Origin of the sequence: Terrabacter sp. NPDC000476 (assembly GCF_040300125.1) — a bacterium.
In the GTDB taxonomy this organism is placed as follows: domain Bacteria; phylum Actinomycetota; class Actinomycetes; order Actinomycetales; family Dermatophilaceae; genus Terrabacter.
The window spans coordinates 390,412-445,029 of record NZ_JBEPDF010000002.1 but is presented as its reverse complement, the minus strand read 5'-3'; the positions used below and the strand labels follow the sequence as shown (position 1 = coordinate 445,029).

Genomic DNA, 54,618 nt, shown 5'->3' with positions numbered 1-54,618 from the left:
CGACCGGGCGACGAGCGCCGTCTGACGGCCGGTCCACCGGCGCGTGGGCTGGGTACGGGCACGGCGTCCGCCGACCGAAGGAGCCAGGACATGACCGATCGCATCCCCGGCGCGGCCCAGCCCGTGCCCGGCGACGAGGAGACCCAGGCCGAGGCGGGCCGTCGCACGCAGGATGAGCTCGACGACCTCGAGACCCGCGCGGGTGCCGACTTCCTGCACGACCGTCCCGTCGCGGAGGCCACGCACGTCTACCGCGACGGCGTGCGCGACGACGACGTCGACCCCGACGGCGCGGGCGGCACCACCGGCTGACGCGTGCGCCGCCTCATCGCCATCGCCATCGCCCGCCCCGACGACCCCGAGCCCGGGGCCTGACGTCGTCGACGCCCGCCGACGCGCCGGGCGGTGTGGTACCGGAGGGTGTGACGGCAGGCGCGGCGGGTAGAGGGGGGAGCGACGACCCGAGCACGACCACCACGACCACCACGACCACCACGACCACCACGACCCCGTAGCGAGGCCCGAGCATGCCCGAGCAGTCCGACGACCAGTACACCGAGCAGGACCCGACGACGCAGCACGAACAGCCCGACACCGAGGGCGAGCAGCTGGCGCACCCCGGCCTCACGGGCGACATGGGCGACGAGCCCGACCACGGCGAGCGGAGCTACCGGGGCTCGGGTCGTCTCGAGGGCCGTCGTGCCGTCATCACCGGCGGCGACTCCGGCATCGGCAGGGCCGTTGCGATCGCCTTCGCCCGGGAAGGTGCCGACGTGCTCGTCAGCGCGCTCGAGGAGGAGAAGGAGGACGCCGAGGAGACGGCGCGCCTCGTGCGGGAGGCCGGCCGCACCGCCGCGGTGTGCCTCGGCGACCTGACGCGGGAGGAGCAGTGCGTCGCCGTCGTCGAGCAGGCCGTCGAACAGCTCGGCGGCATCGACGTCCTCGTCAACAACGCGGCGTACCAGATGGCCCAGCCCGGCGGCATCGCCGACGTCACGACCGAGCAGTTCGACCGCGTCATGAAGACGAACCTCTACGCGATGTTCTGGCTGTGCAAGCACGCCCTGCCACACCTCTCGTCGGGTTCGACGATCGTCAACACGACGTCGATCCAGTCGCGGCAGCCGTCACCCGAGCTGCTCGACTACGCGACGACGAAGGCCGGCATCGTCGCCTTCACGCAGGGCCTCGCGGCGCAGCTGGCCGAGAAGGGGATCCGCGTCAACGGCGTCGCCCCCGGCCCGATCTGGACGCCGCTCATCCCGGCCACCATGGGCGAGGACCAGGTCGAGTCGTTCGGCACCCAGACCCCGCTCGGCCGCGCCGGTCAGCCCGCCGAGCTCGCGCCGGCCTACGTCTTCCTCGCGTCGCAGGAGTCGAGCTACGTCACCGGTGAGGTCATCGGCGTCACCGGTGGCATGCCGCTGACCTGAGTCAGCCGGGCGAGGACCCGAACCGGCGCTGGAGGTCGGCGTAGCCGATGGCGCCGTCGAGGAAGCCGAGCGTGCCGGTCTCGAGCAGCTCGTGCCCGGCACGCTCGAGCAGGCTGAGCGCGGCGCGGGCGAGGCTGCCGCCCAGGCTGACCCGTCGCACGCCGAGCGAGAAGAGCGTCGGCGCGTCGATGGTGCTGGCGAGTCCCGCGACGATGTTGAGGGGTGCCGGGATCGCCTCGGCGAGGCGGCGGATCGTCTCGGCCTCGACGACACCGGGCACGAAGACGCAGTCGGCCCCCGCCTCGACGAATCGTCTGGCGCGCTCGACGGTCTCGGCGAACGGGTCGCCGGTGACGCCGCCGAAGTAGGTGTCGGTGCGGGCGTTGAGCACGAAGCCGCCGGGCGGTGCGGCCGCGCGGGCCGCGGCCACCCGCTCCACGGCCTCCTCGAGGGGGAAGAGCCCGGCGCCACCCGGGCGGGCGTCCTCGAGGTTCGCCCCGACCGCGCCCAGCGCGGCCGCGAGGGCGACGGTTCGCCCGACGTCCGCGGCCGTGTCGCCGTAGCCCGCCTCGAGGTCGGCCGTCACGGGCACCCCCACCGCGGCGACGATCCGGCCGATGTGGTCGAGCATCGTGTCACGGTCCATGGCTTCGCCGTCGGGAACCCCTGCCGCCCAGGCGATCCCGGCACTCGTCGTCGCGATCGCGGGGAAGCCGACGTGCTCGAGGATGCGCGCCGAGCCGGCGTCCCAGGCGTTCGGCAGGACGAAGCCCGGCCCGGAGTGCAGGGCGAGCAGCGACGCGGCCCGCCCCGCGCGGCCGTCGGCGTCGGGCGCGGACCCGGCGGACGGCATACGGCCGCTCACGGCACGCTCCGTCGCATGACGCAGTTGAACTGGCCCTTGGGCCGGACGTAGTCGAAGCCGGCCGCCTCGTAGAGGCTGCGCGTGCCGTTGTAGAGCACGGCCTCGCGCTTGCCGCCCTTGTCGTGCGGGTAGCCCTCGACGACACCGCCGCCCGCCGCGGCGACGAGGTCGAGCGCGCCGCCCAGGGCCAGGGCCGAGAGGTGCTTCCTGCGGTGCGCCTTGTCGACGAAGATGCACGTGACGCGCCAGTCGGGCACGACGTCGGCCTCGGCGTCGTACTGCTTGCGGTGGTGGATGTTGGGCAGCTCTGCGGGAGAACCGAACTGGGCCCACGCGACGACGTCGTCACCGTGCAGCACGAGCGCGGCGTGTGCGCGGCCCTCCTCGACGAGCCGCTGCTTGAGCGCGCGGTTGCCCTCGTAGGTGCGCTCCTTGTCGGCGCTCAGGGTGTGGAACCACGTGCACCAGCAGCCGCCGAAGACGCCGCGGTGCCGCTCGATCATCGCGGCATAGGCGTCCCAGGTCTGCGGCGTCAGCGCCCCGACCTCGTAGTCCGTCATCGCCCCATCCTCGCGCGGCCGCGGCCGTCAGTCGACGCAGAGGCAGAAGGGGTGCCCGGCCGGGTCGAGGAAGACGCGGAACGACGTGCCGGGCTGGTGCTCGTGCTTCGTCGCGCCGAGGGCGATCACCTCGGGCTCGGCGGCGTCGAGGTCCTCGACCATGACGTCGAGGTGCACCTGCTGGGGCACGTCCTGGCCCGGCCACCGCGGGGCGGTGAAGTGCTCCACCTGCTGGAAGCAGATGCACTGCTGGCCGCCCTCGTCGCGGATCTCGCCCCACCCGTCGGAGGTCTTGACGCTCCAGCCGAGCAGTGCACCGTAGAAGGTGGCGAGTGCCTCCGCGTCGGGGCAGTCGAGGACGAAGCTGGGGTATCGGGCGATGGCCATGCGCAGCACGCTAGGACCTGATGCGGACGTTCCACGTCCGTATGCCGCAGGGTCGGGCGTCGCTACCCTCGGAGCATGGGGCACCGCATCTTCACGACACCGTTCGCGTCGGTCTACCCGGCCTACGTCAACAAGGTCGAGCGCAAGGGCCGCACGCAGGCCGAGCTCGACGAGGTCATCACGTGGCTGACCGGCTACGACGAGGAGGCGCTCGGTCGCCACCTCGAGGGCGGCACGACGTTCGAGGACTTCTTCGCCTCGGCCCACCTCAACCCGAAGGTCTCGGCGATCACCGGCACCGTGTGCGGGGTGCGCGTCGAGGAGGTCGAGGACCCGCTCATGCAGAAGATCCGCTACCTCGACAAGCTCGTCGACGAGCTCGCCAAGGGCAAGGCGATGGAGAAGGTGCTGCGCAGCTGAGGGCACCCGACGGCACCGGCGGCATGCGGCCGCGGTATCAGCGGGCGGGGGCGGGGGCTCTGGATGGCAGGTGGCGGCAGCGAGCCGTCACCGTCCCAGAGTGAAAGGACCACGACCATGGGCGAGCTCAACCCGCAGCCGCTGCCGCCGCGCGAGGTGGCGGTGACGGTGCACGTGCCCGGCGACATCCTCGGCAACCTCGAGACCTTCCAGAAGGTGCAGGCCAGCATCTTCGACCGGTTCGGGTGCGGCAACTGCAACTCCGGCATCCAGATCGACTGGCGCCGGTTCGAGGAGTTCGTCGTCAGCCCCGACCTCGAGCTGCAGCCGGTGCTCACCGCTCCGCAGCTGCGGGTGGGCTGAGGCGAGCTGCCGTGACCTGGGCGCGGTTCGACCTCGGCGTCGGAGTCATCGCCCTCGGTGCGCTCGACCAGCTGTGGGGCGGCATCGAGGACCTCGTCGACGTCGTCGAGGTCGAACCGCAGACCCTCTGGGAGACCCGCTCCGGCGGTGGCATGGTCATCTCGCCCGAGCCGCTCGCCTGGCTGCGGGGCTGCGGCCGGCCGCTGCTCGCGCACGGCGTCGGCTACCCGGTCGGCGGCACGACGGCGCCCAGCCGCGCGGGCGTGCTCGCCTCCGCCGCGTCGGCGCGAGACCTCGACGCCGTGCACTGGAGCGAGCACCTCGCCTTCAACGTGGCCGGTGACGCGCACGCCGGCTTCCTGCTGCCGCCGGTGCAGACGCCAGACGCCGTCGCCGCGGCGGTGCGCCACATCGGCGCGTACCAGGCGGCCTACGACCGGCCCTTCCTCGTCGAGACGCCGACGAACTACCTCCGGCCCGTGCCCGGCGACCTCAGCGACGGCGAGTACGTCGCGGCGATCGCCGAGGGCGCCGACTGCGGCATCCTGCTCGACCTGCACAACATCTGGACCAACGAGCGCAACGGCCGCCAGAGCGTGGGCGAGTTCCTCTCGCTCATCCCGCTCGACCGCGTGTGGGAGGTGCACCTCGCCGGTGGCTTCGAGACCGACGGCTACTACCTCGACGCGCACGTCGGCCCCATCGATCCCGAGCTGCTGGCGCTCGCGGCCCGCGTCGTGCCGACGCTGCCGCGGGTGCGTGCCGTCATCTACGAGGCCGTGCCGGCCTCCCTCGCCGCGCAGGGCGTCGCCGGGTTGCGCGACGTGCTCGGCGGCATGCACGACATCGTCCGTATGCCGCCGGCCGCGTCGGGGGCGCCGCCGCGGCCCGGGCGCGCGGCCGGGAGGGTCTCGGTCGAGGGTCCGGCGCCGTCCGGCACGACGGCGGAGCGGGAGGCCGAGCTCGTCGCCTACACGACGCGGGCCTCCGACCGGCTCGCCGCGCCCGACCCCGGTGCCACGCTGATGCGGGCCCTGACCGACGAGGCGCGCCTGTCGCTCCTCGTACGCACCCATCCGGAGACGCTGGGTGGGCTGCTGACGACCCTCGGTCGCGAGCGCACCGAGGCGCTGCTGCAGGACTTCCTCGCCGAGTCGCCCGCGAGCCTGTGGACCGAGGCCCAGGGCGACGCCTTCTCCGACTGGCTCGCTGCACGCGCGACCTGACGGTCCGGGGCACGAGTCACGCAGTGCCCCGGTCAGGCGCTCCGGAGCGGCTCGATGCGGTCGAGGGTGCTGCCCAGGCGGTCCCGCTCGGCCTCGAGGTCGTAGCGCGTCTGCAGGTTGAGCCAGAAGCGATCGGTGGTCCCGAAGAAACGGGACAGGCGGAGGGCCGTGTCGGCGGTGATGCGGCGCTTCCCGTGGACGATCTCGTTGATCCTGCGTGGTGGCACGCCGATCGAGACGGCCAGGCGGTGCTGGGTCACCTCCAGCGGCGTCAGGAACTCCTCGAGGAGCACCTCGCCCGGGTGGATGGGTGGGATGGTCGTCATGGGTCTGCCTCCTCTGGTGGTGGTCGACGATCTCTACATGCTCCGGGCCCGCGGGCGTCCACACGAAGCAGATGCGCCACTGCTGGTTGATGCGGATGCTGTGCTGCCCCCGTGCGATCACCGTGCAGGGCCTCTAACCGGTTGCCCGGTGGCACCCGGAGGTCGTCGAGCGACTCCGCGGCGTCCAGCATGACCAGCTCGCGCAGGGCCGTGCGCTCGATCCGGGGATCGAACCGCCTGGTCCGCTGGCGTGCCCGCAACCGCTCGGTCTCTGCGTCCCGAAACGTCCGGATCACTCGGTCAGCATAACGCGTCGCGTTATGCTTGGGCCATGGAGCGAACGGCCGAAGACGATGCGCCGGTAGGCACTCACGGCTGGTAGAACGCGCGTCCTCGAGTAAGCATGACCGCGTCGATGTCGACCCGGTTGCGTGCGCTCCCGCTGACGATTCGTGGTGCTTGCGGGGCAATCGCCCGAAGGGTGCGGACGAATGCCAAACCTGAAGACCGACAGAGCCGCTCAGTCGTCCATGGCCTCGATGCCGAGCTCGGCCAGCTCGCCCGTGTGGGCGCGGATGCGCTCGACGACCTCCGGCGACGGGGGCTCCCAGCCGAGCACCTCCTCGACGACGCGCAGCGGCTCCGTCGTGCGGTAGGAGCGCGTCGGGTTGCCGGGGAAGCGCTTGTCGGTGACGTTCGGGTCGTCCTCGATCGTGCCCAGGGGCTCGACCCGGTAGACGCGCGGCGGCCCGTCGCCCCGCGCCAGCTCGGCCGCGAGCGGGGCGCCGTTCTCGCTCGCCGTGACGTAGATGTGCTTCGAGACCCGGCCCGAGCCGTAGTTCGTGAGCCATCCCGGGGTCAGCAGGTCGCCCACGGCGACGTCGGCACGCGTCCCGTGGAAGAAGGGTCCGGGATCGTCGACGACGCGCGGCGTCGGGCGCGGGTCGCGGAGCAGGCTGTCGAGCCGGGTCATGAGCTCGGCCACCCGGGTGCGCCCGTGCGGTGCCCGCGGGTAGCGCCCGAGCACGTCGAGCAGCTCCGGCGTGGCCCGCTTCGCGGCCGCGTCGAGCACGTACTCCGCCACCACGGGGTCGTCGCCGCGCGCCAGCTCGGCCGCCCGGGCGGCGTGAGCGGCCGAGCCGAGGAGGTGGCGCACCTGCGTCGCGTTCGCCAACGGGTGCAGGTATGCCGCCGCGCAGGCGTCGCCGGCAGCGGTCGCCGCGTGCCGGGCGGGCTCGGTCGACGCCTCCTTCCCGGCCCGGTGGGCGTCGGTGGCGGCGGTCCGCTGCAGGCGCGAGCGCCGCGCTCCGGTGGCGAACGCGCGGGCCGCGTCGAGCGCGGCCGCGGGGCGCGGGTCGTCGGGCTCGGCCCGCTCGAAGAGGACGAGGGTGGGCTCGGCGCACGACACGGCATACGCGACGACGGCCCGCAGCTCGTCGGTGGTCAGCTCGAAGTCACCGGTGGCGGTCGGCATCCCACCGAGTATGCCAACGGGGCCGCCCGGAGGGGCGTTTGTGACCCGGCGCGGCATTCCTGCCACGATGAGGGGCGTGGGTCCCTCCTGGGCCGACACGCCAGAGGTCAGTCCCAAGCTCGGAGAAGCCCGTGAACATCCCGTCGCACCACCCCACTCCCCTGCGCTGCGCGGGGTCCGCGACCGAGGCCCGGCGATGAGCCGGCGGGGCCCCCGTCGCCGGAGCAACGACGCGCTGCCGGCGCTGCCGAACGACGGGCTGCGGGTCGTCCCGCTGGGCGGCCTGGGCGAGATCGGCCGCAACATGACCGTCTTCGAGCACGCCGGCCGGCTGCTCGTCGTCGACTGCGGGGTGCTCTTCCCCGACGAGTCCCAGCCGGGCGTCGACGTCATCATCCCCGACTTCACGTGGATCCGGGACCGCCTCGACAAGATCGACGCCATCGTGCTGACGCACGGCCACGAGGACCACATCGGCGGCGTGCCCTACCTGCTGCGCGAGCGGCCCGACATCCCGCTCGTCGGCTCGCGCCTCACGCTGGCGCTCATCGAGGCCAAGCTCGTCGAGCACCGCATCAAGCCGGTGACCGTCGAGGTCAAGGAGGGCGACCGGCGCGGTTTCGGGCCCTTCGACTGCGAGTTCGTGGCCGTCAACCACTCGATCCCGGACGGCCTGGCCGTCGCGATCCGCACGGCGGCGGGCCTGGCCCTGTGCACCGGCGACTTCAAGATGGACCAGTTCCCGCTCGACCGCCGCGTCACCGACCTGCGCGCGTTCGCGCGCCTCGGTGAGGAGGGGGTCGACCTCTTCCTCGCCGACTCGACGAACGCCGAGGTGCCCGGCTTCACCGTGTCGGAGGGCGAGCTCGCCCCGGCCATCGACACCGTCTTCCGCACGACGACCGGCCGCGTCATCGTGTCGAGCTTCGCCAGCCACGTGCACCGCATCCAGCAGGTGCTGGACGCCGCCCAGCGCCACGGCCGCAAGGTGGCCTTCGTCGGACGCTCGATGGTGCGCAACATGGGCATCGCCCGCGAGCTCGGCTACCTCACCATCCCCGACGGCCTCGTCGTCAAGGACCTCAAGGCGCTCGAGCGGCTGCGCGCCGACCAGATGACGATCGTCGCGACGGGTTCGCAGGGTGAGCCGATGGCCGCGCTGGCCCGGATGGCCAACAAGGACCACCCGGTCAGCATCGTCGAGGGCGACACCGTGCTCATGGCGAGCTCGCTCATCCCCGGCAACGAGAACGCGATCTACCGCGTCATCAACGAGCTGACCCGGCTCGGGGCCAACGTGGTGCACAAGGGCAACGCCAAGGTGCACGTGTCGGGGCACGCCAGCGCCGGCGAGCTCGCCTACTGCTACAACATCATCCGCCCGACGAACGCCCTGCCCGTGCACGGCGAGTGGCGCCACCTCAAGGCGAACGCCGACATCGCCGTGCGCACCGGCCTCGACCCCGCGCGCGCGCTCATCGCCCAGGACGGCAGCGTCATCGACCTCGTCGGCGGCCGGGCCCGCATCGTGGGCAACGTGCCGGCGGGCCTCGTCTACGTCGACTCGATGAACGTCGGCGGCACGACCGAGGCGACGCTGCACGTGCGGCGCACGCTGGCCGAGGAGGGCGTCGTGACGATCGTCTGCATCGTCGACCCCGACACGGGCAAGCTGACGGAGAAGCCGGACTACCTCGCCCACGGTTTCACGCCCGACGTCATGGACTTCTCGGCCGCCACGCCGGCGATCCAGAAGGCGCTGACCAAGGCGAGCCAGGACGGCATCGAGGACCTCGAGCAGGTCGAGGAGCTGGTGCGCCGGGCCGCGGCCAGCTGGGCCCAGCGGCAGCACCGCCGCAGCCCGCTCATCATCCCGGTCATCGTCGACGCCTGAGCCGACGCCGAGCCGACGCCGGCCGCCAGGCCGCCAGGCCGCCAGGCCGGGCCCTCTCCGGAGAGGGCCCGGTCAGGCGTGGCCGCTGAGCTGGCCGAGCCGGTCGGCGAGCTTGTCGACCATGGCGCCGGCCTGCTTGTCGGGCAGCGGGGCCTTCTTGTCGCCGCCCTGGCTCGACACCGGGAGGACGTCGACCGAGAGCTTCGCGCCGCCGGCGAGCGCGCGCAGGGCGTCGATCCGGTCGCCGAAGGGCGAGCCGCTGCCCGGGGAGTAGTAGCGCACGACCTCGTCGATGTCGTGCGGGTAGAGGTCGGTCTTCGTCACGGCGATGATGAGGAAGATCGGCTTCGAGCGGCGCACGGCCATCGAGGCGATGCGGTGCGACGTGATCGACCAGTCCTCGAGCTCGGCGGCGAGCTGCTCCTCGCGGGTGGCGGTCGCGGTGCCGGTGGTGCCGCCGGCACGGCGCGGGGTGGCGTACCCGTTGGCGACGACGTGGATGACGCCGTCGACGGGCTCGTCGTGGAACACCTCGTCGAGGGCGCCGAGGCGGGTGGCGGCGTTGTCGCCGGGCACGACGAGGAAGCGGAAGCCGTGGAGCCGGGCGCCCTTGCGGGTGCGGCGCTCCATGACGGCCGAGCCGACCTCGGCGACGGCGTCGTCGGTCGTGCGGCGGGTCAGGCGGTCGACGAGCTGGCTCTTGCCCACGCCGGTCATGCCGGTGACGGCGACCATCGGGTAGCGGTCGCGCAGCAGTCGGCCCAGCCGCTCGGGGGCCTGCGCGAGGGCCGTCAGCAGGCCGGTGGCGACGGTGGCGCCGAGAGCGGTGCGGCTCGACGTCGGCAGGATCGTCCTGATCCGGGATGAGGTCTGAGACACGGGTGGCTCCTCGGCGTGGCTGGTCACAGGTGCCAGTTGGCCCCTAGAGCCTACGGTCCGTACCCATACGGCGGTGCCCGCACCCGGGGGCGACGAACAACACCCCGTCCTGGCGAGAGGACGGGGTGTTGCAGGTGCGACTCTAGTCCGCCGTGGCGAGGGGTGGCGAGGTCGCCTCGTCCGGCACGGGAGCCGCGAGCCGGCCGCGCAGGGCGCGCCCGACCGACGACCCGACGAGCAGGCCGAGCGAGATGGCGATGGCGACCCCGAGCAGGCCGAGGGCGACGTCGGTGACCGACTCGCGCCCCGCGGCGAGCTCGGTGACCCCCACGAGGCCGAGGCTGCCGGGCACGAGCAGCCAGAAGGCAGGGAGGAAGAGCACGAGGCGCGGCAGCAGGGGGCGGCGCAGCTCGACGACGCTCGCGCCGAGGCTAGCCGCGATGGCGCCGACGAAGCCGCCGAGGGCGATGGAGCCGAGCTCCTGCCCCGCCACCTGCGCCCCGAAGGCGAGGCTGAGCACGAGCAGCACCCAGCCCTGCAGGCGCAGCGGCACGCCCTCCATGAGGCAGATGCTCGCGCCGAGGAGCACCAGTCCCACGGGGGCACCGGCCCAGCCGATCTCGTCGACGCGCACGTTGGCGAGCGTCGTCGTCGGGATGCGGAGCAGGGTCGTGGCCATCAGCAGGCCGAGGGCGAAGAGGCCGAGCTGGCTCAGGCCGTAGGCGAGGCGGGCCGAGCCGGCCTGCATGTGCCCGGCCGCGAGCTCGGACATCCCGTTGACGACGAGCGCGCCGGGGAGCAGGACGGCGAGGGGTGGGAGCACGGTGCGGAGCGGCCCCTCGAGCAGGCCCGCCTCGGCAGCGCCGAACACGGCCAGCGACACGGCGAAGGCGGCGAGGGTCGGCAGCAGGGCCTTGACCACCTCGTAGCGCTCGGCGAGCTGGACGAGGACGAGCACGAGCAGGGCGCAGACCGCGGCGGCGGCGACGTTGGCCCAGCCGGGCTGGAGGATGAGCGCGATGCCGACGGCGAGGACCGGCCACGCGAGGGCGACGAGCCACGGCGGCTGCTGGACGGGGCGCGTCGCGGTGGCGGCGAGCTCGTCGCGCGCCTGCTGGACCGTGAGCTCGCCGTGGAGCAGCTGGTGGCGGATGAGGCGCACGTTCGCCGCCTGGTGCAGGCGCAGACCGGCCACGGCGGCACGGTAGGTGCTCGCACCCCCGGGAGTCAGCGTGATCATGAGCCCGGTGGGTCCCACGGCGGTCTGCACGTCGGGGTAGCCGAGCCGGGCGCTCACCTCGGCGAGCTCCTCCTCGATCTCCTGCACCGGCTGACCGGTCGCGATCATCGCCGTCCCGAGCTCCGAGAGCAGTGCACGGGCCTCGACCTGTGGGTCGTCACCGCCGCGCGCCGGGGTGGTCATGGCGCGGTGCTCTCGGAGGCTGGCTCGACCACGGCACTCGTCATGGCGTCATCATGCCGGGGCGGGTCGTGGTGGCCGACCCCGGATCAGGATTCGGCTGCGCCACGGGTCGGGGTGGGTGTACTGCGGAAGAGGGCCGCTCCCGGTCCCGCCCGATCACCAGGAGGAAACCATGCTCACGGGTGCTTCCGTCACCGCCAACATCCCCGCAGCGGACATCGCGCGGGCCCGCTCGTTCTACGCCGACGTGCTCGGACTGACCCCTGTCGCCGAGTTCGGTGAGGGCGGGATGCTGGTCTACCGCACCGGCAGCGGGACGGCGTTCAGCGTCTACCAGACCGAGTACGCCGGCCAGGCCGGTCACACGATCGCCCAATTCCACGTCGAGGACGTCGTGGCCGAGGCGCGCGCGCTGCAGGAGAAGGGCGTCACGCTCGAGACCTACGAGATGCCGGGCGTGGAGTGGGACGACGGCGTCGCCGACATGGCCGGAATGGGCAAGGCGGCCTGGTTCAAGGACAGCGAGGGCAACATCCTCTGTGTCGACTCCGGCTTCCCGGAGGCCTGAGATCCGGTCCACCTCGGTCGCCCGTGCCGGGTAGGTTCCGAGCGTGACCGACCACGATCCCTCCCCGACCGCCGTGCACGGGCGTGCTGCTCACGTGCGCGGCCTCGTGCTCGCTGCTGGTGCCGGGCGCCGGATGGGCGGGCCCAAGGCGCTCGTCCGGCGGCGCCCGGACGAGCCCACCCTCGTCGAGCGGGCCGTCTCGCTCCTGCACGCCGGCGGGTGCTCCGGCGCCACCGTCGTCGTCGGGGCGGCCGCCGAGGAGGTCACCGCCATCGTCACCGCGCTCGGTCGGGACGTCGACGTCGTCACCTGCCACGACTGGGACCAGGGCATGGGCGCCTCCCTCCGCGCCGGCCTCACCGCCCTCACCCGTTCGACCCACGAGGGCGAGGGCTGCGTCGACGCCGTGCTCGTCACCCTCGTCGACCTCCCGGACCTGACCCCCGAGGTCGTCGCCCGCGTCCTCGACGCCCCTTCCGCGGAGGACGGGCTGCGAGCAGCGCTGCGCCGGGCGGCATACGGCGGCGTGCCCGGCCACCCGGCCCTGATCGGCCGCGACCACTGGGAGTCGGTCATCGCCTCGGCGAGCGGCGACCACGGCGCCCGGCACTACTTCCGGGCCACGCCGCACGAGCTGGTCGAGTGCGGCGACCTCGCCACCGGGCGCGACGTCGACACCCCCGACGAGCTCGACGCGTCCCGTTAGGACGCCCCGCGCTTTCGCACGGCGGGTTCATCAGGAATGCTGCGGTAATGGATCAACTGTTCGCCAGTGCCGACGACGTCACGACCGCCCTGGGCGGCACGGGCTATCTCGCCGACGAGGCGCTCGCGACGATCACCTTCCTCGCGACCCGGCTGAGCCGGCCGATCCTGCTCGAGGGGGAGCCCGGCACCGGCAAGACGGCCCTCGCCGAGGGCCTCGCGCAGGCCCTCGACCTCGAGCTCATCCGCCTCCAGTGCTACGAGGGCATCGACGCGACGCAGGCCCTCTACGACTGGGACTTCCCGCGCCAGATCCTGCACCTGCGCACCGTCGAGGCCCTGAGCCGTGATGCGCAGCACGACGCGAGCCCCACCGACACCGCCGCGCTCGAGGCAGAGCTCTTCGACGAGCGCTTCCTGCTCGCCCGTCCGGTGCTCCAGGCCCTCCGCCAGGCCCCGTGCGTCCTGCTCATCGACGAGATCGACCGCGCCGACGACGAGTTCGAGGCCTTCCTGCTCGAGGTGCTCTCCACCTGGCAGGTGACGATCCCCGAGCTCGGCACCGTCGCGGCCTCGACCCCGCCGATCGTCGTGCTGACCTCCAACCGCACCCGCGAGCTGCACGACGCGCTCAAGCGCCGCTGCCTCTACCACTGGATCGACCACCCCGGCCTCGCCCGCGAGCTCGAGATCGTGCGCACCCGCCTCCCCGAGGTGAGCGCGACGCTCGCCGAGCAGGTCGTCACCCTCGTGCAGCGCCTGCGCACGAGCGGCGAGCTCATCAAGCCCCCGGGCGTCGCCGAGACCCTCGACTGGGCGCGCGCGCTCGAGACCGTCGGCGCGACGCGCCTCGACCCCGAGGTCGCCGCCGCGACCCTCGGCGCGGCCCTCAAGTACCGCGAGGACTCCGAACGCATCCGGGCCTCGCTCGACAAGCTCCTCACCGCATGAACCGTGCCGCCGACCCCCAGCCCGACGAGCTGCTCCTCGGCTTCGCGCGCGCCCTGCGCGCGGCCGGCGTGCACGTCACCGCCGACCGTGAGCGCACCTTCCTCGTGGCCGCCGCCACCGTCGGCATGGGCGAGCGCGCCGGCGTCTACTGGGCCGGGCGCTCGACGCTGACGAGCACGCCCGCGGACTTCCCGGCCTACGACGAGCTCTTCGAGCGCTGGTTCGGCGGCGAGGACATCCCCAAGGGCCGCCCCGTCGACGTGCAGCGCCCGCCCGTGCGCCAGGCGCCGCTCGACGACGGCGAGGGAGAGGGCGGCGACGGCGAGAACGACACCCTCGAGGCGCAGTCGAGCGCGCAGGAGGTGCTGCGCCACCGCGACGTCGCGACCCTGAGCGCTGCCGACCGCGCCGCCGCCGCGCGGCTCTTCGCCGCCCTCGGCCCGCGCTCGCCGATGCGCCGCGCCCGCCGCCACGTCCGCGCCGGCAGCGGCACCGTCGACGGCCCCGCCACCCTGCGCGAGCAGCTGCGCCGCATGGGCGAGCCCGGCCGCATCCACCACCGTCGCCGCGGCACCCGCCCGCGCCGCATCGTGCTGCTCGTCGACGTCTCCGGGTCGATGAGCCCGTATGCCGACAGCCTCCTGCGTCTCGCGCACGTCTTCGTGCGCACGGTCCCGCACGTCGAGGTCTTCACCATGGGCACCCGCCTGACCCACGTGACCCGGGCCCTCGCCGAGCGCGACCCCGACCGGGCGCTCGCCGCCGCCGGCCGCGTGGTGCCCGACTGGTCGGGCGGCACCCGCCTCGGGGAGGCCGTCGGTGCGTTCCTCGACCGCTGGGGCCGGCGCGGCATGGCCCGCGGGTCGGTCGTCGTCGTCTTCTCCGACGGCTGGGAGCGCGAGGGCCCCGAGGCGCTCGGCGAGCAGATGCGCCGGCTCGCCGCGCTCTCGCACCGCGTCGTGTGGGCCAACCCGCACCGCGGCAAGCTCGGCTACGAGCCGGTGCAGCAGGGGATCGTCGCGGCCCTGCCGCACATCGACGACTTCGTCGCGGGGCACTCGCTCGCGGCGTTCGAGGAGCTGATCGAGGTGGTGGCCCGTGCGTGAGGTGATGGACGAGCTGATGCAGTGGTGGTCGGCCGGCGAGACCGTCGGCGTCGGCACCGTCGTCGGCACGTGGCGCTCGGCGCCGCGACAGGCCGGCGCGTCGATGCTCGTCGGCCCCGGCGGCGAGGCCGTCGGCTCCGTCTCCGGCGGCTGCGTCGAGGGCGCCGTCTACGAGCTGGCCCAGGAGGTCGTCGCGTCGGGCGACCCCGTGCTCCAGCGCTACGGCGTCAGCGACGACGACGCGTATGCCGTCGGGCTCACCTGCGGCGGCATCCTCGACGTCTTCGTCGAGAAGGTTTCACGGGAAACCTTCCCTGAGCTCGGCGAGGTCGCCGCCGACGTCGCAGCCGGCCGGCCCGTCGCCGTCGTCACCGTCATCGAGCACCCCGAGCCCTCGTGGGTGGGCCGGCGGGTCGTCGTGCACCCCGAGGCCGAGGGCGACGAGGACGAGTCGATCCTCGGCTCGCTCGGCAGTGGCCGCGCGGACGACGCCGTCCGCGACGACGCGAGGGGCCTTCTCGCACAAGGCCGTTCGGCGATCCTCACCTACGGTCCCGACGGCGAGCGACGAGGTGAAGGCATGCGCGTCTTCGTCGCGGCGCACGCCCCGAAGCCGCGGATGCTCGTCTTCGGCGCCATCGACTTCGCCGCCGCCGTGGCCCGGGTCGGCAGCTTCCTCGGCTACCACGTCACCGTCTGCGACGCTCGCCCGGTCTTCGCGACGAAGACGCGCTTCCCCGGCGCCGACGAGGTCGTCGTCAGGTGGCCGCACGACTACCTCCAGCACGAGGTCGACGAGGGCCGGGTCGACGGCCGCACCGTCATCGCGGTGCTCACGCACGACCCGAAGTTCGACGTGCCGCTCCTCGAGGTGGCGCTGCGCCTGCCCGACGTCGCCTACATCGGCGCCATGGGCTCGCGCCGCACCCACGAGGACCGGCTCGAGCGCCTCCGCGAGGCCGGGCTCACCGACGACGAGCTGGCCCGGATGAGCTCGCCGATCGGCCTCGACCTCGGCGCCCGCACGCCCGAGGAGACCGCCGTCTCGATCGCAGCCGAGATCATCGCGCTGCGCTGGGGCGGGGCCGGCGACCGACTCGCCGCGACCGACGGACCGATCCACCACCACCACCCCGCGCACGACAACCCGCTCGGCCTTTGAGGGGAGGGCAGGTCACCGTCGCCGCGCTCGCACCCTGCTCCGCTTTCCGGAGCAGGAACCGAGCCTCGACTCGGAAGCTGCTCCGCTTTCCGGAGCAGGATGCGAGCGCCCGAGGGATGACCGCAGCCGCCGCGCCGGGTTCGGTGTCAGGTGCGGGGGCGCCAGCGCTTCCAGAGCGCCGTCGCCTCGGCGCGCACCTTGCCGTCGAAGCGCAGCTCGACCCGCACCGTCATCTGCGGCTCGGACGCCTCGGTGACGACCGCGTGCAGCTCGACCGGGTCGTGCAGCGGCGCCGGCCGCAGGTAGCGCACGTCGAGCCCCGCCGTCACGTACGACAGGTCGGCGCCGGGCAGCGGCGGCCAGCCCTGCCGCTCGGCCTCGAGCATGACGGCGGCCGCGCTGTGGCAGTCGAGGACCGTGCCGATGATGCCGCCGTTGAGGTAGCCGAGCCCGTTGTCGTGCTCGGGCCACGGCGTGAACGACGCGCCCACGCCCTCGGAGCCGGCGGAGTGGTCGGAGTCGTCGGCACCCAGCGGGTAGCTCCGCAGCTGCAGGCCCTTGGGGTTGCCCGGCCCGCAGCCGAAGCACGGCAGGTCGGGGTAGAGCCGCTCCTGGATGCTGAGCGGGAGGTCACGGTCGACGTCGACGGGTGCGTCCGGCATACGCTCAACCTACGCGGGGCGGGTAGGGCACCCGACACAGCTCCCGCACGGAGGAGGACACTCATGAGCACGTACCAGGTCGGCTACTTCGTCGGCAGCCTGTCATCGACCTCGCTCAACCGGACCCTCGCGCAGGCGCTCATCGCGCTCGCGCCGGGCGACCTCGAGTTCACCGAGATCCCCATCGGCAACCTGCCGCTCTACAGCCCGGACTTCGACAGCGACTACCCCGCCGAGGCGCGCGCCCTCAAGGAGGCCATCGCGGCCTCGTCGGCCGTGCTCTTCGTGACGCCGGAGTACAACCGCTCGATCCCCGGCGCCCTGAAGAACGCGATCGACTGGGCCTCGCGCCCGTGGGGCGAGAACTCCTTCAACCACGTGCCGGCCGCCGTCATCGGCGCCTCGCCCGGCCAGATCGGCACCGCCCTGGCGCAACAGAGCCTCCGTGCGGTGCTCAGCTTCTGCAACGCCCGACAGATGACCTCGCCCGAGGCCTACATCCGCCTCGAGCCCGGCGCCATCGCCGACGACAGCACCGTCACCGACGACTCGATGCGCCAGTTCCTCACCGACTTCATGCGGGAGTTCCGTGACCACGTCGAGCGCGTGCTCACGGTCCTCCCGCGTGACTGACGGGGCCGCCGGCCTCAGTGGGCGCTGGAGGTCTTCCAGAGGTTGATGCCGCCCTCGACGGCGTGCTGGTCGATCGTGTCGAGCTCCTCCTGGCTGAACTCGAGGTTGTGCAGCGAGCCGAGGCTGTTCTCGAGCTGGCCCACGGACGACGCGCCGATGAGCACCGACGTGACCCGCTCGTCGCGCAGGATCCAGGCCAGCGCCATCTGCGCGAGCGACTGCCCGCGCTGCTTCGCCATCTCGTTGAGCGCGCGGATGTGCGTGAGGTTCTGCTCGGTCAGCAGGTCGGTGGAGAGCGACTTGTCCTGCGAGGCGCGTGAGCCCTCCGGCACGCCGTCCAGGTACTTGTCGGTCAGCATGCCCTGCGCGAGCGGGCTGAACGCGATGCAGCCGACGCCCTCCTCGCCGAGCACGTCGAGCAGGTCCTCCTCGACCCAGCGGTTCAGCATCGAGTAGCTCGGCTGGTGGATGAGCAGCGGCGTGCCGAGGTCGCGCAGGATCGCGACCGCCTCGGCCGTGCGCGGGCCCGAGTAGCTCGAGATGCCGGCATAGAGCGCCTTGCCCGAGCGGACCGCGGTGTCGAGCGCGCCCATCGTCTCCTCGAGCGGCGTCGTCTCGTCGAAGCGGTGGGAGTAGAAGATGTCGACGTAGTCGACGCCCATCCGCGCGAGCGACTGGTCGAGCGAGGCGAGCACGTACTTCCGGCTGCCGCCGCCCTGGCCGTACGGGCCCGGCCACATGTCGTAGCCGGCCTTCGTCGAGAGGATCAGCTCGTCGCGGTAGCGCTTGAAGTCCTGCGCGTAGATGGCGCCGAAGTTGCGCTCGGCGCTGCCGTAGGGCGGGCCGTAGTTGTTCGCGAGGTCGAAGTGCGTGACGCCGAGGTCGAAGGCGCGGCGCAGCGTCGCGCGCTGGCGCTCGAGCGGCACGTCGTCGCCGAAGTTGTGCCACAGCCCGAGCGACACCGCGGGCAGGTCGAGCCCCGAGCGGCCGGTGCGGCGGTAGGTCATCGAGTCGTAGCGGCTGCGGTCGGCCTGGTAGTCGTCGGCGTGAAGAGTCATGTGCCCCAGTCTCGTCTGCATTGCGTGTGCCGTGGAAGCCGGGTCCCGCCCGAGGTTGCGGCGTTCCCCTTGTGAAGTAGTTGAACCCGAGTAAGACTCGCCTCGGGGAAGTCGCCTGAGAAGTCAATCGGCAAGTCAACTGCAGCGTGGCAGGGAGGACGAGCGCATGACCCGCATTTCCGTGACCGTCGACGGAGTGAGCTACTCCGACGAGGTCGAGCCCAGGACCCTTCTGGTCCAGTACCTTCGCGAGAACCTCGGCAAGACGGGGACGGTGATCGGCTGCGACACGAGCAACTGCGGCGCCTGCACCGTCCACCTCGACGGCACGAGCGTGAAGTCGTGCAACGTCCTCGCCGTCCAGGCGGACGGTCACGAGGTGACGACGATCGAGGGGCTCGCCGAGAACGGCGAGCTCCACCCGGTCCAGCAGGCCTTCCACGAGTGCCACGCCCTCCAGTGCGGCTACTGCACGCCGGGCATGATCATGCAGGCCTGCGACGTGCTGAAGAACAACGCGAACCCGAGCGAGCAGGAGATCCGCGAGGGCCTCGAGGGCAACCTCTGCCGCTGCACCGGTTACCACAACATCGTCAAGGCCGTGCAGCAGGCGGCGGGCACGATGAGCGGCGCGAGCTCGCAGGCGGTGTCGTCATGACCGTCACCGACGACCGGCCCGCCGAGGCCGCTCCCGAGATCGGCAAGGCGCGACGCCGCAAGGAGGACCAGCGCCTCATCACCGGCCGCACGCGCTGGACCGACAACATCCAGCTGCCCGGCATGCTCCACCTCGCCATGGTGCGCAGCCCGTTCGCGCACGCCACCATCAGCGCCATCGACGTGTCGGAGGCCAAGGCGGCCCCCGGCGTCATCGGGGTCTTCACCGGCGAGGACCTCAAGGACATCCAGGGCGTCAACATCACCGCCTGGCCGGTCTCGGCCGAGCAGAAGACGCCCGACCACCTGCCCGTCGCCGTCTCGCACGTGGCGCACGCCGGTGAGATCGTCGCCGTCGTCGCGGCCCGGTCGTCCTCGGCGGCCCGTGACGCCGCCGAGCTCGTCGACGTCGACTACGACGAGCTGCCCGCGGTGCTCGACCTCAAGGAGGCCGCCAAGGACGAGGTGCTCGCCCACCCGGACCTCGGCACGAACACGAGCGCCACGTGGCAGCTCGACTCGGCCGGCCAGGGCAGCGGCGGCGACGTCGAGGAGGCGATCGCCAAGGCCCGCGAGACCGGCATCGTCATCGAGCGCGAGTACCGCCAGCAGCGCCTCATCCCCGCCTTCATGGAGCCGCGCTCGACCGTCGTCGACCCGACCGGCGAGCAGGTGACGATGTGGTCGGCCACGCAGGTGCCGCACGTGCTGCGCTTCTGCATCGCCGCGACGACCGGCCTGCCCGAGTCGAAGATCCGCGTCATCGCCCCCGACGTGGGTGGCGGTTTCGGCGGCAAGCTGCAGACGACCCCCGAGGAGTTCGCCACCCTCGCCGTGGCCCGCAAGCTCGGCAAGCCGGTCAAGTACACCGAGACCCGTTCCGAGACGATGGTGAGCGGCCACCACGGCCGCGACCAGTGGCAGAAGCTGACGCTCGCCGCCGAGAAGGACGGCCGCGTCACGGCTCTCAAGGTCGACCTCATGGCCGACCTCGGGGCGTACGCGGCGCTCGTCGGCGGCGGCGTGCCCGTGCTCGGCGCGTGGATGTTCAACTCGATCTACAAGTTCGACGCCTACCAGTTCAACCTCACGAACTACTACACGAACAAGACGTGGGTCGACGCCTACCGCGGCGCCGGCCGGCCCGAGGCGACCTACGCCATCGAGCGGCTCATGGACGAGCTCGCGGCCGAGGTCGGGGTCGATCCGATGGAGATCCGCGAGAAGAACTGGATCACGCACGACGAGTTCCCGTTCACGACGGTCGCGGGCATGACCTACGACTCGGGCAACTACGAGGCCGCGACCGACAAGGCGAAGGAGCTCTTCGGCTACGACGAGCTGCGCGCCGAGCAGCAGCGCCGCCGCGAGAGCAACGACCCGGTCCAGCTCGGCATCGGCATCTCGACCTTCACCGAGATGTGCGGCCTCGCCCCGTCCCGCATCCTCGGCGCGCTCAACTACGGCGCCGGCGGCTGGGAGAGCGCCAGCATCCGGATGCTCGCCACCGGCACGGTCGAGGTCGTCACCGGCGTCTCGCCGCACGGCCAGGGCCACGAGACGGCATGGAGCCAGATCGTCGCCGACAAGCTCGGCGTCCCCTTCGAGAGCGTCGAGGTGCTGCACGGCGACACGCAGATCTCGCCCAAGGGCATGGACACCTACGGCTCGCGCTCGCTCGTCGTGGGCGCCGAGGCCGTCGTCCGCGCTGCCGACAAGGTCATCGAGAAGGCGAAGGTCGTCGCGGCCCACCTGCTCGAGGCCAGCGTCGACGACATCGAGTTCTCCGCGGGGAAGTTCGGCGTCAAGGGCACCGACAAGGGCATCTCGATGCCCGAGGTCGCCATCGCCGCGTGGACGGGCCACAACCTGCCCGACGGCATGGAGCCCTCGATCGACGCCGACGCGACGTTCGACCCCGACAACTTCTCCTTCCCCCACGGCACGCACCTGTGCGCCATGGAGGTCGACACCGAGACCGGGGCCACGACGATGCGCAAGTACGTCTGCGTCGACGACATCGGCACCATCATCAACCCGCTCATCGTCGAGGGGCAGGTGCACGGCGGGCTCGTCCAGGGCATCGCGCAGGCTCTCTGGGAGGGCGCGGAGTACGACGAGCAGGGCACCCTCGTGACCGGCTCGTTCGTCGACTACACCCTGCCGACCTCGGCCGACACGATCAGCTTCGTCACCGACCACACGGTGTCTCCGTCGACCTACAACACCCTGGGTACCAAGGGCGTCGGTGAGGCAGGCTGCATCGCCTCCACGCCGGCGGTCGTCAACGCCATCGTCGACGCCGTGCGCCCGATGGGCGTCAACGACATCCTCATGCCGTGCACGCCCGAGCGGGTGTGGAAGGCGATCCAGAAGGGGCGCTCGGTGCCCGGCGAGGGCGAACGCGACGCGCAGCCGCACTTCGACGAGGGCGTGCCCAACCAGGATCCCGGCGCTGCGAACGATGGGAGCCAGGCATGATCCCCGCCCAGTTCGACTACCTCGCCCCCACCTCCGTGGCCGACGCGATCACGGCGCTCGCCGAGCACGGTGACGAGGCCAAGGTGCTGGCCGGCGGCCAGTCGCTGCTGCCCATCCTCCGGATGCGCCTCAACGCGCCGGGCGTCGTCATCGACCTCGGCCGCATCGCCGAGCTGCAGGGTGTCACCGAGGACGGCGACCACCTCGTCATCGGTGCCATGACGACGTATGCCGACGTGCTGGCCTCCGAGGCCGTGTCGACGCACGCGGGTCTGCTGTCCAAGGCCGTCGCCACGGTGGCCGACCCGCAGATCCGCCACCGCGGCACCATCGGTGGCGCGCTCGTGCACGCCGACCCGGCCGGTGACGTGGGCGCACCGGCGCTCGCGCTCGGCGCCGAGCTCGTCATCGCCGGGGCGGGCGGCTCGACGCGCACCGTCGCGGCCGACGACTTCTTCGAGGACCTCTTCACGACGGCCGTCGGCGAGGGCGAGCTGCTGACGCAGATCCGGGTCCCGAAGCACACCGGGTGGGGCTCGCACTACGAGAAGTTCGTGCGGGTCAGCCACCAGTGGTCGATCGTCGGCATCGCCGCGACGGTGCGCAGCGAGGGCGGCACGATTGCCGAGGCCCGCGTCGGCCTGACGAACATGGGCTCGACGCCGCTGCGGGCGCGATCGGTCGAGGAGGCCCTCGTCGGACAGCCCGCGACCGACGAGGCCGTGCGTGCGGCCGTCGCCTCGGTCAACGACGGCACGAACCCGCCCGCCGACCTCAACGGCGACTCCGACTACCGCCGGCACCTCGCCGCGGTGCTGACGCGGCGCGCGGTGCTCGCCGCGGCGGGAGCGTGATCGCCGGATGGAGCTGACCCACTCGTTCACGGTGCCGACCTCGGTCGACGACGCGTGGGCCCTGTTCATGGACCTCGAACGCGTCGGAAGCTGCTTCCCGGGCGCGACGGTGACGGAGGTGACCGACGACGGCTTCAGCGGCACCGTCAAGGTCAAGCTCGGCCCCATCGCGCTCGTCTACTCCGGCTCCGGCTCGTTCGAGGAGCGCGACGACGCGGCCAAGCACGCCGTCATCTCGGCCAAGGGCAAGGACAAGCGCGGCAACGGCACGGCCGGCGCGACGGTGACGCTCACGCTGACCCCGGACGGCGACGGCACCCGCGCCGACGTCGTCACCGACCTCGCGGTCACGGGCAAGCCGGCGCAGTTCGGCCGGGGCGTCATGCAGGACGTCTCCGACAAGCTGCTCCAGGCCTTCGTCGCCTGCATCGAGAAGCAGCTGACGGGTCCCGAGGCCGCACCGGCCGGGGGTGCGGACGGGTCCGCGACGGCATCCGCACCGGACGCACCGGCCGCGCCCGTGGGTGGCTTCGTCGACTCGGCCTCCGACGCCCTCGCGGCCGACACGGGAGCCTCGTCGGCCGCGCCGGCCGGGGCACCCACGTCGGCGGCGCCGCCGTCGACCGCGCCGTCGACGCCGGCCCAGCCGGCGCACCGGCCGCCGCCCCCGCAACGCGTCGGTTCGGACGTGGAGGAGGACGCCGCGCTCGACCTCGGCTCCGCCGTCATGCCGGTGCTCATCAAGCGGTATGCCGGCTACGGCCTCGCGGCGCTCGTCGGCATCGTCGTCGGCTGGCTCATCGGTCACGACCGCGACGCCTGAGCCCCGACGGGCCACAGGCACCCGACCACCCCGCAGGCCCGGACGCGCACGCGACCGGGCCTGCGGCATACCTGCTCGCCCCCGGCTGTTGGAACGACAAGACCCGCCCCAACCCCTAGGAGAGTCATGTCCCGCGTCATCCTCATCGGCGGCCACGGCAAGGTCGCGCTGCTCGCCGCACCGCTGCTCGTCGCCGACGGCCACGAGGTCGTCTCCGTCGTGCGCAACCCCGACCACGTGGCCGAGGTCGAGGCCACCGGCGCGAGCGCGACCGTGCTCGACGTCGAGAGCAGCGACACCGACGCGATCGCCGACCTCGTGCGCGGCAGCGACGTCGTCGTGTGGTCGGCCGGAGCGGGTGGTGGCAGCCCCGAGCGGACGTACGCCGTCGACCGCGACGCCGCGATCCGCTCGATGGACGCGGCCGTCCGGGCCGGCGTCGGGCGCTACGTCATGGTCAGCTACTTCGGCGCCGGGCCCGACCACGGGGTGCCCGAGGACAACGGCTTCTTCGCGTACGCCGAGGCCAAGGCGGCCGCCGACGAGCACCTGAAGACGACCGACCTCGCGTGGACGATCCTGCGCCCGAGCGGTCTCACGCTCGAGGCGGCGACGGGCCACATCGAGACGGGCGACGGCGTCGAGGCCGGCCAGGTCTCGCGCGACAACGTCGCCCACGTCATCCGCTCGGTCGTCGCGCACCCCGACACGACGGCGCGCCGGATCCTCGCCTTCAACGACGGCCTGCAGGCCATCGACGAGGTCGTCAGCTCCTGACGTGCTCGGCGATGACGAGGTCCTGCCAGGCCATGCCGACGCTCTTGAAGACGTTCGGCCGGTCGGTGGCCCTCGTCACGCGCCCGAGCACGACGTCGGCCAGGGTGTGCACGTCGTCCCAGCTCAGCGGCCCCTGGGCCGCGGCGAGGATGACGTCGCCCGCCTCGCGGTGGGCGGTCTGCAGGTCCTCGACGACGACGAGCGAGCGGCCGAGCAGGCCTGAGCCGAGCTCGCGCCGGTGCGGCTCGTGCGAGCCGATGGCGACGACGCAGGCGCCGTCGGCCACCCAGTCGTCCTCGATGACCGGCGTGGCGGCGGAGGTGGCGGTGACGACGACCTGCGCGTCGCGCACCGCCGCCTCGAACGCCGGGTCGTCGACGGTGAGGCCTCGCGTAGCCATCCGGTGGCTCGACGCGAGCCCCGAGATGCGCTGGGCCGTGGCCCGGGCCGCGTCGGCGCTCCGGCCGACGACCGTCACCGAGGCCGGCTGCCGGATGGCGAGCAGCGCCTCCGCGTGCCCGAGCGCCTGGGGCCCGCTGCCGACGACGACGACCGACTCCACCCCGTCGGGGGCGAGGGCGTCCATGGCGACGGCCGAGACGGCGGGCGTGCGCAGCGACGTGATGGCCGTGCCGTCGACGAGCACCGAGGGCGCGAGCGTGTCGGGGTCGAGCAGGACGTAGACGGCCTGGATGCGGTCGAGCCCGCGCCCGGGGTTGCCCGGCGCGACCGAGAGCACCTTGACGCCCGCGCCGGTGCGGGTCGCCGACGGCATGACGAGCAGCTGGCCGGAGCCGTCACCCTCGCCGACGGTGGCCGCGAGGCGCGGCGGGTCGGTGGAGGGGTCGAAACCGTCGGCGAGCTCGCGGCGGATGAGCCGGCGCGCGCGGTCGGGCGACACGGAGCGGCGCACCCCGGCGGCGTCGACCCATCGCGGCTGCTGCACGCCCCGACCCTAGGCGAGAGGGCACGCGGCCGCGCGGTGGGCGTGCCGGCATCCCTCCTCGGGTGCGTGCGGACGCGCACGGGACGTAGGCTCGGTCGGTCGCCCACCACCCCGCGGCGACGGCCGTCAACGACGACACGAAGTCAGGACACCATGGCGCTCAGCGTTTTCGATCTCTTCTCGATCGGCATCGGGCCGTCGAGCTCGCACACCGTCGGCCCGATGCGGGCCGCGGCGCTCTTCGCCGAGCGGCTGCGCGACGAGGGCACGCTGACGCAGGTGGCGCGGGTGCGCTCGCAGCTCTTCGGCTCGCTCGGCGCGACCGGCCACGGGCACGGCAGCGACAAGGCCGTGCTGCTCGGGCTGACCGGGGAGCGGCCCGAGCTGTGCGACCCGCGCAAGGTCGAGGGCCGGCTCGCCGAGATCCGCGCGTCGAAGCGCGTCTCGCTGCTCGGTGAGCACCAGATCGACTTCGTCGAGCTCGAGGACCTCGTGCTGCACCGGCGCAAGACGCTGCCGGTGCACCCGAACGGCATGACGTTCACGGCGCTCGCGGCCGACGGCAGCGTCGTCGCCGAGCACACCTACTACTCCGTCGGCGGCGGCTTCGTCGTCGGCGAGGACGCCGACGGCTCGACGAAGATCGTCGAGGACTCGACGCCCGTCGCCCACCCGTTCCGCACCGGCGACGAGCTGCTCGCGCACTGCCGGGAGACGGGCAAGTCGATCGCGCGGATCATGCTCGAGAACGAGCTGTCGTGGCGCACCGAGCAGGAGGTGCGCGACGGGCTGCTCGAGATCTGGCGCGTCATGAAGGAGTGCGTGCGCAACGGCATCGCCACCGAGGGCGTGCTGCCCGGTGGCCTGCGGGTGCGGCGCCGCGCGCCCGAGCTCGCGCGCCGGCTGCAGCTCGAGGGCACGAGCGACGACCCGCTCCGCGGCATGGACTGGATCACGCTCTACGCGCTGGCCGTCAACGAGGAGAACGCCTCCGGTGGTCGCGTGGTGACGGCGCCGACGAACGGCGCGGCCGGCATCATCCCGGCGGTGCTGCACTACTACGCGAACTTCGTCAACGGCGCCGACCGCGACGGCATCGTCCGGTTCCTGCTCACGGCGGGCGCGATCGGCGTCATCTACAAGGAGACCGCGTCGATCTCGGGCGCCGAGGTCGGCTGCCAGGGCGAGGTCGGCTCGGCGTGCTCGATGGCCGCGGGCGCGATGGCCGCCGTCATGGGCGGCACGCCGGAGCAGGTCGAGAACGCCGCCGAGATCGGCATGGAGCACAACCTCGGGCTCACCTGCGACCCAGTCGGCGGTCTCGTGCAGATCCCGTGCATCGAGCGCAACGCCATCGCCTCGGTCAAGGCCATCACGGCCGCCCGCACCGCGCTGCGCGGGGACGGGTCGCACGTCGTCAGCCTCGACAAGGTGATCAAGACGATGCGCGAGACGGGTCGCGACATGAAGGTGAAGTACAAGGAGACCGCCCGCGGCGGCCTCGCCGTCAACGTCATCGAGTGCTGAGCGGCGACCGGGCGCGTGCCTGATCCGGGGCGACGGCGGGCGCAACCGGGGTGACCGCATGCGACAGACTGGCGCGCATGGATCACGTGTCGGTCGCCGAGCACCGGGCCGCCGTCGAGCGGCTGCTCGGCGACGGGTCGACGGAGACCGTGGCGCTCGACCGGCGTGCGGTCGGCCGTCGCCTCGCGACCGACCTCGTCGCGGCCGACGACCTGCCCCGCTTCGACTCCTCCGCCATGGACGGCTACGCCGTGCACCCCGGCTCGCCGGGGCAGGGGCGCTACCCCGTGCTCGGCGACGTGCCGGCGGGCTCGGCACCCGACTTCGGGCTCGCGCCGGGTGAGGCCGCCCGCGTCATGACCGGAGCCCGCCTGCCTGTCGGAGCCGCCTTCGTCGTGCCCGTCGAGCTGACCGACGCGAGCCCCACCGGCCCGGCACCCCGCGAGGTGACCGTGACGGCGGACGGGACGACGGGTGCACCCAGCGGGGTGCCTCCGCGCCGGCACGTGCGGGAGCGGGGTGAGGACGTGCGGTCCGGCGCCGTCGTCGCCGTCGCGGGCGCTGAGGTGACGCCGGCGCTCATCGCCCTCGGCCGGTCGGCCGGGTGCGCGACCGTCGAGGTCCGGCGCCGCACGCGGCTCGCCGTCGTGGCCACCGGGGCCGAGCTGGCGCCCGCCGCCAGCGACCCCGGCGCGGGCGGCATCCACGAGTCCAACTCCGACATGGTCGCGGCGCTGGCCGACGCCGCGGGCTGCGTGGTGACCCGCGTCGAGGTGTGCTCCGACGACCCGGAGCAGCTGCGGGCGCTGCTCGACGAGCTCGACGCCGACCCGCACGTCGACGTCGTCGTGACGACCGGTGGGGTGAGCGCGGGCGCCTACGAGGTCGTGCGACAGGTCTGCTCGCCGCTGCCGACGTTCGCCTTCGTGCACCTCGCCATGCAACCGGGAGGCCCGCAGGGGCTCGGGCGCTACGGGTCGACGCCCGTCGTGTGCCTGCCGGGCACCCCGGTCGGGGCCTTCGTCGCCTTCCACGTGCTCGTGCGGCCGGCCCTCGACCGGCGTCACGGGGTGCCGGCAGCGGAACCGCTGCGAGCGGCCTACGCCGGCCGGACCCGACGCACGCGGGCGGGCCGCGTGCAGTTCGTCACGAGCGTGCTCCACGCCGACGGCACGGTGACGGCGCCCGACGCGCGCCACCTCACGGCGCTCGCAGCCGCGACCTGCCTCATCGAGGTGCCCGAGGCCGTCGACGAGGTCGTCGCGGGCGACGTCGTGGTCGTGCACCCGGTCTGAGCCGCAGAGGCAGCGCCGAACCGCACTGAGCCGCGCCGAACCGGACTGGGCCGTGCTGGGGCAGGGCCCCGGCGCCGCGCACCTAGGCTGGGGGTCGTGAGCGCGACCCTCGTGGCCAAGGACCTCGCCGGGGGCCACGCCCACCGGACCCTCTTCGAGCACCTCGACCTGACGGTGGCGCCGGGCGACGTCGTCGGCGTCGTGGGGGCCAACGGGGCGGGCAAGTCGACCCTGCTGCGCCTGCTCGCGGGGGTCGACGAGCCGCTCGACGGCACCGTCACGACGGCGCCGGCCGACGCCTTCGTCGGCTGGCTGCCGCAGGAGCACGAGCGCGTGCCGGGCGAGACCGTCGCCGACCACATCGGGCGGCGCACGGGTGCCACGGCCGCGACGGAGGCGATGGAGGCGGCGGCAGGTGCTCTCGGGGGCGACGACCCGAAGGCCGACGAGGCATACGCCGTCGCCCTCGACCACTGGCTGGCGAGCGGTGCCCCGGACCTCGACGAGCGCATCCCGGCCGTGCTCGCGGAGCTCGGGCTCGACGTGGGGGCCGACGCGCTGATGACCTCGCTGTCCGGCGGGCAGGCGGCGCGGGCGGCGCTCGCCGCGCTGCTGCTCAGCCGGTTCGACGTCGTGCTGCTCGACGAGCCGACGAACGACCTCGACCTCGCGGGGCTCGAGCGGCTCGAGGCGTTCGTCACCGGCCTGCGCGGGGGTGTCGTCCTCGTCTCGCACGACCGCGAGTTCCTCGCGCGCTGCGTGACGCGGATCGTCGAGCTCGACCTCGCGCAGAACGCCGTGTCGGTGCACGACGGCAGCTACGAGTCGTTCCTCGAGGAGCGCGAGGTCGCGCGCCGCCACGCGCGCGAGGCCTACGAGGCGTATGCCGGCACGAAGTCCGACCTCGAGGCGCGAGCCCGGACGCAGCGCGAGTGGTCGTCCAAGGGCGTGCGCAACGCCATGAAGAAGAACCCCGACAACGACAAGATCCGCCGCTCGGCGCAGCAGGACTCGGCCGAGAAGCAGGCGCGCAAGGTGCGCCAGATGGAGTCGCGGATCGCCCGGCTCGACGAGGTCGTCGAGCCGCGCAAGGAGTGGGTGCTGCAGTTCTCGATCGCGGCGGCCCCGCGGTCGAGCTCGGTCGTGGCGACTCTCGACGGCGCGGTCGTGCGGCGCGGTGACTGGACGTTCGGCCCGGCGACGGCTCAGGTGGAGGCGCGTCGGCGCATCGGCATCACCGGGCCCAACGGCGCCGGCAAGACGACCCTGCTCTCGCTCCTGCTCGGGAGGGTCGCGCCCGACGAGGGCCGCGCCTCGCTCGGCGCGAGCGTGGCCGTCGGCGAGATCGACCAGGCCCGCACCGGCCTGCGTGACGACCTGCCGCTCGGTGAGGCGTTCGGCGAGGCGGTGCCCGACCTCACCCCGGCCGACCGGCGCACGCTGCTCGCGAAGTTCGGCCTCAAGGCCGACCAGGTCGGCAGTGCGGTGGGGCGGCTCTCGCCGGGCGAGCGGACCCGGGCGGCCATGGCCCTGCTGCAGGCCCGGGGCGTCAACCTGCTCGTGCTCGACGAGCCGACGAACCACCTCGACCTGCCGGCGATCGAGCAGCTCGAGCAGGCGCTCGACGCCTACGACGGGGCGCTGCTGCTCGTCTCGCACGACCGGCGGCTGCTCGAGAACGTGCGCCTCGACGAGCGCTGGCACGTCGAGGCCGGGCAGGTCACGCGCAGCTGACACGTCGCGCGGGCGGACTCTCGCGAAGTGGCCGCGCGGCGGTGGCGCGCGCGGGATCATGGCGCCATGACGGCTCCGTCCGGTGCGGCGGTGGGGTCGGGCCAGGACGACGGCCCGACCGGTGACCGCTACGCCGTGATCTGCGCCCGCCGCCCGGCGGCCTACCTCGGCCTGCGCACGCTCGCCGCCGTGGTCGCCGTCGCGACGGCGAGCTTCGTCGTCGACCTGCTCGGCATCCTCGTGTGGCTCGTGGCCAAGGTGCCGTTCCTGGCGTGGTGGACGACGGGCGAGGTCGGTGACGACGTGGACGCCGCGGCCGAGAGCCGGCTGACCCTGCCGTGGTTGCTGGGCCGGCTCGTACTGCTCGTCGTCGGGGTCGGGGTGCTGCTCGTCAGCACGCACTGGGCCGCGCGGGGCCTGCCCCCCGGCCGCGCCCACATGCTCGCCACCGTGCGCGGACGCGCGGTGTGGCCGGGTCCCTGGTCGGCGTGGGCGCGCGGGGCCGCTCGGGTCTACCCCTGGCTCGTCACCGCGGCCGGCACCGCGCTGCCGCTCTGGTGGTTCCTCACGCAGCCGGAGGACTGGGCCTACTTCCCGCTCGTGCTCGTGCTGTCGTTGGGCGCGGCGTGGCTCTTCGGGCTGACCGCACGACGCGGCGGCTTCTGGCTCCTGCAGATCGTCCCGTCGGGTCTCGACGTCACGAGGGCGACCGTCTCGGCGGCCGAGCAGCGCGAGCGCGACCTCAGGCGGGCCCGCGCCGAGCAGGAGTGGCCGGTGCTGCCCGAGCTGCGACTGCCGGCGGCGGTCCGGGTCTTCGCGGCTCCGCCGAGCCCGTCGGGTCGCCGCACGCGGGAGCGTTTGGCCTGGTGGGTGCACGGGGCACCAGCGACGGGCGTCGAGGACCTCGCCACCGAGCTCGTGGTGCAGGTGCTGCTCGACGCCGTGGCCGACGGGCTGGTCGACCTCGAGGTCGAGCGGTCCCGGTGCCGGCTGGCACCCCACCTCCCGCCGGACCGCCAGCCCGCCGGGCTCGCCGCCCTGGTGCTCGGTCGCCACCGGGTGGGCGAGGTGCTCGCCCGCACGCCGACCGTGCTGGGCCCGGCGCTCGACGCGGTGGCCGGCACCGACCCGTTCGCGAACGTCGTCGAGCTCGCGCTCGCCGACCTCGAGGCCCTCGGGGTGGCTCGACGCGATCCGGACTCCGGGGCGTGGCAGCTGTCCCGGGAGCGGCTCGAGGCGGCAGCCGGGTCGCCGGCGCCGGAGGACAGGGCGCCGCGGACGGTCGCGCCCAGTGAGCCGCCACCCGCGTCGGCCGATGGGACAGCGATCGTTGTCGCAGGCCGCACGACCGGTGCAACGACAACATCAGCGGCCGGTGAGGCGGCTGGTGAGGCGGCTGGTGAGGTGGCAGCACAGGTGAGCGCCCAGGACGTCGCTCACCTGCGGCGACTCGTCCGCCGCCACCTCGGCCGACGGGTCACCACTGAGGCCGGCAGCGACACCGGCGCCCAGCAGGTCGCGTACTTCCTCGTGCGGCACACCGAGCGCCGGCGACAACGCGAGTACCAGCTGCCGGCTGCCTTCTGACCGGTCCCGCCTCACACACGCCCTCCCGAGCAGCCGCTCCGGACGAGGTCCCTGCGACCGGCTCCTCCGACCTCGTGGCGCGTGCATCAGGCGGCCTGCGCCAGCAGGTGGAGCAGGCGCTCCTCGATGGTCGACGTCTCGCCGGCTCCACCGGCTTCATCGAAAGCGTCGGCGCCGATGGTGAGACCGGGCAGGAGGGGCGGAGCGAGCGAGACGTACCGGTGCCCGGTGGGCGTCGTCGTCTCGACGGCGTGCAGGGCCGAGGCCAGCGTGAGGGGCCGCGGGTCGCCGTCGTTTCCACCGCCACCACCGCCGCTGTCGCTGTCCCTCTCGCTGTCGCTGTGCATGTCGCTGTGCATGTCGCTGTCCATGTCGCCGGGCAGGCTGACCGTGCGTGCCGTCCAGCCGGGCAGCTGCTTGGTGTGGTTGCACCGCACGCACAGACCCTGACCGTTCGCGGCGCTCGTCGGGCCGCCGTCGGCGTGGTCGTGGACGTGGTCGACGTGCCGGGCCGGGGCGTCGCACCACGAGGTGCGGCACGTGCCCACGTCCCTGGCGAGCACGAACCGGCGCAACCCGCCGTCGAAGACGCGGCGTCGTGAGTCCATGGCCACGAGCGAACCGGTGTCGGGGTCGAGGTAGAGGCGCCGCAGCCACACCCGGGCTGCGGCCGTGGCGTCAGGCGGATCGTGGCCCTGGTCGTGGAGCGGGTCATGGTCCGGTCCAAGGGTCGGTCCTTGGGTCGGTCCGTGGGTCGGTCGGTGGCCCGGACCGTCGGCAGGACCAGGACCGGGGGCGGGGTCGTGGTCCGGGTCGAGCAGCGCCCGGGCCCACAGGGCCGGCACCGTGCCGTAGCCCACGAGCTGTGCCGGTGTCTCACCGACGGCGCGGAGCCCGCCGCAGCAGCCCTGCTCCTCGGCGGCGTGGCGGAAGAGCGCGCTGTCGGTCATGACGAGCTGCACCTCGACCGGCACGCCGTCGGCGGTCTCCTGTCCGGTGACCCGGGCGACGAGGGTGTCGGCCATGACCTGCCCCTTGCTCCGCTCGTCTCCCTCGGCGCGCGCGGTGTCGGCGGCAGCGGTCAGGGCGGCGTGCGCGGCCACGGCCTGCGCGACCGGGAGCAGCGCGGTGAGGTAGGCCATCGTGTCCGGCGCCGGCCGCAGCGTGACGCGCCGCTCGGACTCGGCGCGTCGTGCGCGGGCCAGCACGGCCTCGGCGTCGAGGCGGTAGGCCACGGCCTGGACGCGGCGGGCGAGCTCACGGTCGCCGAGCGTCCCGACCGGCTCGGCGGGATCGGCGACGACCTCGGCGTCGACGACGCGGCGCTGCTCGTCGGTGAGCAGGGCGGTCTCGCGCACGAGGATCTGCGCGCGCCACTCGTTCAGCTCGCCTGCCTCGAGCGCTGCCAGCGTGCAGGGCATCGACGTGGTCAGCGCCAGCGCCATGGTCAGGTGCGCCGCTCCACGCACCGGCGACTCGCGCCGGGCCAGCGCCACCTGGGCAGCGACCCCGGTCACGGCGGACGGTCGCCTGCGGCGGGACCCCCGCGACGCCGCCCCGGGTGATGCCGCCCCGGGTGATGCCGCCCCGGGTGATGCTGACTCAGGTGATGCTGACCCAGGTGATGCGTCATCGTGGCCGGCCCCACCCGCACGGCGGCGGTCATCACCCGGGAGGGCGGCCGCTCGCGCCCGGTCGCGCGCGGCGCGCCAGCCGTCGAAGTCGCCCACGTCGGCGCACTGCCGGGCCCGGTCCCACCACTCACGCGACGTCTGCGCCTGCGAGGCGGCGAAGGCCGCCGTGACGCGCACCTGGGCAGCGGCCACCGCGGCCTTGGCGCGCTCGAGCACGGTCAGCTGGTCGATGCGGGCCGCATCGTCGAGCGCTGCGCCGTCGAGACGGGACAGCTCGTCGAGGAGGTCAGCGAGCCGGCCCAGCTCGTCGGGCGCCGGCGACCCCGGAGTGGGCGCAGCGGCGCCTGCTCCCGCGTCGTGCCTGGCCCTCGTGCTCATGCCTCATTCTATTCGAACACCTGTTCGATGAGAAGGGCTTGTGCACAGGGATCGGCCGCCACCTCGATTGCAGGTGCCCCCGTCCCGGTCTTCTTGGAGAAGTCCCGAGCCGGCGCGGTCAGCCGGGCGAGTTGGTGGGGTCGGCGACCCAGGGGCCCAGCGGCGGGTCCCACCGGCGGACCACGCGGCGCAGGATGTAGCCGCCGAGCCAGTACGGGTCCTGGTCGAACGTGGCCGTCACGTCCTCGATGGAGTCGCTGGAGACCACGATCAGCCCGGCGTTGGCCGGCTCCTGGTCGGTGGTCTCGCCCTCGCTCACCTCGTCGAGGCCCTCCTGGTACATGCCGGCGACGAGCAGCCCCGGGAGCCCGCTCAGCCACTCGCGGTGCTCGGGTCGCACCGTGAGCATCTCGGTCGCGTCGTCGGGATAGGTGTAGTGCACCGCGTAGATCGCCACGGATGGCCTCCAGTCGCTCGGTGGATCAGGTGGATCAGGTGGGTCGGGGGATCGGGTGGGCCCGGTCGAGGGGCGTCGCCGGGAGGTCAGGGCGGCGTGATCCGGTGGCTGCCGGCGTACACGTTGAGGCGCGTGCCGCGCACGAAGCCGAGCAGCGTCATCCCGGCGTCCTCCGCGCACTCGACCGCCAGCGACGACGGCGCGGAAACGGCTGCCAGAGCGGGAATCCCGGCCATGATGGCCTTCTGCGTCAGCTCGAACGAGGCGCGGCTCGAGACGACGAGCACGCGCCCGGTGCCGGGCAGGTGACCGTTCTGCAGGGCCCAGCCGACCACCTTGTCGACGGCGTTGTGCCGGCCGACGTCCTCACGGGCGACGAGCAGCTCGCCCGCGGCCGTGAAGAGCCCGGCTGCGTGCAACCCGCCCGTCTTGTCGAACGAGCGCTGTTCTGCGCGAAGGCGATCCGGCAGCCGGGCCACGGTCGCGGCGGCGAAGCGCGTGTCGTCGCCGCGCACCTCGTAGGCCGACTTCGCCCGCAGCTGTTCGATGCTCGCCTTGCCGCACACGCCGCACGACGAGCTCGTGAAGAACGAGCGCGTCGCCGAGGCGGCGGGCGCGGCCACGCCGGGGGCGAGCGTCACGTCGATGACGTTGTAGGTGTTCTCGTCGAAGCCGGTCTCGCCCGAGACGACGGCGCCCTCGCAGTAGCGCGCGAGCGCGATGTCGTCGGCCGACCGGATCAGGCCCTCGGAGAGCAGGAAGCCGTGCACGAGCTCGATGTCGTGCCCGGGCGTGCGCATCGTCACCGTGAGCGGCACGCCGCCCACCCGCAGCTCCAGCGGCTCCTCGACGCTCAGCGTGTCGGGCCGCGTGGTCGACGAGGGCGCGGCGAGATCGATCGTCGTGACCTTGCGCCGCACCGTGACCCGCCCCATGGGTCCAGCCTGCCATGCTCCGTGCGAGACTCCGAGGGTGCCGTCGACCCCAGCCGCCGCACCGCCGGTCGTCGTGGTCCTCACCGGTGGCGCCAGCCGGCGGATGGGCTCCCACAAGCCCCTCCTCGAGGTCGGTGGGCGTGCCCTCGTCGCGCGGGTCCTCGACGCCGCCGCCGACCGTCCCACGCTCGTCGTCGGGCCCGGTCAGGGCGTGCCCGAGGGGGTCCGCGTGGTCGCGGAGCGCGTTCCCGGGGGCGGCCCGGTCTCGGGTGTCGCGACCGCGCTCGCGACCCTCGTCGCCGAGGGCACCCCGAGCGGCGCCCCGCTCCCGTATGCCGTCGTCCTCCTCGCGGCCGACCTGCCCTTCGTCACTCCCGAGCACGTCGGGCGACTCGTCGCGTCCCTCGCGTCGGCCGACCTCGCCGTCACGGTGGACCACGCCGACCGGGTCAACTGGCTGTGCGCCGCCTGGCGCACCGACGTGCTCGGGCGCCGGCTCGAGGCGCTCGGCGACCCCTACGGCCGGAGCATGCGCGACCTCGCCGACGGCGTCCGGAGGGTGCCCGTCACCGACCACGGACGGGTCGCCCTCGACGTCGACACCCCGGCCGACCTCGAGCGTGCGCGCCGTCGCGCGGCGGGCGATCCGGACGCCTGACCGACCGTCGTCACCGTTGCTGGGAGATCGCCCAAGTCGCGGGCAATGGCGAATCCTGTTGCCGCCAAGCCCTCCTCATGAGTTGGCGCACTTTTGGCAAAGTCTTGGCAATCTCCGTTGACCCGGATTCACGACGACTGCGAGCGTCACGCTGGTTCCGGCCCGATCTCGACTCCTGAGACGGCGGGACCCCTCCACGCGGCCCCCGTGCCGCAACCTGACAAGGAGCAATTCGTGAACCGACTGAAGTCTGGGCTGGCGACCGGAGGGCTGCTCGCCCTCGCCCTCGCCATCTCGCCGGCGATCCCGGCGGGCGCAGCGACCGGTGCAGGACGCGACAAGGCGCCGGCACCCGAGTCGCAGAGCCTCAAGGCGACCGAGCAGTCCCGAGCCGCCGCGTCCGCGAGCGCCCTCGGCCTGGCCAAGGGTGAGCAGCTGACCGTCAAGTCCGTGATCTCGGACCCGAACGGCGCCACCCACGTGCGCTACACCCGCACCATCGACGGGCTCCGCGTCATCGGTGGTGACTTCGTCAGCCACAAGGACGCCAGCGGCGCCGTCGAGAGCGTGACGTGGAACGTGCGCAAGAACGTCACCCCGGCCACGACGACCCCCACGATCGCGAAGAGCCAGGCCCAGCAGGCCGGCCTCGCGGCGTCGAAGGCCAACCGCGAGAAGGCGACTCCCGGCGAGCTCGTCGTGTTCCAGTCGGCCACCGGCCCGAAGCTCGCCTACGAGGTCATCACGGAGGGCATCAAGGCCGACCAGACCCCGACCCGCCTGCACACCATCGTCGACGCGACCACCGGCAAGACCCTGACGAGCTGGGACGACGTCAAGCACGGCACGGGCAACGGCATCTTCGTCGGCACGGTCACGCTCGGCACCACCGCCGGCACGACGTACACGATGAAGGACTCCCACGGGAACTACACGACCGACCTCAACCAGGCGACGACGGGCAACGGCACGACGTTCACCGACGCCGACGACGTCTGGGGCAACGGCTCGCAGAGCAACCGCCAGTCGGCGGCGGTCGACGCGCACTACGGCGCCGGCAAGACGTACGACTACTACAACACCCAGCTCGGCCGGGCCGGCATCTGGAACAACGGCACCGGCGCCCGCAGCCGCGTGCACTACGGCCAGAACTACGTCAACGCGTTCTGGGACGGCACGCAGATGACGTACGGCGACGGCGCCGGCAACGCGGCCCCGCTCGTCGAGCTCGACGTCGCGGGCCACGAGATGAGCCACGGCGTCACCGAGAACACCGCCGGCCTCAACTACTCCGGCGACGCGGGCGGCCTCAACGAGTCGACGTCCGACATCTTCGGCACGGCCGTCGAGTGGTACGCCAACAACCCCTCCGACACGCCGGACTACCTCATCGGCGAGGAGATCAACCTCAACGGCAACGGCACGCCGCTGCGCTACATGGACAAGCCGAGCAAGGACGGCGCCTCGAAGGACTGCTGGAGCAGCTCGCTCGGCGGCCTCGACCCGCACTACTCGAGCGGCCCGCTCAACCACTGGTACTACCTGGCCTCGGAGGGCTCGGGCGCCAAGACGATCAACGGCGTCAGCTACAACAGCCCGACCTGTGACTCCTCCACGGTGACCGGCATCGGCCACGCCAAGGTCGAGAAGATCTGGTACCGCACGCTGTCGACCTACCTCACCTCCTCGAGCAACTACGCGGCCGCCCGCACCGGCGTCATCAAGGCCGCCAAGGACCTCTACGGCGTCGGCTCGGCCGAGTGCACCGCGGTCGACAAGGCCATGGGTGCCATCGCGGCCCCGGCCAGCACCGAGACGTGCGGCACGAGCGGCGGGGGCGGCGGCACCGGCGCGGCCCTGACCAACGGTGGCTTCGAGTCGGGCCAGACCGGCTGGACCGGCAGCGCCGGCCCGATCACGAACGACACGGGCCGCCCGGCCCACGGCGGTTCGTACAAGCTGTGGCTCGGCGGCAACGGCACCACCGCCTCCGAGAGCGAGTCGCAGACCTTCGCCGTGCCGTCCACGGCCACCTCGCCGACGCTGACCTACTGGATCCGCATCGACACGGCCGAGACGACGACGACCACCGCCTACGACAAGGCCACGGTCTCGATCAACGGCGTGGCCAAGGCCAGCTACTCCAACCTGTCGACGCCCAAGGCGTCCTACGTCCAGAAGACGGTCGACCTCAGCTCCTACAAGGGCACGAACGTCACGCTGAAGTTCGCGGCGACCGAGGACTCCTCGGCCCAGACGAGCTTCGTCGTCGACGACGTCGCGACGAACTTCTGACCGACACGCATCACACACGCACGACACGCACGAGGCCGGTATGCCGGGTGGTCACCACCCGGCATACCGGCCTCGTCGCGTCGGGGCCGCGTCCGAGCGCGCGGTCCACGTCGTGGGTTTCGAGTGGCGGGCCCGCGGAAGGGGGTGTTTGCTCTGCCCCAGAGGGTTCCGACGGCCAGCCGTGGAACTTTTCCACACGAAAGGGAGATCGCGTGACACTTAGCACCACACCCAGGGGAGGGTCCCGCAGGGCACGGCGGTCCGCCGTCGCGCTCGGCGCGGCCGCGGCCGTGACCGCGGGCCTGGCACTCGCCGGCCCCACCGCCCAGGCCTCCGGCCCGGCCGCCGCGGCGAGCGGCACCGACTCGGGCAGCCGCGAACGCGCCTTCGCGGCCGCCGCGGCCGAGTACGGCGTGCCCCGCACGGTCCTCGAGGCCGTGTCGTACGCCCAGACGCGCTGGGACTTCCGCCCCGGCCACAGCACCTCGGGCGGCTACGGCCCGATGCACCTCGTCGACGCCGGCCTCGGCGACCGCGCGGAGGCCAAGGGGCTGGGCACGGCGCCGCCGGCCGCCGACACCGCGCCGGCCGCCGACACCCTCGGCCGCGCCGCGACGCTCACCGGTCTGGGCGAGGACGCCCTGCGCACCGACGAGACCGCGAACATCCGCGGTGGCGCCGCCCTGCTCGCCGACACCCAGCGCCGCCTCGGCCTGCCGGGCGGCCAGGACACGGATGCCGGCCAGTGGTACGCCGCCGTCGCCGACGCGTCCGGCTCGACGGAGGACGACGTGGCCGCCGCGTTCGCCGACGACGCCTACGGCGTCATCTCCACGGGAGCCGCGCGCCGCACGGTCGACGGCAAGGACGTCGCCCTGCTGCCGTCGTCGGTCGAGCCGCAGCGCTCGCAGCTCGACCGTCTCGGCCTCAAGAAGAAGCACAACACCGGCCCGGTCGACTGCCCGCCCGGCCTCGACTGCGAGTGGATCCCCGCGCCCTACCAGGACCTCGGCAACGGCGACTACGGCAACCACGACCTCGCGAACCGCCCACGGGCGCCGAAGATCACGAACATCGTCATCCACAACACGGAGGCGAGCTACGACACGACGCTCAAGCTCGTGACGGACCCGACCTACCTCGCGTGGCAGTACTCGCTCCGCTCCTCGGACGGGCACATCGCCCAGCACATCGAGGCCAAGGACGTCGGCTGGCACGCCGGCAACTGGTACGTCAACGCGCACTCGATCGGCCTCGAGCACGAGGGCTTCGCGGCCACCGGCGCCGAGTGGTTCAGCGAGCCGATGTACCGCTCGTCGGCCCGCCTCGTGAAGTACCTCGCCAAGCGCTACGACATCCCGCTCGACAGCCAGCACATCGTCGGCCACGACCAGGTGCCCGGCGTGACACCCGCCAACGTGGCCGGCATGCACTGGGACCCGGGGCCCTACTGGGACTGGGAGCACTACTTCTCGCTCCTCGGCGCCCCGCTGCAGGCGCACCGCGCCTCGCCGCGCTCCGAGCTCGTGCGGATCGTGCCGGGCTTCGACCGCAACGTGCAGCCGGTGACCTCGTGCACGACGGCCGGGGTGGCCTGCACGCCGCAGGGCACCAACTTCGTCTACCTCCACCAGGCGCCCGACGCGTCGGCGCCGCTCGTCAACGACATCGGCCGCAAGCCGAACGGCGCGCCGAGCACGACGTCGGTCTCCGACATCGGCGCCCGCGCCCAGGCCGGTCTCGTGCTCGCCGTGGCGGAGCGACGCGGCGACTGGACCGCCGTCTGGTTCAACGGCGTCAAGGGCTGGTTCGAGAACCCCTCGAGCGACCCCACGGCGATCCCGGTGCGCGGCGAGTACGTCGTGCCCAAGGCCGGCCGCACGAGCGTCCCCGTCTACGGGCGGGCCTACCCCGAGGCCTCGGCCTACCCGGCCGGCATCCCGGTGCAGGCGCTCGCGCCGCTGCAGTACACCTTCGCCGCCGGGCAGCGGTATGCCGTGGGCGACCTCACGGTGCCGACGGACTACTACCGTGCCACGACGTTCTCGCCGGACACCCCCGGTGACCACGTCGATGTCGTCGGCACGGACCGGTACTACCAGATCTCGCTCGGCCACCGGTTCGCCTTCGTGCGTGCCGCGGACGTGGACGTGGTCCGGGTCCGCTGAGACCCACCCGCACCGGTCCGAGTGCCCGGCTCCCCACGAGGGGAGCCGGGCACTCTCCGCTCGAGGGTCGGGTGCGCCGCGGGCCTCAGCGCAGGTTGCTGGCCTTGAGGAAGCTGAGGATGAAGGGCGCCGCGCCGGTGACGCCGTTCTCGCCGACCTCGTTGTAGGCCGCGACCGCGATGTCGTCGCGGCCGGCCACCATCCACGCGTGCGTGTCGGGCGGGTTCTTCGTGCCGAACTCGGCCGTGCCGGTCTTCGCGAACTCGACGCCGACCGGTGCGAGCACGGTGCCGGAGCCCACCTTCACCACCTCGCGCATCTCCGCACGGAGCACGCTCGCCTCGGTGGGGTCGAGCGGCGTGGCCGGGGAGGGCAGCGTGCCCTCGGACGCGACGAGCGTCGGGCGCACCGTCTGGCCCTTCATGACCGAGGCGACGACGACGGCCATCGTCAGCGGCGACGCCTCGACGCGGCCCTGCCCGATGAAGGATGCCGCGTGCTCGACGACGTCGTCGGTGGCCGGCACCGAGCCGAGGAAGCCGGTGAAGGGCAGGTCGAGCTTCTCGCCCATGCCGAGCGACTGGGCGGCCTGCGCGAGGTCGGCCTGGCTCACCTTCTCGTGCTGGCTGATGAAGGCCGTGTTGCACGAGAACGCGAGCGCCGTCTTCAGCGGGATGTCGCCGAGCCGGTCGGCCGGGTAGGTCGTGTAGTTGCTGAACCGGCGCCCGTTCACCGTCAGCGTCCTCGTGCACGGCAGCTTCGTGTCGGCGGTGGCGCCCTTGCGCACGAGCGCCAGCGAGCTGACGATCTTGAACGTCGAGCCCGGGGCCTGCTTGCCGGCCAGGGCGAGCGTCGACTCGCCCGCGCCCGGGCCGACTGCGGCCGCGAGGACCTCCCCCGTCGAGACCCGCACGGCCACGAGCGCCGTCGGGTGCTTCGTCTCCTCGGCGAGCGCGGCCTCGGCGGCCGTCTGAGCCTTCTGGTCGAGGCTCACGACGAGCGGCTTGCCCTCGACGGAGGCCTCCGCGAACAGCTCGCGCTTGTCGAGGACGCTCCCGTAGGCGCCCTTCCTGACCGCGTGCACCGCGAGGCCCGGGGTGCCGCGCAGCTGGGCGTCGTAGCGGTACTCGAGCCCGTTCTTGCCGACGGTATCGCCCGCCTCGAGGGTGCCCTTCGACGCGGCGATCTGCTCCGCGGTGGCCTCGCCGACGCTGCCGAGGATCGGCGCGGCCCACGTGCGGGTGGGACCGAGCACCTTGAGCGCCGGCACCGTCAGGGCCCCGGTCAGCTTCTCGATCGCGGCGCCGTTGCGCTCGAGCAGCGGATCGGTCTGGCGCAGGGTCAGCCCCTCGACGAAGGCGCGCGTGCCCGCGGCGGCCACCTTCGCGGCATACCTCGTCGGGTCGATGTCGAGCAGGGCGGCCAGCTTGCGCGCGGCCGCGGCCGCCTCGGCGCCCGACACCTTCGACTTGTCGATGCCGACGACCGACACCTCCCGCTCGGTCATCAGCTTGGCGCCCGAGGCGTCGACGATGTCGGCACGGCGCGGCCACTTGCGGGCGACGTCGAGGGTCTCGTCGGCCGCGAGCTGGGGTGCCACGACGCCCGGCGTCCACGACACCTGCCAGCGGTCGTCGACCAGCGTGAGGTTGACCTGCGTCTCGTAGGTCCAGTCGGTGGGCGAGTCGGAGATGTCCCACCGGCTGAAGAGCGTCGCCGTCGCGTGGTCGGAGTCCTCGTTGTGGCTCATCTCGCTGAGCGACACCTGCGGGCGCAGGTCGCCGACGCCCTTGTAGGCGGCGCGCACGAACGCCGTCGCCTTGACCGGCGTCGTGCCCTTGAACTCGACCGCCCCGAGGTCGCCCGAGGCGAGGCCCGCCGCGAGGGCGCGAGCGGTGTCGTCGGGCGCGGGCGGCGACGAGAACAGCGAGCACCCGGCGGTCGCCGTGGTGAGGAGCGCGCCGGTCACCGACAGCACGACGAACGAACGAAGACCTGAACCCCTGGACATGGCCCCCACGGTACGGGCCCGGGACCCGGACGGCTCGTCACGAACCGGTCACACCCGCCCGAAGCGCACCCCCTCAGGCGCGCTGGTCACGCTCCGGCCGCCAGAGCTGCACCGAGGCGACCGGTTCGTAGCCGGCCGAGATGAAGGCGCGCAGCGCGCGGGCGTTGCCCGGTGCGCAGGCGGCCACGACCACCTCGCCCTCGGGCACGAGCGCGAGGGCGTCACGCGCGACCTCGGCCCCGCTGTGCTCGTGGGCGGGGTCGGTCTCGAGCCCGACCTCGGGCAGGCCGCCGATGCCGGTCGAGAGGGTCACGAGGGTGTGGTCGTCGGGCGCGGTGTAGCCGAACGTCACGACCTCGCTGCGCACGAGCGTGGCGTGCTCGGCGCGCGGGTGGTTGCGCAGGTCGCTGCGCGGCACGAGGCGCGGCTCGCCCCCGGTGCCACGGGCGACGAGGACGACGTCGAGCGCGTCGATCCAGCCGGTGCCGGCCAGCCGCGAGACGAGGCGCGGGTTGCTCGCGCCGCCGTAGCCGTCGGGGCTGAGCGAGGTGAGCGTGCCGTCGGACACGTCGTCGTCGACGGCGAGCCAGGCGTGCCCGGTGAAGGCGAGCACGCCCTCGATGCCGGGGCGCCACGGGTCGACGCGCTGCCACGAGCCGTCGACGGCGGGGAAGTCGCCGCCCGCGGCCTTGCTGAGGACTTCGGCGATGGGGTGCACGCCGCCCATCAAACCCGGCCCGCCGCCCCGGCGCCCGTCGGGGTCCACCTGATGGCGCCGCCGGGTAGGTTGTGGCCATGTCACGACCGCACGCGGCCGCCCTCGTCGAGGATGCCGTCCACGAGCAGGTGGAGCGCGTGCTGCGCGGCCGCGGGTGGGGCAACCGCGTCATCACCCACGTCGGCTACGGCTCGTCGTCGTTCGTCCGCGTCTACGCGCGGATCCTGCTCGGGCGCAAGGGTCGCGAGAGCACCGAGGGTCCCGAGGCGCGCCAGGACGCGACGGGCGCGCTCAGCCCGGCGAAGTACGACCGCGGGTGGCGCGCCTTCCTCACCTCGCCGGCGACGGGCGTGCCGGTCAAGGTGACCGCGGGCGACCGCGAGGTCTACGGCCGCTCCGACCGCGGCGGCCACGTCGACATCGTCGCCCGCGACCACGGGCTCGAGCCCGGCTGGCAGCAGGTGCTCGTCGAGGTGCAGGGCACCGAGCCGGTGGCGGCCGACGTCTTCATCGTCGCCGACGGCGTGACGCACGGCATCGTCAGCGACATCGACGACACCGTCATCACGACGATGCTCCCGCGCCCGGTGATCGCGGCCTTCAACACCTTCGTGCGCCGCGGCAAGGCACGGCACGCCGTGTCGGGCATGGCCCCGATGTACCGCCGCATCCTCTCCGCCCACCCGGGCGCGCCGATCGTCTACGTCTCCACCGGGGCGTGGAACACGGCCGCGACGCTCAACCGCTTCCTCGTCGAGAACGGCTTCCCGCTCGGCCCGCTCATGCTCACCGACTGGGGGCCGACCAACACCGGCTGGTTCCGCAGCGGCCAGGCCCACAAGCGCACGAGCCTCGACCGCCTCGCGCGCGACTTCCCCGACATCCGCTGGCTGCTCGTCGGCGACGACGGGCAGCACGACCCGCAGATCTACGCCGACTTCGCCGAGGCGCGCCCCGAGCGCGTCGACGCGATCTGCATCCGCCACCTCTCGCCGACCGAGCAGGTGCTCTCGAACCCGATGAAGATCGACGCGCCGCTGCGCTCGTGGGCCGCCCGGTCGGTGCCGACGTTCTCCGCGCCCGACGGCCACGCGCTGCTGCGCGTGCTCGACCACGCCGGGAGGGTCGGGCCGGTCGTCGCGGCCGACGAACAGCCCTCGCGTCCGCCCCGCGACGACGCCCATCGGGTGACAGACTGACGGCATGCCCGAGCTGCCCGAGGTGCAGGCGCTCGTCGACTTCCTCGCCGAGCGGCTGGACGGCCTTGCCATCGACTCCGTCGAGCTGGCCTCGTTCAGCGTGCTCAAGACCTTCGACCCGCCGCCCCAGGCCGTGCAGGGCTCACCCGTCGACGGGGTCTCGCGGCACGGGAAGTTCCTCGACATCGACGCCGACGGCATCCACCTCGTCTTCCACCTCGCCCGCGCCGGCTGGCTGCGGTGGTCCGACCAGCTGCCGACCACCGTCGTGCGCCCGGGCAAGTCGCCGATCGCCCTCCGGGTGCGCCTGTCGGACGGCTCCGGCTTCGACCTGACCGAGGCGGGCACGAAGAAGTCGCTCGCCGCCTACCTCGTGCGCGACCCGGCCCAGGTGCCCGGCATCGCACGCCTCGGGCCCGACCCGCTGGCCGACGACTTCACGCTCGAACGCTTCCGGTCGATGCTCGAGGGACGGCGTACGCAGATCAAGGGCCTGCTGCGCGACCAGGAGTTCATCGCCGGCGTCGGCAACGCCTACTCCGACGAGATCCTGCACGTCGCGAGGCTCAGCCCCTTCGCGATCGCGGGCACGCTCGCCCCCGAGGTCGTCGACCGGCTCTACGCCGCCCTGCGCGACACGCTCACGGGCGCCGTCGCCGCGGCGTCGGGCAAGCCGGCCAAGGAGCTCAAGGACGCCAAGCGCGCGGGCATGCGCGTGCACGCGCGCACCGGCCAGCCGTGCCCCGTCTGCGGCGACATCGTGCGCGAGGTCTCCTTCGCCGACACCTCGCTGCAGTACTGCGCGACGTGCCAGACCGGCGGCAAGCCGCTCGCCGACCGCCGGATGTCGCGCCTGCTCCGCTGACCGGGGTGCCCTCGGACCCGGGGTCCCGTGAGATCCGGTTCCGCCCGGAATGCAACGGTCTGCCGGGCGTGGTTGTCTTCCCCTCATGAAGCCGAAGCTGCCGCAGGCCCTGCCCGTCGCCTCCCGCGCGGTGCGCACCGCCGTCGTGCTCGCCCTCGGGGCGGTGCTCGTGACGAGCGCGTGCGGCTCGTCGACGCCGTCGTCCGTGGCCACCCCGGCGGGCGGCGGCGCCGGGGCGGGCTCCGCCACGACCGATGCGGGCTCAGGCGCTGGGACGACGACGAACGGCATCCGGCTCGAGGCGCAGCTGGCGCCCGGCGGCCCGGGCGGTGTCGCGGTCGGGGCCGGCATCGCCGCCGCGCCCGGCTACGTCGTGCGGTACACCGTCACGAACACGACCTCCGAGCCCGTGCTCGCCCGCGACGTCGTGCCGCGCGACCTGGGCAGCGCGACCCTCGCGGCCGACGTCGAGCGCGAGCACGTGTGGGTCTACGAGCAGGACGGCGTGCTGCGCCTCAGCAAGCAGGGTTTCGCGCCCGCGCCCAACGTGCGCTTCGCGGCGGCGCCCGTCGTCGGCGGGCACACGATCGCCCCCGGGGCGAGCCTCACGGGGAGGGCGTATGCCGTGTCGCCCCCGCGGCTGCACGTGCCGGGGGAGTCTTTCGAGGCCCCGCGCACGCCCGTGGGCCGCTCCGTGTCGCAGTGGCAGTTCTGCGTGCAGGTCGACGGCGAGGTCGCGCAGGCCCGTCCCTCGGCCGTGGGCGGCGGCGTCGTGCAGGTCGCGGCGACCGCGCCCGCCGGGGACGACCTCGTCTGCACCCCGGCTACGCCGATCCCGCGCGCCTGACCGCGTCGCGGCTCGTCGCGAGGTGCGTGCGGAAGACCTCCGCGGCCCGCCCGGCGTCGCGCGACCGCAGGGCCGAGACGATCGAGCGGTGCTCGGCGATCATCGCCGCCGGATCGGTGTGCTGGTTGAGCAGCCAGGCCATCCGGCCCGAGACGGGCTCGATGATCGAGCTGAGCACGCTGCTGCGCGCGAGGTCGACGAGGGCCGAGTGGAAGTCGGCGTTCGCGGCGACGGCGAGGGCGGGCCGGCCCGCGTCCGCGTGGCCCTCGGCGCGGTCGACGAGGTCGTCGAGCGCGGCCAGGCCCGCGTCGTCGAGCACCGCCACGAGGCGCTGCGCGAGCACGGCCTCGAGCGACTCGCGCACCGCGAAGAGCATCTCGACGTCGTCGGGGTCGAGGCGGCGCACGACCATGCCCCGGGTGGCGCGCTCCTCGACGAAGCCCTCGCGCTCGAGCGAGCGCAGGGCCTCGCGCACCGGCACCCGCGAGACGCCGAGCTGCTCGGCGAGCTGACGCTCGACGACGCGGGTGCCGGGCGGCAGCTCGCCCGTGACGATGCGCGCGCGCAGGGCCTGCGTCACCGAGTCGCGCAGCGACGACGCATGTTCCTCACGAGTAGGCATTGACCGGCCCTCCTTCGCTGGTATACCAAATTGGTATACCAAAACTGGCTCGGTTGAGCCTAACCCCCGGAGGTCTCCCATGTGCCTGCACGACCACGACGCCACGCCGACCCTGCCCCCGGCCGCGCTCTCACGCCGCAACGTCATGGCCGGCGCCGCCGTGCTCGCGGGCGTCACGGCCGCCGGGATCGCGTCGGCCTCCTCCGCCGCGGCCGCCGAGGGTGCGCCTCCCGCGACGACCGGCGCCGACCACGACCACGGCAGCCGGCCGGGCACGGTGGGCTCGCTCGTCGTCGAGGGCGGGTCGATCGTCGACCCCCTGACGGGGCACGTCGTGCACGACGGTGTCGTCGTCGTGCGCAACGGCACGGTGCTCGCCGTCGGGTCGCGCGACGCCACGCGCCGGGCGGTCGCTGCCGTCGGGTCGCGGGCGCGCCGGATCGACGCCTCCGGGCGCTGGGTGGTGCCCGGGCTCGTCGACGTGCACGTGCACGCCAACGCGCTGGCCGACGCCCGGGCGCTGCTGACGGCCGGTGCCACGACGGTGCGCAGCGGCTCGTCGACCTTCTACCAGGACGTCGCGATGCGCTCGCTGCCCGAGCGGGCGCCCGGCCTCGCGCCGCGGATGCGTGCGGCCGGCGTCTTCGTCTCGCCGCAGCTCGGCGACTCGGCGCTCGCCGACCCCGAGATCGCCCCGCTCGCGGCCCTGCCGAACGGGGTCACCTCGACCGCCGACATCGCCCACGTGACACGTGTCAACGTGAGGCGGGGCGTCGACGTCGTCAAGACGCGCGCCAACCCGCGCGCCGGCCTCGCCGAGCAGGACCCGCGCGAGCTCGTCTACGACCGCGAGCAGCTGAGCGCCGTGGTACGGGCCGCGAAGGGTCGCCCCGTGCTCTGCCACGCCTACAGCGCCGAGGGCATCGAGGGGGCCGTCCGCGCCGGCGTGCGCAGCATCGAGCACGGCGTCTTCGTCAGCGACCGCACGATCGGCGAGATGGCGCGCCGCGGCACGCACTTCACCCCGACCCTCGCGGCCATCAGCGGCATGATCGGCTCGAGCGACCCCGTGCTCGCCGCCCGCGGTCGCGAGTACACGCCGATCCTCATGCGGGCCGTCCGCGAGGCGCACGAGCGCGGCGTCACGGTCGTCGCGGGCACCGACTCGTTCGGCACCGAGGTCGCCCCCATCGGCTCGGAGGTGCGCCTGCTCGTCGCGGCCGGGCTGACGCCCCTCGACGCCCTGCGCGCGGCCACGACGAGCGCGGCCCGGCTGCTCGGCTGGTCGCGGCAGGTCGGTCGGCTCCTGCCGGGCGGCGCTGGTGACCTGCTCGTCGTCGACGGCAACCCGATCGACGACGGCGGGGCGTGCGAGCGCGTGCGCGTCGTCGTCGCCCAGGGCGTGGTCGTCCGCGCGGCCTGAGACGTCCGCCTCCTGGGCCGGCCCGCCACCCGCGGGCCGGCTCAGAGGGCGAAGATCGCGACGACCAGCAGGAGCGGCAGCACCGGCCACACGAGCGCGGCGCCCAGGCACCACGCGAGCACCGACCGCGACGCGGCCTCGGCCTCGCCGAAGCGACCCCGGCGCCAGAGCGGCCCCACCGACACCGACCTGACGATCGCCACGATGCCGAACGGCAGGAAGCAGAGCACGGTGCAGAGGATGGCCAGGCCGAGGCGGCTGGGCGGTGACACGGCATACGTCGGCTGTGCCTGGAGGGGTGGCGGGAGCGGTGGCGCGGGCGTCGGCGGGCCGGCGCGACGCCACGACCCGGGCGGCAGGGTCGGCACCGGCGGCGTCGGCGGTGGGAGCGGGAGCGGCGGGGTCGCGTCAGCGGCCGGCGCCGGCCCGGAGGCCTGCGGCAGCGTGCTCTCAGGACGGTCGAGGCGCGGCAGCCAGGCCGACCACGCGTCGCTCGTGGGGTCGGGCTGCTCCGGCTCGCGGGGGTGCTCCCCGCCGGTCCGGTCGGTCATGTCCGCTCTCGCACCTTCCTCCGACGCTCAGATGATGCTCGGGTTCCCGTCGGCCGTCAGGGCCTTGCCGGCGCGCTCCCAGGCGACCATGCCGCCCTCGACGTTCGCCACGTCGTAGCCCTGCTGCACGAGCCACTGGACCGCGCGGGCCGACCGGCCGCCCATGCGGCACACGACGCCGACGGTGGCGTCGGACTCGGGCAGCTCGTCGATGCGTGAGGGGAGCTCGCCGAGCGGGATGTGGATCGCGTTCGGGGCGTGCCCCGCCGCCCACTCGTCGGGCTCGCGGACGTCGACGATGACGGCGTCGTCGGGCAGCTCGGTCACGAACGTCGTGGGGATGGTGCTCATGGCGTCCATCGTGACACGAACGCCGCCGCGAGACACCGCTCGGTCAGCGCAGGCGCGCGGCCAGGGTGTTGAGCACGGCGGCGGCCTCGTCGGCACCGTCGACGGTGACGACGACGGGCGGCTCGCCGATCCGCTCGACGACGAGCGCCTCGCCGGCGCGGGTGACGAAGCCCCGGCGACCGTCGCGGCCGATGCGCCAGCCCCAGCCGCCGAAGTCGCCGAGCGGCGAGACCGTGCCGACGTCGGCGCGGGCCACCCGCTCGAGCGGAACCCGGCCCCACGTGACGACGAGGCTCGTGACGCGCAGCCCGTCGGCGTCGACGACGACGCGCGCCGAGCAGGTGACGACGAGGAGCAGCACGACGAGGGCGCCGATCGCGAGCACCCAGGGCTGGCCGAGCTCGGCCACGACGAGGAGCGGCAGCACGGCGACCACGGCGACGATCCACACGGCGCGCCCCGGCAGGGCGGCGCGCCCGGTCCACGCGAGGCGGGTCGTGGGCGGCACATCGAGGCGGGCGGCGCCGGCCGGCACGGCCGGCCGCGCCCCGTCGACCGGTGGAGGGGCGAGCCGCCCCCAGCGCCAGAGGGCCACCCCGACGAGCGCCGCGACCACGAGCGTCGGCACGGCCCACGCGAGCGGGAAGGCCGACGGCTCCTGGCCGGGCCGCTGCGCCGTGAGGCCGCCGAAGGAGAGGCCGGCGAAGAAGACCGCCATGGCGCCCGCGAGGCCGGCGAGCGCCCCGCGCCCGCTCGGGTGCACGGCCGCGCCGAGGCCGACGAGGACCAGGGGCAGCAGCGCCGTCATCAGCGCGGCGGTGACGGTCGCGCCGGTCACGGTGGCGTAGCGGTCGGGGCCGTCGAGCCCCCAGTGGACCGCGACCTGCTCGGGCAGCCGGGTGCGCACCGACGCGGTCAGCGCGACCCCGGCGACGGCGAGCACCGGTCCGACGAGGGCGCTCGCGGCGAGGGCTCGGGTGGGGCGGGCGTCGGTGGTCATCGCTGGAGCTCGCTCTCGATGAGTCGGGTGAGGTCGGCGGGGGTGGCGCCGACGCGGCGGGCCTCGGCGACGATCTCGGCCGCGAGCGTGCGCAGCCGCGCGTCGCCGCCGGGGTCGGTGGCGCTGACGACGGCCCCCCGCCCGCGGCGCAGGTCGATCAGGCCCTCGTCGCGCAGGGACTGGTAGGCCCGCAGCACCGTGTGCAGGTTGACGTCGAGCACGCTCGCCACCTCCTTGGCGGCGGGCAGCCGGTCGCCGCGCGCGAGTCGTCCCGCAGCGAGCTCCCGGCGCACGCACGCCGCGATCTGCGCGTGGAGCGGGGTGCTCGAGGTGGGGTCGACCTGCCACAACATAGTTCTAGTATGCCTATAACTAACTATGATTTTCAAGCGGCTAGGGTGGGCCCGTGCAGATCCTGTCGATCCAGTCCCACGTCGCCTACGGCCACGCCGGCAACTCGGCCGCGGTCTTCCCCCTCCAGCGGCTCGGCCACGAGGTCTATCCCGTGCTCACGGTGACCTTCAGCAACCACACGGGCTACGGCTCGACGCGCGGGCCGCTCATCGCCCCCGCCGACGTCGCGGCCGTCATCGACGGCGTCGAGGAGCGGGGCGCCTTCCCGACGATCGACGCCGTGCTCTCCGGCTACCAGGGCGCCGAGGCGGTCGGTGAGGTCGTGCTCGACGCCGTGGCCCGGGTCAAGGCCGCCAACCCCGCCGCCGTCTACTGCTGCGACCCCGTCATGGGCGACGTCGGCCGCGGGTTCTTCGTGCGCGAGGGCATCCCGGAGTACCTGCGCGACCACGTCGTGCCCCGGGCCGACATCGTGACGCCCAACCAGTTCGAGCTCGAGTTCCTCGTCGGGCGCGAGGTGCGCACCCAGGCCGACCTCGTCGCGGCCGCCCGCGAGCTCGTGGCCGCCGGCCCCTCCGTCGTGCTCGTGACGAGCGCCCTGACGGCCGACACCCCCGAGGGTTCGATCCAGATGGCGTGCATCACCGCCGACGACGCGTGGGTCGTCACGACGCCGCTGCTGCCGATGACGGTCCGGGGCGGCGGTGACGTGACCGCCGCCCTCTTCCTCGCGCACCACCTGACCGACGGCCCTCAGGTCGCGCTGCGCCGCACCGCGGCGACGATGCATGCCGTCCTCGAGCGCACGCACGCCAGCGGGGCCGACGAGATGCGCCTCGTGGCCGAGCAGGACGCGATCGCCCATCCCGACGAGATCTTCGAGATCGTCGCGATCGGTTGACGGGGACCGGCTCGCCCGCGTTATAGTTCCCTCGCGCCGTTCCGCATGACCACCCCTGACCGTGCGGAACGGCGCTTTTTCATGCCCGGATGCTGCGGGATCCGAAGGTGTGGCCGGGCGTGGGTGGCGAGTCGGTCGGTCCGGTGCGACACGCTGGCGCTCTGTACCGATGTCTCGGGATTTCCGTAGAGGCACGTATAGCCTCCGAGCGTGGACCCCGTCACGAACCCGTACGCCCCCGGCGCCGGCCAGCGTCCGCCCGAGCTCGCCGGCCGCGACGAGCAGCTGCGCTCGTTCGACGTGGTGCTCGAGCGCATCGCCCGAGGCCGCTCGGAGCGCTCGATCGTGCTGACCGGCCTGCGCGGCGTCGGCAAGACGGTGCTGCTCAACGCGCTGCGCAGCTCGGCCGTGCGCGCCGACTGGGGCACCGGCAAGTTCGAGGCCCGGCCCGACCAGCGGCTGCGCCGGCCCCTCGCCGCGGCCGCCCACCAGGCCGTGCGCGAGCTCGGCCACCCCCAGCCCGACGAGGTCGACCACGTGCTCGGCATCGTCAAGGCCTTCGCGCTGCGCGAGGCGCAGACCGGGGCGAAGCTGCGCGAGCGCTGGCAGCCCGGCATCGACGCGCCCGCGGTGACCGGCCGGGCCGACTCCGGCGACGTCGAGATCGACCTCGTCGAGCTCTTCACCGACATCGGCGGCCTCGCCGCCGACGTCGGCAAGGGCGTCGCCTTCTTCATCGACGAGATGCAGGACCTCGACCCCGAGGACGTGTCGGCGCTCTGCGCGGCCTGCCACGAGATCTCGCAGTCGGGCCTGCCCGTCATCGTCGTCGGCGCCGGCCTCCCGCACCTGCCGGCGGTGCTCTCGGCGTCGAAGTCCTACTCCGAGCGGCTCTTCCGCTACTCGCGGATCGACCGGCTGCCGCGCGACTCGGCCGACCGGGCGCTCGTCGGCCCGGCCGAGGAGGAGGGCTGCGCCTACACGCCCGAGGCGCTCGACGAGATGTATGCCGTCACGGCCGGCTACCCCTACTTCATCCAGGCCTACGGCAAGGTCGTCTGGGACGTCACCCCGAGCTCGCCCGTCACGCTCGAGGACATCCGCGTGGCCGTGCCGGAGGCCGAGTCCGAGCTCGCGGTGGGCTTCTTCGGGTCCCGCTTCGAGCGGGCCACGCCCGCCGAGCGGGAGTACCTCCGGGCCATGGCCGACGCCGCCGCCGAGGACGGCGAGGGCGGTGCCGAGCGCGAGGCCGTGCCGACCTCCGCCGTGGCCGACGTGCTCGGCCGCAAGCCGCAGTCGCTCTCGCCGGCCCGTGACGCGCTCATCAAGAAGGGGCTCATCTACTCGGGCGAGCGCGGCCTCATCGCCTTCACCGTGCCCCACTTCGGCCGCTACCTGCGCACCCAGGCCTGAGCGTGCGCGTCGCCCCCGCCGCGACCGCCGCCCTCGTCGTGGTCGGCGTCGGCCTGCTCGGCCTCGGCGCGGTGGCGCTGCGTGCCGAGCCGCGCCGGTGGCGGGTCGGTGTCCTGCTCGCGGCCGGGCTCTGGGCCCTGCTGGCGGCGGCCTCGTGGGCGGCGGCGCCGACGAGCCTGCTCGCCCCGGTGGTGCTCCCGGCGGTCGGGGCGCTGCTGCTCGGCCTGCTGCTCGCCGTGACGGGCCTGCGGGTGCTGCGCCCCGAGGGCCGCACCCGGCTCGACGTCGCCGCGCTCGTGCTCGGCGTCGCCATGGTGGGTGCGACGGTCGCCGGCGCGGCCCTGCTCGGGTCGGCGGGGGCCGCGGCGGGGACCCCACGCGTCGCCGCGGCCGAGGTGCTCACCCTCGTCGTCCTGCTGCTGCCCGGGCTGCCGGGACTCTCGTTCGTCTCGTACCTGCTCTACTGCCTCGCGCACCGGCGCCGCCGGCCGCGCCCGGCCCCGACCGCCGTCGTCGTGCTCGGCTCGGGCCTCGTCGGCGGCACGGTGCCGCAGCTGCTGGCCCACCGGCTCGACGCGGGCGCGGCCGTGTGGCGCGCCGAGCGTGAGCGCGCGCGCCCCGGGGAGGGGCCGCTCCTCGTCCCGAGCGGCGGGCAGGGCGACGACGAGCCGATGGCCGAGGGTGTGGCCATGACGGCATACCTCGTCGCGAAAGGCGTGCCGGCCGGGAGCGTGGCCACGGAGGACCGCGCCACGACGACGGAGGAGAACCTGCTGCTCTCGCGCGAGATCCTCCGCGCCCGCGGCCTCGCCGACGGTCACGTGCGGGTCGTGACGAGCGGCTACCACGTGGGGCGTGCGGCGCTTCTGACGCGGCGGCTCGGCATCGACGCCGACGTCTCGGGCGCCCCGACCGCGTGGACGTTCGTCCCGGGCGCCTTCCTGCGCGAGTTCCTCGGCGCGGTGACGCTCCACCCGCGGCTGCACCTGGGCGCGCTCGCCGCTTGGGCCGTGGCGACGGCCCTGCTCGCGTATGCCGTCCTCGCCCGCTGAGCGGACGTGACCTCGCGCGGAGGGCGGACAGCCAGGGGCGGGGCGCCGTACAGTTCGTCGACATGGACTTCGTGACGCGAGGCTTCCAGGGCCGCCCGCGCGGCCGCGACGACCGGCTGCCGCCGGGGCAGTACCTGACGGGTGACTTCCCGGTGCTCTCGGCCGGGCCGACGCCCGGGGTCGACCTCGACGCGTGGGAGCTCTGGGTCGCGACCGAGGACGGCACCCGCCATACGTGGTCGTGGGCCGAGCTGATGGCCCTCCCGGCCGACGACGTGACCGTCGACATCCACTGCGTGACGAGCTGGTCGAAGCTCGACACGTCGTGGCGGGGCGTGTCGCTCGACACGCTCCTCGGTGACGTCGAGACGGCCGCCGACTTCGCCCTCGTGCACAGCTACGGCGGCTACACGACCAACCTGCCGCTCGAGGACCTCCTCGACGGTCAGGCGTGGGTGGCCTTCCAGTTCGACGGCGACGACCTGCCGGCCGAGCACGGCGGGCCCGCGAGGCTGCTCGTGCCGCACCTCTACTTCTGGAAGTCGGCCAAGTGGGTGCGCGGCATCGAGCTGCTGCTCGAGGACTCGCCCGGCTTCTGGGAGCAGCTCGGCTACCACGACTACGGGGACCCATGGCGCGAGCAGCGGTACCAGGGGGACTGAGCGCCCGGCGCGCCTGGCGCGACGCGACGCTCGTGGAGCGGCGGCCCGAGACGGCCTCGGCCGTCACGCTCGTGCTCGACGTCGACGACTGGCCCGGCCACCTGCCGGGGCAGCACGTCGACGTGCGGCTCACGGCGCCGGACGGCTACACGGCGACGCGGAGCTACTCCGTGGCGGCACCGGCGCGTGGCGGCCACGTCGAGCTCACGGTCCAGCGCGTGCCCGACGGAGAGGTGTCGACCTTCCTCGCCGACGGGCTCGCCGTGGGCGACGCGGTGCGGCTGCGCGGACCGGTCGGCGGCTGGTTCGTCTGGCGGCCCGAGCAGCCAGAGCCGGTGCTGCTCGTGGCCGGCGGCTCCGGGGTCGTGCCGGTCATGTCGATGCTGCGCGCGCGGGCCGATGCAGCCGGTCAGGCGTCAGGGCAGGCGGCAGTGGGGCCGGCGTTCCGGCTCGTGTACTCGGTGCGGGCCCCCGAGGACGTCATCTACCGGGACGAGCTCGCCGGGCTCGCGGCGGCGGGCACGGTCGACCTGCGCCTCGTCCACACCCGGACGGCGCCGGAGGGCGAGCCGCGCCCGGCGGGCCGGGTCGGGGAGGCGGACCTGATCGCCGACGGCTGGTCCGCATCGTCGGCGCCGACCGTCTACGTCTGCGGGCCCACCGGCTTCGTCGAGGCGGTCGCCGGGCTGCTCGTCGGTCTCGGCCACGCCGCCGACCGCATCCGCACCGAACGATTCGGGCCGAGCGGCCCGTGAGGAGGCCAGCACCATGACCACGCCCGACTGGGACGGCAACCTGATGGCCGGCCCGCTCTCGGAGCTCTTCGCGCTCGACGTGACGACCGCGGTGCTCCGGTGCCGCGGCTGCGGCGGCTCCGCGCCGGTCGCCGCGCTGCGCGTCTACGGACCCGAGCCCGGCCTCGTCGGTCGCTGCCCCGGCTGCGACGACGTGCTCGTGCGCGTCGTGCGCACCCCGGACGCCGTGTGGCTCGACCTGGGCGGCGTCACCTCGCTGCGCGTGCCCGCGCCCGCCGGGCCCTGACAGGGCCGGGCGAGCACGGGGCTCAGCCGTCGGCCAGGCCGGCCTCGAGCGCGGCGATGATGCGCGGACGCATCTCGTGCGCGGCGATGACGGCGTCGACCGAGCCGACCGAGACCGCCCGGTGGATGCTGTGCACCGCGTCGAACTCGGAGGCGACCTGGCTCAGCTTCTCGGCGCGCACCGACGAGCGCAGCTCGGCGAGCTCGGTGACGAGCAGGGCGCGCTCCACGCCCGAGGCCGTCGTGACGCGCGACTCGAGCTCGGTGACGCGCGGGTCGGACGCCGTGCGGGCGTCGACGTCGCGGGA

At 73.6% G+C, this 54,618-nt stretch carries 57 protein-coding genes and 1 pseudogene (2 of these 58 cut by a window edge); 35 read left to right on the top strand and 23 right to left on the bottom strand.

Going from position 1 to position 54,618, the window contains the following annotated elements:
* The 3 genes from ABT295_RS14540 to ABT295_RS14530 all read left to right on the top strand — a co-directional run.
* A protein-coding gene (locus ABT295_RS14540) for a hypothetical protein (protein ID WP_352395119.1) crosses the window boundary here: on the top strand, positions 1-25 show its final stretch. 632 nt of this gene lie to the left of the window's left edge; only the last 25 of its 657 coding nucleotides appear in the window; its start codon lies beyond the left edge, outside the window; it ends in the stop codon at positions 23-25.
* Positions 26-90: 65 nt separating this feature from the next.
* The gene (locus ABT295_RS14535) at positions 91-312 is read left to right on the top strand and encodes a hypothetical protein (protein ID WP_352395118.1); all 222 of its coding nucleotides are present in this window, start codon (positions 91-93) and stop codon (positions 310-312) included.
* A 215-nt stretch (positions 313-527) separates the two neighbouring features.
* Positions 528-1,433: a glucose 1-dehydrogenase gene (locus ABT295_RS14530; RefSeq protein ID WP_352395117.1), complete on the top strand. Its 906-nt coding sequence runs from the start codon at positions 528-530 to the stop codon at positions 1,431-1,433.
* 1 nt (position 1,434) lies between these two features.
* Here the strand turns inward: ABT295_RS14530 and ABT295_RS14525 are convergent, their stop codons facing one another.
* The 3 genes from ABT295_RS14525 to ABT295_RS14515 are packed head-to-tail and all read right to left on the bottom strand — an operon-like array spanning position 1,435 to position 3,245.
* Entirely contained in the window at positions 1,435-2,298 is an 864-nt protein-coding gene (locus ABT295_RS14525) for an isocitrate lyase/PEP mutase family protein (RefSeq protein WP_352395116.1), read from the bottom strand.
* Positions 2,295-2,858 (bottom strand): GNAT family N-acetyltransferase, encoded by a 564-nt coding sequence (locus ABT295_RS14520; protein WP_352395115.1) that lies wholly within the window; start codon positions 2,856-2,858, stop codon positions 2,295-2,297. The genes ABT295_RS14525 and ABT295_RS14520 overlap by 4 nt, the downstream gene beginning before the upstream one ends.
* A 27-nt stretch (positions 2,859-2,885) precedes the next feature.
* A complete protein-coding gene (locus ABT295_RS14515; RefSeq protein WP_352395114.1) occupies positions 2,886-3,245 on the bottom strand; it encodes a VOC family protein in 360 nt (119 codons plus the stop codon).
* 75 nt (positions 3,246-3,320) lie between these two features.
* Here ABT295_RS14515 and ABT295_RS14510 point away from each other — a divergent pair, with 75 nt between their 5' ends.
* The 3 genes from ABT295_RS14510 to ABT295_RS14500 all read left to right on the top strand — a co-directional run bounded on the left by ABT295_RS14510 (position 3,321) and on the right by ABT295_RS14500 (position 5,254).
* Positions 3,321-3,665 carry a DUF2200 domain-containing protein gene (locus ABT295_RS14510; RefSeq protein WP_352395113.1) on the top strand — a complete coding sequence of 115 codons (345 nt, stop codon included), beginning with the start codon at positions 3,321-3,323 and terminating at the stop codon, positions 3,663-3,665.
* 117 nt (positions 3,666-3,782) lie between these two features.
* Complete coding sequence (locus tag ABT295_RS14505) at positions 3,783-4,028, top strand: hypothetical protein (protein ID WP_352395112.1); 246 nt, start codon at positions 3,783-3,785, stop codon at positions 4,026-4,028.
* Between the two features lie 11 nt (positions 4,029-4,039).
* Positions 4,040-5,254 (top strand): MbnB/TglH/ChrH family RiPP precursor modification enzyme, encoded by a 1,215-nt coding sequence (locus tag ABT295_RS14500; protein WP_352395111.1) that lies wholly within the window; start codon positions 4,040-4,042, stop codon positions 5,252-5,254.
* 32 nt (positions 5,255-5,286) lie between these two features.
* Here the strand turns inward: ABT295_RS14500 and ABT295_RS14495 are convergent, their stop codons facing one another.
* From ABT295_RS14495 to ABT295_RS21175, 4 genes and pseudogenes are all read right to left on the bottom strand, one after another.
* Positions 5,287-5,580 (bottom strand): HigA family addiction module antitoxin, encoded by a 294-nt coding sequence (locus tag ABT295_RS14495; protein ID WP_352395110.1) that lies wholly within the window; start codon positions 5,578-5,580, stop codon positions 5,287-5,289.
* A complete protein-coding gene (locus ABT295_RS21185; protein WP_502991160.1) occupies positions 5,577-5,876 on the bottom strand; it encodes a type II toxin-antitoxin system RelE/ParE family toxin in 300 nt (99 codons plus the stop codon). Before ABT295_RS21185 ends, ABT295_RS14495 begins: the two co-directional genes overlap by 4 nt.
* 224 nt (positions 5,877-6,100) lie before the next feature.
* On the bottom strand, positions 6,101-6,553 hold the full coding sequence (arr, locus tag ABT295_RS21180) for an NAD(+)--rifampin ADP-ribosyltransferase (protein ID WP_502991178.1): 453 nt from the start codon (positions 6,551-6,553) through the stop codon (positions 6,101-6,103).
* 117 nt (positions 6,554-6,670) lie between these two features.
* Positions 6,671-7,054 (bottom strand): annotated as a pseudogene (locus tag ABT295_RS21175) (putative immunity protein); the annotation flags it as partial.
* A 196-nt stretch (positions 7,055-7,250) separates the two neighbouring features.
* On the opposite strand from ABT295_RS21175, the gene ABT295_RS14485 reads away from it, so the two are divergent.
* Positions 7,251-8,948, top strand: coding sequence for a ribonuclease J (locus ABT295_RS14485; RefSeq protein ID WP_352395108.1), 1,698 nt, complete (start codon positions 7,251-7,253; stop codon positions 8,946-8,948).
* Positions 8,949-9,020: 72 nt separating this feature from the next.
* On the opposite strand, the gene ABT295_RS14480 is transcribed toward ABT295_RS14485, so the two are convergent.
* Positions 9,021-9,827: a hypothetical protein gene (locus tag ABT295_RS14480; RefSeq protein WP_352395107.1), complete on the bottom strand. Its 807-nt coding sequence runs from the start codon at positions 9,825-9,827 to the stop codon at positions 9,021-9,023.
* Positions 9,828-9,969: 142 nt separating this feature from the next.
* Entirely contained in the window at positions 9,970-11,250 is a 1,281-nt protein-coding gene (locus tag ABT295_RS14475) for a threonine/serine exporter family protein (protein WP_352395106.1), read from the bottom strand.
* Between the two features lie 172 nt (positions 11,251-11,422).
* Between ABT295_RS14475 and ABT295_RS14470 the strand changes: the two genes are divergently transcribed.
* From ABT295_RS14470 to ABT295_RS14450, 5 genes are read left to right on the top strand one after another with little or no spacing between them, the layout of a single operon-like run.
* A complete protein-coding gene (locus ABT295_RS14470) occupies positions 11,423-11,818 on the top strand; it encodes a VOC family protein (RefSeq protein ID WP_352395105.1) in 396 nt (131 codons plus the stop codon).
* 43 nt (positions 11,819-11,861) lie between these two features.
* Positions 11,862-12,524, top strand: coding sequence for a nucleotidyltransferase family protein (locus ABT295_RS14465; RefSeq protein WP_352395104.1), 663 nt, complete (start codon positions 11,862-11,864; stop codon positions 12,522-12,524).
* A 47-nt stretch (positions 12,525-12,571) separates the two neighbouring features.
* Positions 12,572-13,474 (top strand): AAA family ATPase, encoded by a 903-nt coding sequence (locus ABT295_RS14460; protein ID WP_352395103.1) that lies wholly within the window; start codon positions 12,572-12,574, stop codon positions 13,472-13,474.
* Positions 13,471-14,580: a vWA domain-containing protein gene (locus ABT295_RS14455; protein WP_352395102.1), complete on the top strand. Its 1,110-nt coding sequence runs from the start codon at positions 13,471-13,473 to the stop codon at positions 14,578-14,580. Before ABT295_RS14460 ends, ABT295_RS14455 begins: the two co-directional genes overlap by 4 nt.
* Complete coding sequence (locus ABT295_RS14450; RefSeq protein WP_352395101.1) at positions 14,573-15,742, top strand: XdhC family protein; 1,170 nt, start codon at positions 14,573-14,575, stop codon at positions 15,740-15,742. Before ABT295_RS14455 ends, ABT295_RS14450 begins: the two co-directional genes overlap by 8 nt.
* A gap of 146 nt (positions 15,743-15,888) precedes the next feature.
* On the opposite strand, the gene ABT295_RS14445 is transcribed toward ABT295_RS14450, so the two are convergent.
* Positions 15,889-16,404: a PaaI family thioesterase gene (locus ABT295_RS14445; protein ID WP_352395100.1), complete on the bottom strand. Its 516-nt coding sequence runs from the start codon at positions 16,402-16,404 to the stop codon at positions 15,889-15,891.
* Positions 16,405-16,467: 63 nt separating this feature from the next.
* Between ABT295_RS14445 and ABT295_RS14440 the strand changes: the two genes are divergently transcribed.
* Positions 16,468-17,037, top strand: coding sequence for an NADPH-dependent FMN reductase (locus ABT295_RS14440; RefSeq protein WP_352395099.1), 570 nt, complete (start codon positions 16,468-16,470; stop codon positions 17,035-17,037).
* Positions 17,038-17,051: 14 nt separating this feature from the next.
* On the opposite strand, the gene mgrA is transcribed toward ABT295_RS14440, so the two are convergent.
* Positions 17,052-18,095 (bottom strand): L-glyceraldehyde 3-phosphate reductase, encoded by a 1,044-nt coding sequence (gene mgrA / locus ABT295_RS14435; protein WP_352395098.1) that lies wholly within the window; start codon positions 18,093-18,095, stop codon positions 17,052-17,054.
* Between the two features lie 166 nt (positions 18,096-18,261).
* Here mgrA and ABT295_RS14430 point away from each other — a divergent pair, with 166 nt between their 5' ends.
* The 5 genes from ABT295_RS14430 to ABT295_RS14410 all read left to right on the top strand — a co-directional run bounded on the left by ABT295_RS14430 (position 18,262) and on the right by ABT295_RS14410 (position 23,687).
* The gene (locus ABT295_RS14430; protein ID WP_352395097.1) at positions 18,262-18,753 is read left to right on the top strand and encodes a (2Fe-2S)-binding protein; all 492 of its coding nucleotides are present in this window, start codon (positions 18,262-18,264) and stop codon (positions 18,751-18,753) included.
* Complete coding sequence (locus tag ABT295_RS14425; protein WP_352395096.1) at positions 18,750-21,233, top strand: xanthine dehydrogenase family protein molybdopterin-binding subunit; 2,484 nt, start codon at positions 18,750-18,752, stop codon at positions 21,231-21,233. Before ABT295_RS14430 ends, ABT295_RS14425 begins: the two co-directional genes overlap by 4 nt.
* The gene (locus tag ABT295_RS14420) at positions 21,230-22,087 is read left to right on the top strand and encodes an FAD binding domain-containing protein (RefSeq protein ID WP_352395095.1); all 858 of its coding nucleotides are present in this window, start codon (positions 21,230-21,232) and stop codon (positions 22,085-22,087) included. Before ABT295_RS14425 ends, ABT295_RS14420 begins: the two co-directional genes overlap by 4 nt.
* A gap of 7 nt (positions 22,088-22,094) precedes the next feature.
* Entirely contained in the window at positions 22,095-22,910 is an 816-nt protein-coding gene (locus ABT295_RS14415; RefSeq protein WP_352395094.1) for an SRPBCC family protein, read from the top strand.
* Between the two features lie 126 nt (positions 22,911-23,036).
* A complete protein-coding gene (locus tag ABT295_RS14410) occupies positions 23,037-23,687 on the top strand; it encodes an NAD(P)H-binding protein (RefSeq protein ID WP_352395093.1) in 651 nt (216 codons plus the stop codon).
* Here ABT295_RS14410 and ABT295_RS14405 read toward each other — a convergent pair.
* Positions 23,677-24,633 (bottom strand): ornithine cyclodeaminase family protein, encoded by a 957-nt coding sequence (locus ABT295_RS14405; protein ID WP_352395092.1) that lies wholly within the window; start codon positions 24,631-24,633, stop codon positions 23,677-23,679. The genes ABT295_RS14410 and ABT295_RS14405 overlap by 11 nt on opposite strands.
* Before the next feature lie 153 nt (positions 24,634-24,786).
* On the opposite strand from ABT295_RS14405, the gene ABT295_RS14400 reads away from it, so the two are divergent.
* From ABT295_RS14400 to ABT295_RS14385, 4 genes are all read left to right on the top strand, one after another.
* The gene (locus ABT295_RS14400; protein ID WP_352395091.1) at positions 24,787-26,160 is read left to right on the top strand and encodes an L-serine ammonia-lyase; all 1,374 of its coding nucleotides are present in this window, start codon (positions 24,787-24,789) and stop codon (positions 26,158-26,160) included.
* Positions 26,161-26,237: 77 nt separating this feature from the next.
* Positions 26,238-27,455 carry a molybdopterin molybdotransferase MoeA gene (locus tag ABT295_RS14395; protein ID WP_352395090.1) on the top strand — a complete coding sequence of 406 codons (1,218 nt, stop codon included), beginning with the start codon at positions 26,238-26,240 and terminating at the stop codon, positions 27,453-27,455.
* A 96-nt stretch (positions 27,456-27,551) separates the two neighbouring features.
* A complete protein-coding gene (locus ABT295_RS14390; protein WP_352395089.1) occupies positions 27,552-29,189 on the top strand; it encodes an ABC-F family ATP-binding cassette domain-containing protein in 1,638 nt (545 codons plus the stop codon).
* A 66-nt stretch (positions 29,190-29,255) separates the two neighbouring features.
* Positions 29,256-30,776: a hypothetical protein gene (locus ABT295_RS14385; protein ID WP_352395088.1), complete on the top strand. Its 1,521-nt coding sequence runs from the start codon at positions 29,256-29,258 to the stop codon at positions 30,774-30,776.
* An 86-nt stretch (positions 30,777-30,862) separates the two neighbouring features.
* On the opposite strand, the gene ABT295_RS14380 is transcribed toward ABT295_RS14385, so the two are convergent.
* From ABT295_RS14380 to fdhD, 3 genes are all read right to left on the bottom strand, one after another.
* Positions 30,863-32,788: an HNH endonuclease gene (locus ABT295_RS14380; protein ID WP_352395087.1), complete on the bottom strand. Its 1,926-nt coding sequence runs from the start codon at positions 32,786-32,788 to the stop codon at positions 30,863-30,865.
* A 118-nt stretch (positions 32,789-32,906) separates the two neighbouring features.
* On the bottom strand, positions 32,907-33,245 hold the full coding sequence (locus ABT295_RS14375) for a YciI family protein (RefSeq protein WP_352395086.1): 339 nt from the start codon (positions 33,243-33,245) through the stop codon (positions 32,907-32,909).
* A gap of 86 nt (positions 33,246-33,331) precedes the next feature.
* Positions 33,332-34,180, bottom strand: a complete 849-nt coding sequence (gene fdhD / locus ABT295_RS14370) for a formate dehydrogenase accessory sulfurtransferase FdhD (protein WP_352395085.1) — start codon at positions 34,178-34,180, stop codon at positions 33,332-33,334.
* A gap of 37 nt (positions 34,181-34,217) precedes the next feature.
* Here fdhD and mobA point away from each other — a divergent pair, with 37 nt between their 5' ends.
* The 3 genes from mobA to ABT295_RS14355 all read left to right on the top strand — a co-directional run bounded on the left by mobA (position 34,218) and on the right by ABT295_RS14355 (position 39,301).
* Positions 34,218-34,838 (top strand): molybdenum cofactor guanylyltransferase, encoded by a 621-nt coding sequence (mobA, locus tag ABT295_RS14365; RefSeq protein ID WP_352395084.1) that lies wholly within the window; start codon positions 34,218-34,220, stop codon positions 34,836-34,838.
* Positions 34,839-35,072: 234 nt separating this feature from the next.
* Positions 35,073-37,133 (top strand): M4 family metallopeptidase, encoded by a 2,061-nt coding sequence (locus ABT295_RS14360; RefSeq protein WP_352395083.1) that lies wholly within the window; start codon positions 35,073-35,075, stop codon positions 37,131-37,133.
* 212 nt (positions 37,134-37,345) lie between these two features.
* A complete protein-coding gene (locus ABT295_RS14355) occupies positions 37,346-39,301 on the top strand; it encodes an N-acetylmuramoyl-L-alanine amidase (protein WP_352395082.1) in 1,956 nt (651 codons plus the stop codon).
* Between the two features lie 85 nt (positions 39,302-39,386).
* On the opposite strand, the gene ABT295_RS14350 is transcribed toward ABT295_RS14355, so the two are convergent.
* Positions 39,387-41,312, bottom strand: coding sequence for a penicillin-binding transpeptidase domain-containing protein (locus ABT295_RS14350; RefSeq protein WP_352395081.1), 1,926 nt, complete (start codon positions 41,310-41,312; stop codon positions 39,387-39,389).
* A 73-nt stretch (positions 41,313-41,385) separates the two neighbouring features.
* The gene (locus tag ABT295_RS14345; RefSeq protein ID WP_352395080.1) at positions 41,386-42,030 is read right to left on the bottom strand and encodes an N-acetyltransferase; all 645 of its coding nucleotides are present in this window, start codon (positions 42,028-42,030) and stop codon (positions 41,386-41,388) included.
* A gap of 77 nt (positions 42,031-42,107) precedes the next feature.
* Between ABT295_RS14345 and ABT295_RS14340 the strand changes: the two genes are divergently transcribed.
* The 3 genes from ABT295_RS14340 to ABT295_RS14330 all read left to right on the top strand — a co-directional run bounded on the left by ABT295_RS14340 (position 42,108) and on the right by ABT295_RS14330 (position 44,941).
* A complete protein-coding gene (locus tag ABT295_RS14340) occupies positions 42,108-43,229 on the top strand; it encodes an App1 family protein phosphatidate phosphatase (RefSeq protein WP_352395079.1) in 1,122 nt (373 codons plus the stop codon).
* 4 nt (positions 43,230-43,233) lie between these two features.
* A complete protein-coding gene (locus ABT295_RS14335; RefSeq protein ID WP_352395078.1) occupies positions 43,234-44,094 on the top strand; it encodes an Fpg/Nei family DNA glycosylase in 861 nt (286 codons plus the stop codon).
* Between the two features lie 85 nt (positions 44,095-44,179).
* Complete coding sequence (locus tag ABT295_RS14330; RefSeq protein WP_352395077.1) at positions 44,180-44,941, top strand: hypothetical protein; 762 nt, start codon at positions 44,180-44,182, stop codon at positions 44,939-44,941.
* Here the strand turns inward: ABT295_RS14330 and ABT295_RS14325 are convergent.
* Positions 44,919-45,563: a GntR family transcriptional regulator gene (locus ABT295_RS14325; protein WP_352395076.1), complete on the bottom strand. Its 645-nt coding sequence runs from the start codon at positions 45,561-45,563 to the stop codon at positions 44,919-44,921. The genes ABT295_RS14330 and ABT295_RS14325 overlap by 23 nt on opposite strands.
* 79 nt (positions 45,564-45,642) lie before the next feature.
* On the opposite strand from ABT295_RS14325, the gene ABT295_RS14320 reads away from it, so the two are divergent.
* Positions 45,643-46,986 (top strand): amidohydrolase family protein, encoded by a 1,344-nt coding sequence (locus ABT295_RS14320; RefSeq protein ID WP_352395075.1) that lies wholly within the window; start codon positions 45,643-45,645, stop codon positions 46,984-46,986.
* Positions 46,987-47,027: 41 nt separating this feature from the next.
* Here the strand turns inward: ABT295_RS14320 and ABT295_RS14315 are convergent, their stop codons facing one another.
* The 4 genes from ABT295_RS14315 to ABT295_RS14300 are packed head-to-tail and all read right to left on the bottom strand — an operon-like array spanning position 47,028 to position 49,241.
* The gene (locus tag ABT295_RS14315; RefSeq protein WP_352395074.1) at positions 47,028-47,537 is read right to left on the bottom strand and encodes a CD225/dispanin family protein; all 510 of its coding nucleotides are present in this window, start codon (positions 47,535-47,537) and stop codon (positions 47,028-47,030) included.
* Positions 47,538-47,564: 27 nt separating this feature from the next.
* A complete protein-coding gene (locus ABT295_RS14310; protein ID WP_352395073.1) occupies positions 47,565-47,888 on the bottom strand; it encodes a rhodanese-like domain-containing protein in 324 nt (107 codons plus the stop codon).
* A 43-nt stretch (positions 47,889-47,931) separates the two neighbouring features.
* Entirely contained in the window at positions 47,932-48,888 is a 957-nt protein-coding gene (locus tag ABT295_RS14305) for a DUF1648 domain-containing protein (protein WP_352395072.1), read from the bottom strand.
* On the bottom strand, positions 48,885-49,241 hold the full coding sequence (locus tag ABT295_RS14300) for a GntR family transcriptional regulator (protein ID WP_345509121.1): 357 nt from the start codon (positions 49,239-49,241) through the stop codon (positions 48,885-48,887). The genes ABT295_RS14305 and ABT295_RS14300 overlap by 4 nt, the downstream gene beginning before the upstream one ends.
* A 53-nt stretch (positions 49,242-49,294) precedes the next feature.
* Between ABT295_RS14300 and pdxY the strand changes: the two genes are divergently transcribed.
* The 6 genes from pdxY to ABT295_RS14270 all read left to right on the top strand — a co-directional run bounded on the left by pdxY (position 49,295) and on the right by ABT295_RS14270 (position 54,311).
* The gene (pdxY, locus tag ABT295_RS14295; protein ID WP_352395071.1) at positions 49,295-50,143 is read left to right on the top strand and encodes a pyridoxal kinase PdxY; all 849 of its coding nucleotides are present in this window, start codon (positions 49,295-49,297) and stop codon (positions 50,141-50,143) included.
* Positions 50,144-50,353: 210 nt separating this feature from the next.
* Positions 50,354-51,556: an ATP-binding protein gene (locus ABT295_RS14290; protein ID WP_345509124.1), complete on the top strand. Its 1,203-nt coding sequence runs from the start codon at positions 50,354-50,356 to the stop codon at positions 51,554-51,556.
* A 2-nt stretch (positions 51,557-51,558) separates the two neighbouring features.
* Positions 51,559-52,608: a YdcF family protein gene (locus ABT295_RS14285; protein WP_352395070.1), complete on the top strand. Its 1,050-nt coding sequence runs from the start codon at positions 51,559-51,561 to the stop codon at positions 52,606-52,608.
* Positions 52,609-52,670: 62 nt separating this feature from the next.
* Positions 52,671-53,270, top strand: a complete 600-nt coding sequence (locus ABT295_RS14280; protein WP_352395069.1) for a sulfite oxidase-like oxidoreductase — start codon at positions 52,671-52,673, stop codon at positions 53,268-53,270.
* On the top strand, positions 53,240-54,025 hold the full coding sequence (locus ABT295_RS14275) for a ferredoxin reductase (protein WP_352395068.1): 786 nt from the start codon (positions 53,240-53,242) through the stop codon (positions 54,023-54,025). The genes ABT295_RS14280 and ABT295_RS14275 overlap by 31 nt, the downstream gene beginning before the upstream one ends.
* Before the next feature lie 13 nt (positions 54,026-54,038).
* Positions 54,039-54,311 (top strand): DUF6510 family protein, encoded by a 273-nt coding sequence (locus ABT295_RS14270; RefSeq protein ID WP_352395067.1) that lies wholly within the window; start codon positions 54,039-54,041, stop codon positions 54,309-54,311.
* Positions 54,312-54,333: 22 nt separating this feature from the next.
* On the opposite strand, the gene ABT295_RS14265 is transcribed toward ABT295_RS14270, so the two are convergent.
* On the bottom strand, positions 54,334-54,618 hold the 3' portion of the coding sequence (locus tag ABT295_RS14265) for an ATP-binding protein (RefSeq protein WP_352395066.1). The gene runs 5,256 nt beyond the window's last position; only the last 285 of its 5,541 coding nucleotides appear in the window; its start codon lies beyond the right edge, outside the window; its stop codon occupies positions 54,334-54,336.

What these genes read in the sequence shown, in the direction of transcription:
- ABT295_RS14535 (WP_352395118.1), top strand. Translation starts at nt 91, where the DNA reads ATGACCGATCGCATCCCCGGCGCGGCCCAGCCCGTGCCCGGCGACGAG.
- ABT295_RS14530 (WP_352395117.1), top strand. Translation starts at nt 528, where the DNA reads ATGCCCGAGCAGTCCGACGACCAGTACACCGAGCAGGACCCGACGACG.
- ABT295_RS14520 (WP_352395115.1), bottom strand. Translation starts at nt 2,858, where the DNA reads ATGACGGACTACGAGGTCGGGGCGCTGACGCCGCAGACCTGGGACGCC.
- ABT295_RS14515 (WP_352395114.1), bottom strand. Translation starts at nt 3,245, where the DNA reads ATGGCCATCGCCCGATACCCCAGCTTCGTCCTCGACTGCCCCGACGCG.
- ABT295_RS14510 (WP_352395113.1), top strand. Translation starts at nt 3,321, where the DNA reads ATGGGGCACCGCATCTTCACGACACCGTTCGCGTCGGTCTACCCGGCC.
- ABT295_RS14505 (WP_352395112.1), top strand. Translation starts at nt 3,783, where the DNA reads ATGGGCGAGCTCAACCCGCAGCCGCTGCCGCCGCGCGAGGTGGCGGTG.
- ABT295_RS14495 (WP_352395110.1), bottom strand. Translation starts at nt 5,580, where the DNA reads ATGACGACCATCCCACCCATCCACCCGGGCGAGGTGCTCCTCGAGGAG.
- arr (WP_502991178.1), bottom strand. Translation starts at nt 6,553, where the DNA reads ATGACCCGGCTCGACAGCCTGCTCCGCGACCCGCGCCCGACGCCGCGC.
- ABT295_RS14485 (WP_352395108.1), top strand. Translation starts at nt 7,251, where the DNA reads ATGAGCCGGCGGGGCCCCCGTCGCCGGAGCAACGACGCGCTGCCGGCG.
- ABT295_RS14475 (WP_352395106.1), bottom strand. Translation starts at nt 11,250, where the DNA reads ATGACCACCCCGGCGCGCGGCGGTGACGACCCACAGGTCGAGGCCCGT.
- ABT295_RS14470 (WP_352395105.1), top strand. Translation starts at nt 11,423, where the DNA reads ATGCTCACGGGTGCTTCCGTCACCGCCAACATCCCCGCAGCGGACATC.
- ABT295_RS14460 (WP_352395103.1), top strand. Translation starts at nt 12,572, where the DNA reads ATGGATCAACTGTTCGCCAGTGCCGACGACGTCACGACCGCCCTGGGC.
- ABT295_RS14455 (WP_352395102.1), top strand. Translation starts at nt 13,471, where the DNA reads ATGAACCGTGCCGCCGACCCCCAGCCCGACGAGCTGCTCCTCGGCTTC.
- ABT295_RS14445 (WP_352395100.1), bottom strand. Translation starts at nt 16,404, where the DNA reads ATGCCGGACGCACCCGTCGACGTCGACCGTGACCTCCCGCTCAGCATC.
- ABT295_RS14440 (WP_352395099.1), top strand. Translation starts at nt 16,468, where the DNA reads ATGAGCACGTACCAGGTCGGCTACTTCGTCGGCAGCCTGTCATCGACC.
- mgrA (WP_352395098.1), bottom strand. Translation starts at nt 18,095, where the DNA reads ATGACTCTTCACGCCGACGACTACCAGGCCGACCGCAGCCGCTACGAC.
- ABT295_RS14430 (WP_352395097.1), top strand. Translation starts at nt 18,262, where the DNA reads ATGACCCGCATTTCCGTGACCGTCGACGGAGTGAGCTACTCCGACGAG.
- ABT295_RS14425 (WP_352395096.1), top strand. Translation starts at nt 18,750, where the DNA reads ATGACCGTCACCGACGACCGGCCCGCCGAGGCCGCTCCCGAGATCGGC.
- ABT295_RS14420 (WP_352395095.1), top strand. Translation starts at nt 21,230, where the DNA reads ATGATCCCCGCCCAGTTCGACTACCTCGCCCCCACCTCCGTGGCCGAC.
- ABT295_RS14415 (WP_352395094.1), top strand. Translation starts at nt 22,095, where the DNA reads ATGGAGCTGACCCACTCGTTCACGGTGCCGACCTCGGTCGACGACGCG.
- ABT295_RS14410 (WP_352395093.1), top strand. Translation starts at nt 23,037, where the DNA reads ATGTCCCGCGTCATCCTCATCGGCGGCCACGGCAAGGTCGCGCTGCTC.
- ABT295_RS14400 (WP_352395091.1), top strand. Translation starts at nt 24,787, where the DNA reads ATGGCGCTCAGCGTTTTCGATCTCTTCTCGATCGGCATCGGGCCGTCG.
- ABT295_RS14395 (WP_352395090.1), top strand. Translation starts at nt 26,238, where the DNA reads ATGGATCACGTGTCGGTCGCCGAGCACCGGGCCGCCGTCGAGCGGCTG.
- ABT295_RS14385 (WP_352395088.1), top strand. Translation starts at nt 29,256, where the DNA reads ATGACGGCTCCGTCCGGTGCGGCGGTGGGGTCGGGCCAGGACGACGGC.
- ABT295_RS14380 (WP_352395087.1), bottom strand. Translation starts at nt 32,788, where the DNA reads ATGAGCACGAGGGCCAGGCACGACGCGGGAGCAGGCGCCGCTGCGCCC.
- fdhD (WP_352395085.1), bottom strand. Translation starts at nt 34,180, where the DNA reads ATGGGGCGGGTCACGGTGCGGCGCAAGGTCACGACGATCGATCTCGCC.
- ABT295_RS14350 (WP_352395081.1), bottom strand. Translation starts at nt 41,312, where the DNA reads ATGTCCAGGGGTTCAGGTCTTCGTTCGTTCGTCGTGCTGTCGGTGACC.
- ABT295_RS14340 (WP_352395079.1), top strand. Translation starts at nt 42,108, where the DNA reads ATGTCACGACCGCACGCGGCCGCCCTCGTCGAGGATGCCGTCCACGAG.
- ABT295_RS14335 (WP_352395078.1), top strand. Translation starts at nt 43,234, where the DNA reads ATGCCCGAGCTGCCCGAGGTGCAGGCGCTCGTCGACTTCCTCGCCGAG.
- ABT295_RS14330 (WP_352395077.1), top strand. Translation starts at nt 44,180, where the DNA reads ATGAAGCCGAAGCTGCCGCAGGCCCTGCCCGTCGCCTCCCGCGCGGTG.
- ABT295_RS14325 (WP_352395076.1), bottom strand. Translation starts at nt 45,563, where the DNA reads ATGCCTACTCGTGAGGAACATGCGTCGTCGCTGCGCGACTCGGTGACG.
- ABT295_RS14320 (WP_352395075.1), top strand. Translation starts at nt 45,643, where the DNA reads ATGTGCCTGCACGACCACGACGCCACGCCGACCCTGCCCCCGGCCGCG.
- ABT295_RS14315 (WP_352395074.1), bottom strand. Translation starts at nt 47,537, where the DNA reads ATGACCGACCGGACCGGCGGGGAGCACCCCCGCGAGCCGGAGCAGCCC.
- ABT295_RS14310 (WP_352395073.1), bottom strand. Translation starts at nt 47,888, where the DNA reads ATGAGCACCATCCCCACGACGTTCGTGACCGAGCTGCCCGACGACGCC.
- ABT295_RS14305 (WP_352395072.1), bottom strand. Translation starts at nt 48,888, where the DNA reads ATGACCACCGACGCCCGCCCCACCCGAGCCCTCGCCGCGAGCGCCCTC.
- ABT295_RS14300 (WP_345509121.1), bottom strand. Translation starts at nt 49,241, where the DNA reads ATGTTGTGGCAGGTCGACCCCACCTCGAGCACCCCGCTCCACGCGCAG.
- ABT295_RS14280 (WP_352395069.1), top strand. Translation starts at nt 52,671, where the DNA reads ATGGACTTCGTGACGCGAGGCTTCCAGGGCCGCCCGCGCGGCCGCGAC.
- ABT295_RS14275 (WP_352395068.1), top strand. Translation starts at nt 53,240, where the DNA reads ATGGCGCGAGCAGCGGTACCAGGGGGACTGAGCGCCCGGCGCGCCTGG.
- ABT295_RS14270 (WP_352395067.1), top strand. Translation starts at nt 54,039, where the DNA reads ATGACCACGCCCGACTGGGACGGCAACCTGATGGCCGGCCCGCTCTCG.